This is a genomic window from Rhizobium sp. PK7-22, from assembly GCF_056530405.1.
The window spans coordinates 2,147,145-2,203,996 of sequence record NZ_CP096514.1 but is presented as its reverse complement, the minus strand read 5'-3'; the positions used below and the strand labels follow the sequence as shown (position 1 = coordinate 2,203,996).

Below are 56,852 nucleotides of genomic sequence, written 5' to 3'. Positions count from 1 at the left end.
GGCGTCCTCGTCGCCGTTCAGGAAGGCGTCGAAGGGTGCCGGCGTGATCAACGTCGCCTCGAACGCCTCGATGGCCTTGGCGAAATTGTCAAACGTCACCGGATCCTCTTCGTCGGGAAACGCAGCCTTGAACCATGCAACATAGTCCGGCATGGACTTCAGCGTCAGGGTGACGGCAGCCGGCGTATTGGCCATTTCCACACCCGCCTGCACCGGCCCCTTGGCCTGCGCCTTCAGATCTTCGGCGCGCCCATCCCAGAACTGGGCAACATTGAAGACGGCATTGAAGACGGTCGGGGAATTGCGCGGTCCCTTCTGCCAGCCATGGCCGATCGAGGTTTCCAGGTTGTCATCCCCGCCCGTGCCGACGTTGTGGCATGAATTGCAGGAGAAGACCCCGGATGCCGAGATCCGGGGATCAAAGAAGAGCGCCTTGCCGAGGGCGATCTTTTCCGGAGTGATCTTGTTGTCTTTGACCGAGGGAATGGTGGACGGCAGTGGCTTGAACATTTCGATGGCGGTGTCGCGAAGATCGGCCGGGACCGGTTCGGCGGCGACGGCCGCGGTGGCCAGCAGGACGCTGACGGCTACCGACGACAACAGGTTTTTCATAAGAGCCTCCGTTCGTTTTTGGAACGGTTCCAGATCTAGAAGGCTCGCTCCCCGACGTGTTGAGGGAGGTCAATACATTAGCAATTCCAACTACGGAAAACCGAAAGGCGCCGAGATTTCTCCCGGCGCCTTTCATTCGTCAACTTATGGACCGGAAACCGGCCCCTCCTCGCCTTACTCGGCGGGTGTATTTTCGCCCGACAGTTCCTGAAGCATCGGCGTTGCTGCCGAGGCGCCGGAGCTCTTGCGACGCTCTTCGAGGATCATCTCGTCGCGCGATGTCGCGATGCGGCGGATCTGCGTCATGGTACCACCGGTACCGGCCGGGATCAGACGGCCGACGATGACGTTTTCCTTCAGGCCCTGCAGCGTGTCGGTCTTGCCGGCGATCGCAGCTTCCGTGAGCACCTTGGTGGTCTCCTGGAAGGATGCGGCCGAGATGAACGACGGCGTCTGCAGCGAAGCCTTGGTGATGCCGAGAAGGACAGGATCGCCCGCAGCCGGACGCTTGCCTTCTGCAACCAGAACCTCGTTCAGGTCATCCAGCTCGATACGGTCGACGTTGTCACCAACGATGTAATGGCTGTCGCCGGCATCAGTGACTTCGACCTTCTGCAGCATCTGACGAACGATCACCTCGATGTGCTTATCGTTGATGACCACGCCCTGCAGTCGGTAGACTTCCTGGATCTCGTTGACGAGGTAGGAGGCCAGAGCCTCCACGCCCTTGATCGCCAGGATGTCGTGCGGCGCAGGATTGCCGTCGAGGATGTAGTCGCCCTTTTCGATGTAGTCGCCTTCCTGAAGGTGGAAGGGCTTGCCCTTCGGGATCAGGTATTCGACCGGTTCCACACCATCTTCTGCCGGCTCGATCATCACGCGACGCTTGTTCTTGTAGTCGCGGCCGAGGCGGATCGTTCCATCGATCTCAGCGATGATGGCGTGATCCTTCGGACGGCGAGCCTCGAACAATTCGGCAACACGCGGCAGACCGCCGGTGATGTCCTTGGTCTTGGCGCTTTCGAGCGGAACACGCGCGAGCACATCACCCTGGCTGACCTTCTGACCGGGCTCGATCGACAGGATCGCATCCACTGACAGGAAGAAGCGGGCTTCGCCACCACGGGCCAGCTTCAGCACGTTGCCGGAAGCGTCCTTGATCACGATTGCCGGCTTCAGATCGGTGCCGCGTGGCGTCGAACGCCAGTCGATGACCTGGCGCTTGGTGATGCCGGTGGATTCGTCCGTCGATTCGGTGACCGAGATGGAATCGACCACGTCTTCGAACTGGGCGATGCCCTCGACTTCCGTCATCATCGGGCGGGTGTAGGGATCCCACTCGGCGAGACGCTGGCCGCGCTTGACCTTGTCGCCGTCGTCGACGAACAGCTTGGAACCGTAGGCGACACGCTGCGAGGATCGTTCGATGCCGCGCTCATCAAGAATGGCGACGGACATGTTACGGCCCATGGCGACAAGCACGCCATCGGAATTGCGCAGCATGTTGCGGTTCTTGACCTGAACGGTGCCCTCGTAAGAGGCTTCCAGGAACGACTGGTCGACCACGGTCGCCGTACCGCCCAAGTGGAAGGTACGCATGGTGAGCTGGGTGCCCGGCTCGCCAATCGACTGTGCGGCGATGACGCCGACGGCCTCACCCATGTTGACCGGCGTGCCGCGAGCCAGATCTCGTCCGTAGCAGACCGAGCAGACGCCCGTCTGAACTTCGCAGGTCAGAGCCGAACGGATGCGGACGGACTGGATACCGGCCTTCTCGATTTCCACGACGGCAGGCTCAAGGATCATCTGGCCTGCATCGACGATGCGTTCACCCGTGAGCGGATGATCGATGTCGTCGAGGGCTGTGCGACCAAGAACGCGGACGCCGATGGAGGCAACGACCTGACCGGCATCGATGATCGCCGTCATGGTGAGGCCCTTGTCGGTGCCGCAATCCACGAGGTTGACGATGCAATCCTGCGCAACATCGACGAGACGACGCGTCAGGTAGCCGGAGTTCGCGGTCTTCAAGGCGGTGTCTGCAAGACCCTTACGGGCACCGTGCGTCGAGTTGAAGTACTCGTTCACGGTCAGGCCTTCCTTGAAGTTCGAGATGATCGGCGTCTCGATGATTTCACCCGACGGCTTGGCCATGAGGCCGCGCATGCCGCCCAGCTGACGCATCTGGTTCGGAGAACCACGCGCACCGGAGTGGGACATCATGTAGATGGCGTTCATCTGCTTCTGGCGACCGGTCTCGGGATCGAACTCGACAGCCTTAATACGGGCCATCATGTCTTCCGCGACCTTCTCGGTGGCCTTGCCCCAGGCGTCGACGACCTTGTTGTACTTCTCGCCCTGGGTAATCAGGCCGTCGTTGTACTGCTGCTCGTATTCCTTGACCAGGGACTCGGTGTCACCGACGATCTTCACCTTGGTTTCCGGGATGATCATGTCGTCCTTGCCGAACGAAATGCCAGCCTTGCAGGCGTGGGTAAAGCCGAGCTGCATGATACGGTCGCAGAAGATCACCGTGTCCTTCTGGCCGCAGTGACGGTAGACCGCATCGATCATCTTGGAGATGTTCTTCTTGGTCATTTCCTGGTTGCAGATATCGAAGGGCACCTTGCCGTTCTTGGGCAGGAGCTCGCCGATGATCATGCGGCCTGGCGTCGTTTCGAAGATCTTCGAGTAGGGCTTGCCCTCTTCGTCGACGGACTTGAAGCGTCCGCGGATCTTGGAGTGCAGCGTGACGATCTTGTTCTCCAGAGCATGGTGCAATTCGCCCATGTCGGAGAAGACCATGCCTTCGCCCGGCTCGTTCTGGTTCAGGATCGACAGGTAGTAGAGGCCGAGAACCATGTCCTGCGACGGAACGATGATCGGTGCACCGTTGGCGGGGTGCAGGATGTTGTTCGTCGACATCATCAGAACGCGAGCTTCAAGCTGTGCTTCCAGCGACAGCGGCACGTGAACGGCCATCTGGTCGCCGTCGAAGTCGGCGTTGAAGGCCGTGCAGACGAGCGGGTGCAACTGGATCGCCTTGCCTTCGACCAGGATCGGTTCGAAGGCCTGGATGCCCAGGCGGTGCAGCGTCGGCGCACGGTTCAGGAGAACCGGATGCTCGCGGATGACCTCGTCGAGGATATCCCAGACTTCCGGACGTTCCTTTTCGACCAGCTTCTTGGCCTGCTTGACGGTCGAGGAGTAACCCTTGGCGTCAAGACGGGCGTAGATGAACGGCTTGAACAGCTCGAGCGCCATCTTCTTCGGCAGGCCGCACTGGTGCAGCTTCAGTTCCGGACCGGTCACGATGACCGAACGGCCGGAATAGTCGACGCGCTTGCCGAGAAGGTTCTGGCGGAAGCGGCCCTGCTTGCCCTTGAGCATGTCGGAGAGCGACTTCAGCGGACGCTTGTTGGCGCCGGTGATGACGCGGCCACGACGGCCGTTGTCGAACAGCGCATCCACAGATTCCTGCAGCATGCGCTTTTCGTTGCGGATGATGATGCCCGGCGCGCGCAGTTCGATCAGGCGCTTCAGACGGTTGTTACGGTTGATCACGCGACGGTAGAGATCGTTCAGGTCGGAGGTCGCGAAACGGCCACCGTCCAGCGGCACCAGCGGACGCAGGTCCGGCGGGATCACGGGAACGACCTTCATGATCATCCATTCCGGGCGGTTGCCGGACTCGATGAAGTTCTCGACGATCTTCAGCCGCTTCATCAGCTTCTTCTGCTTCAGATCCGACGTCGTATCGGCCAGTTCCGCGCGCAGGTCGCCGGCGATCTTCTCGAGGTTCATCGAAGCCAGCATCTCGAAGATGGCCTCGGCACCGATCATCGCGGTGAACTGATCTTCGCCGAATTCGTCGACGGCGATCATGTACTCTTCCTCGGAGAGAAGCTGGTTCTCCTTGAGGGATGTCAGGCCGGGCTCGGTGACGATGTAGTTTTCGAAGTAGAGAACGCGTTCGACATCCTTCAGCGTCATGTCAAGCAGCGTGGAGATGCGGCTCGGCAGGGACTTCAGGAACCAGATATGCGCAACGGGCGCAGCGAGCTCGATGTGGCCCATGCGCTCGCGGCGAACGCGCGACAGCGTGACTTCGACGCCGCACTTTTCGCAGATGATGCCCTTGTACTTCATGCGCTTGTACTTGCCGCACAGGCACTCGTAGTCCTTGATCGGTCCAAAGATGCGCGCGCAGAACAGGCCGTCGCGTTCCGGCTTGAACGTCCGGTAGTTGATGGTCTCCGGCTTCTTGATCTCGCCAAAGGACCAGGAGAGAATCTTCTCGGGGCTGGCAATCGAAATCCGGATGGAATCGAAATGCTGCGCCGGTACCGACGGGTTGAAAAGGTTCATGACCTCTTGGTTCATGCCTATCTCCTTATGGGGCGTAAGCCCTCAGCTTGCGATCGTGATCCTCCAATTCCCGGGAGAAGGATCCGACGCTCGAAAACGGTCTTAGCCGCAAAATGCGGCGAAAGTTCCCTGCCCTCCGATTTACGTCGGGACAGGGTTGGCGCGCGCTGTCAGGCAGCGCGCGCCATTTCGGAGATTATTCGGCTGCGTCCGGCAGTTGCGCGGCTTCGTCCAGCTTCGAGTTCTCGAGCTCGACGGAGAGACCCAGAGACCGCATTTCCTTGACGAGAACGTTGAAGCTCTCGGGAATGCCTGCCTCGAAGGTATCGTCACCACGGACGATCGCCTCGTAGACCTTCGTACGGCCTGCCACGTCATCCGACTTCACGGTCAGCATTTCCTGCAGCGTGTAGGCGGCACCATAGGCTTCAAGAGCCCAGACCTCCATTTCGCCGAAGCGCTGACCGCCGAACTGCGCCTTGCCACCGAGCGGCTGCTGGGTCACGAGCGAGTAAGGACCGATCGAACGGGCATGGATCTTGTCGTCCACAAGGTGGTTCAACTTGATCATGTACATGTAGCCGACGGTGACCTTGCGGTCGAAGGCTTCCCCGGTACGTCCATCGTAGAGAACCGACTGACCCGACGGATCGAGACCCGCCCGCGTCAGCATGGCAGCAACGTCTGGCTCGTGCGCACCGTCGAAGACCGGCGTGGCAATCGACACACCGCCCTTGGACTGTTCGGCAAGCCGGACAAGCGACTCATCGTCGAAGTTTGCAACTTCGTCGTTGGCCATGCTCTCGTAGGTTTCCTGCAGCTCGCGCTTCAGGTCGGTGATGTCGCTCGACTTCCTGTAGTCCTCGAGCATCTGGCCGATCTTCTTGCCCATGCCGGCGCAAGCCCAGGCCAGGTGGGTTTCGAGGATCTGTCCGACGTTCATGCGCGAAGGCACACCGAGCGGGTTCAGAACGATGTCGACATGCGTGCCGTCTTCGAGGAACGGCATGTCCTCGACCGGTACGATGCGCGACACGACGCCCTTGTTGCCGTGACGGCCAGCCATCTTGTCGCCTGGCTGGATCTTGCGCTTCACAGCGACGAAGACCTTGACCATCTTCATGACGCCCGGAGGCATTTCGTCGCCGCGCTGGACCTTTTCGACCTTGTCCATGAAGCGCTGTTCGAGGCGCGACTTGGATTCGTCGTACTGGGCCCGCAGAGCTTCGATCTCGGCCTGGACCTTCTCGTCCTCGACAGCAAACATCCACCACTGCGACCGCGGGTACTCCGAGATCACGGCATTGGTGAGTTCGCCGCCCTTCTTGAAGCCCTTTGGACCGGCGACCGAATTCTGACCGCGCAGCATGTCCGTAAGACGGCCATAGACGTTGCGGTCGAGAATCGCCTGTTCGTCGTCGCGGTCCTTGGCGAGGGTTTCGATTTCCTCGCGCTCGATCGCCATCGCACGTTCGTCCTTCTCGACGCCGTGACGGTTGAAGACGCGAACTTCGACGACTGTCCCGAACGTGCCCGGAGGCATGCGCATGGAGGTGTCGCGAACATCGGAAGCCTTCTCACCGAAGATGGCGCGCAGAAGCTTCTCTTCCGGGGTCATCGGGCTTTCGCCCTTCGGGGTGATCTTGCCGACGAGAATGTCGCCGGGGGTCACTTCCGCACCGATGTAGACGATACCGGCTTCGTCGAGGTTCTTCAGCGCTTCTTCCGAGACGTTCGGAATGTCGCGGGTGATTTCTTCAGGACCAAGCTTGGTGTCACGCGCCATCACTTCGAATTCCTCGATGTGGATGGAGGTGAAGACGTCGTCGGAGACGATCCGCTCGGAGAGCAGGATGGAGTCTTCGTAGTTGTAGCCGTTCCAGGGCATGAACGCGACGAGCGCGTTGCGGCCGAGAGCCAAGTCACCGAGGTCGGTGGACGGACCGTCGGCGATGATGTCGCCCTTGTTCAGAATGTCGCCGACGGCGACCAGCGGGCGCTGGTTGACGCAGGTGTTCTGGTTGGAGCGCTGGAACTTCTGCAGGCGGTAGATATCGACACCGGACTTGCCGGCATCGAGGTCTTCCGTCGCACGGATAACGATACGGGTCGCATCGACCTGGTCGACCACGCCGCCACGACGGGCAGCGATGGCAGCACCGGAGTCACGGGCAACGATCGGCTCCATGCCGGTACCAACGAACGGCGCTTCGGCACGTACCAGTGGCACGGCCTGACGCTGCATGTTGGAACCCATCAGAGCGCGGTTGGCGTCGTCGTTTTCCAGGAACGGGATCAGAGCGGCGGCGACCGACACGAGCTGCTTGGGCGAGACGTCCATCAGGTTGATGGTGTCGCGCGGCGACAGCATGACTTCGCCGGCATGACGGCAGACGACGAACTCTTCGACGAAGGAACCGTTCGCGTCGAGCTCGGCATTGGCCTGTGCCACGTAGTACTTCGCCTCTTCCATGGCGGAGAGGTAGAGCACTTCCTTGGTGACGACGCCGTCGATGATCTTGCGGTACGGGCTTTCGATGAAGCCGTACTTGTTGACCCGGGCGAAGGTGGCCAGCGAGTTGATCAGACCGATGTTGGGGCCTTCCGGCGTCTCGATCGGGCAGATGCGGCCGTAATGGGTCGGGTGAACGTCGCGGACTTCGAAGCCGGCGCGCTCACGGGTCAGACCACCCGGTCCAAGAGCCGAGAGGCGGCGCTTGTGGGTGATTTCCGAAAGCGGGTTCACCTGGTCCATGAACTGCGACAGCTGCGAGGAGCCGAAGAATTCGCGAACGGCGGCGGCGGCCGGCTTGGCGTTGATCAGGTCCTGCGGCATGACGGTGTCGATCTCTATCGACGACATGCGTTCCTTGATCGCACGTTCCATGCGCAGCAGACCCAGGCGGTACTGGTTCTCCATGAGCTCGCCGACCGACCGCACACGGCGGTTGCCGAGGTTGTCGATGTCGTCGATCTCGCCCTTGCCGTCACGCAACTCGACGAGCATCCGGACCACGGCCAGGATGTCTTCCTTGCGCAGGACGCGCATGGTGTCGGGTGCATCGAGGTCGAGGCGCATGTTCATCTTGACGCGGCCAACGGCGGACAGGTCGTAGCGCTCGCTGTCGAAGAACAGCGAGTTGAACATGGCTTCGGCCGATTCCATGGTCGGCGGCTCGCCCGGACGCATGACGCGGTAGATGTCGAACAAGGCTTCCTGACGGTTCTCGTTCTTGTCTGCCACCAGCGTGTTGCGGATGTAGGCGCCGACGTTGATGTGGTCGATGTCGAGGATCGGGATTTCGGTGAAACCCAATTTCATCAGCTCGACCAGGTTGCCCTTGCGTTCGCCGGACTTGGCGTCGAGCGCCATTTCCAGCTCTTCACCGGCTTCCAGGTAGACTTCACCCGTTTCCGGGTTGACGATGTCTTCGGCCACGAAATTGCCGACGAGATCTTCGTCGCTGGCACGAAGCGCCTTCAGGCCCTTGTCCGTCAGCTGACGGAGCAGGCGCGGAGTGAGCTTCTTGCCGGACTCGACAACCACTTCGCCGGTGTCGGCGTCGATCATGTCGGAAAGCGTCTTGGCACCCTTCAGCGTCTCGGGCTGGAAGGGAATGCGCCAGCCGTCGCCGTCACGAACGTAGTCGGACTTCGTGTAGAAGGTCGACAGGATCTCTTCGCCGTCCATGCCAAGCGCCATCAGCAGCGAGGTCGCCGGGATCTTGCGGCGGCGGTCGATGCGGGCGTAGACGATGTCCTTGGCGTCGAACTCGATGTCTAGCCAGGAACCGCGGTACGGGATGACGCGGGCAGCAAACAGAAGCTTGCCCGAGGAGTGGCTCTTGCCCTTGTCGTGGTCGAAGAAGACGCCTGGCGAACGGTGCATCTGCGAGACGATGACGCGCTCGGTGCCGTTGACGATGAAGGTGCCGTTGTTGGTCATCAGGGGCATGTCGCCCATGTAGACCGACTGTTCCTTGATGTCCTTGATGGACTTGGCGCCGGTATCCTCGTCGATATCGAACACAATCAGACGGAGCGTCACCTTGAGCGGCGCCGCATAGGTCAGATCGCGCTGACGGCATTCCTCGACGTCGAACTTCGGCGGCTCGAATTCATAGGACACGAATTCCAGCATGGAGGCGCCGGAGAAATCGGTGATCGGGAACACGGACCGGAAAACGGCGTTCAGACCTTCGTCCGGACGGCCCCCTTCGGGCTCTTCGACCATGAGAAACTGGTCGTAGGATGCCTTCTGAACCTCGATGAGGTTCGGCATTTCTGCGACTTCGGGGATTTTACCAAAAAACTTGCGTACGCGCCTGCGACCATTGAACGAAAGGGTCTGAGCCATCGTCGCTCCTTCAAAAACTGCATCCGGGCCTGCAACGGACGGAATTCGATGGCCAGTCGATCCCGTCGATCATGGGTGTTTCAAATCTCGTCCCACTTCCCGAACCGTCGGCCGGATTGCCGTTCGTTTCGGGCGGAGACCATCCTCTTGAAGAACCCATTACCCAAAAGCCGGTTCAAGGGCTTTTGGGTAAAACGTTCCGAGAAATGAGTATCGGGAGAGGACATGCGCCCTCTCCCGACATAGTCAATACTACTTAACTTCAACCTTGGCGCCGGCGTCTTCAAGCTTCTTCTTGAGGTCGGCAGCTTCAGCCTTGTTAACGCCTTCCTTGACAGCCTTCGGAGCGCCTTCGACGAGATCCTTGGCTTCCTTGAGGCCCAGGCCGGTGATGGCGCGGACTTCCTTGATGACGTTGATCTTGTTCGCGCCGGCTTCCATGAGCATGACGTCGAACTCGGTCTTTTCTTCTTCAACAACAGCAGCAGCGCCACCGCCGACAGCAGCAGCAGCCACTGGTGCAGCTGCGGAAACGCCCCACTTCTCTTCGAGCATCTTGGACAGCTCAGCAGCTTCCATGACGGTCAGCGAGGAGAGGTCTTCAACGATCTTTGCGAGATCAGCCATTTTCGTAGTTCCTTTTGTGTTCGGTTCGATCTGGTTTGATATCTACAGCGAAAAACCGCCTTAAGCGGCTTCGTCCTTCTTGGCGTAGGCTGCGAACACGCGAGCAAGCTGAGCTGCCGGTGCCTGAACAACGCCTGCGATGCGCGTGGCAGGCGTCTGGATCATGCCCAGCAGCTTTGCGCGCAGCTCGTCCAGCGAAGGCAGGGTCGCAAGCGACTTGACTGCATCTGCGCTGAGCGTGGTTGCTCCCATGGAGCCGCCCAGGACAACGATCTTGTCGTTGGTCTTGGCGAAATCCATGACGACCTTCGGAGCGGTGATGGGATCTTCGCTGTAAGCGATGAGCGTCTGACCCTTGAACAGGTCCGACATCCCTTCCGACTCCGTGCCCTGAAGAGCGATCTTGGCCAGGCGGTTCTTCGCGACTTTGACGGTGCCGCCAGCAGCACGCATTTTCGAACGAAAATCGTTCATTTGCGCAACTGTGACACCAGCATAGTGGGCCACGACAACCGAACCGGAAGCCTTAAAGACTTCGCTCAGCTCCGTGACGAATTCGCGTTTTTCCGCTCTTTCCACTGTCTGTCTCCAGTTGACGGGACCGCAATCGTGCAGGCCCCATCGGTTTGCCTTTTGCCCCTAGGGATCTTTTCTTCAAGATCCCAAGCGACGCTTGAGGATCCTGCCCCCTCGCACTGTCACCTCAACGGCTCCAGGCACAAGGCACACAAGGCTCGAACCGATCACCGGAAGCCTGAGCTTCCTAAAATCGGGTCTTACCCGTCTCATGCAGGCATATATTAAGGCCGGAAGGCCGCCCACAATCTCGGACAGGAGTTCCAGGTTTCCCTGGAAATTCCCGGCCCCTGAGGACCGGGAATTCATTCACCCGGGCAAAACCCGGGAATCACGTGGTCAGACCGTAACGGTCGACGGATCGATCTTGACGCCTGGGCCCATGGTCGAGGAGATGGCCACGCGCTTGACGTAGTTGCCCTTCGCACCGGCCGGCTTTGCCTTGACGACGGCGTCAGCGAAAGCCTTGATATTTTCTTCCAGCGCCTTGGCGTCGAAAGAGGCCTTGCCGATACCGGCGTGGATGATGCCGGCCTTCTCGACGCGGAACTCGACGGCACCGCCCTTGGAAGCCTTGACCGCACCGGCCACGTCCATGGTGACCGTTCCAACCTTCGGGTTCGGCATCATGCCACGCGGGCCGAGAACCTTACCGAGGCGACCGACGAGCGGCATCATGTCCGGAGTGGCGATGCAGCGATCGAAATCGATCTTGCCGCCCTGGACGATCTCGACCAGATCTTCCGCACCGACGATGTCAGCACCGGCAGCCTTGGCTTCATCGGCCTTGGCGCCACGTGCGAAAACGGCAACGCGAACGTCACGGCCCGTACCGTTCGGCAGATTGACGACGCCACGGACCATCTGGTCGGCGTGACGCGGGTCAACGCCGAGGTTCATGGAGATCTCTACGGTTTCGTCGAACTTGGCTGTCGCCCGTTCCTTGACCAGCGAGATGGCATCCGTCAGTGCGACCAGCTTGGTCGGATCGATGCCTTCACGAATCTTCTGAAGACGCTTTGCAACCTTGACCATGATCAGCCCACCACTTCCAGGCCCATGGAGCGGGCAGAGCCCTCAACCATCAGCATTGCGCCTTCGATGTCAGCAGCGTTCAGATCCTTCATCTTGCCTTCGGCAATCGCGCGGACCTGCGCCTTGGTGATCGTCCCGGCGTTGCCGCCCTTGCCCGGCGTCTTCGAGCCGGAGGTGATCTTGGCTTCCTTCTTCAGCCAGTAGGTAACCGGCGGCTGCTTCATTGCGAAGGTGAAGGACTTGTCCTGGAAGTAGGTGATGACGACCGGGATCGGCATGCCCTTTTCCATCTCCTGCGTGGCGGCATTGAACGCCTTGCAGAATTCCATGATGTTAATGCCACGCTGACCAAGCGCCGGGCCGATTGGCGGGGACGGGTTTGCCGATCCTGCCTTGACCTGAAGCTTGAGCTGGCCTGCAACTTTCTTAGCCATTACTCTCTGCCTTTCTACTTAGACCGGTTTCCCGGCCACCTGTGCCGGCACGGGGCCGGCGGCTGCGGTTGCGTGGTGCGTCTGAACAAGCCCGGCTAAGGCCGCCATTCTCCCACGCGATTCGGGAAGTTTCCTTCCCTGCTGCTCAGACCTTCTCGACCTGAGCGTATTCAAGCTCGACTGGCGTGGCGCGACCAAAGATCGAAACTTCGACCTTGAGGCGTGAACGCTCTTCATCGACATCCTGTACAGTGCCGTTGAACGACGCGAACGGACCGTCTGAAACCCGAACCTGTTCGCCGATTTCAAAGCTGATAGACGACTTCGGCCGCTCCACACCTTCCTGGACCTGGCCCAGAATGCGGTCCGCCTCGTAATCGGGGATCGGAACAGGCTTGCTGTCGGACCCCAGAAACCCGGTGACCTTCGGCGTGTTCTTGATCAGGTGGTAAGCCTCGTCCGTCAGGTTCGCCCGCACCAACACGTAGCCGGGGAAGAACTTGCGCTCCGCGTCGACCTTGCGACCGCGGCGGACTTCGACAACCTTTTCGGTCGGGACAAGGATCTTTTCGAAGAGATGAGAAAGGCCCTTCTGACGCGCCTTGTTCTCGATATCCTCGGCAACCTTCTTTTCAAAATTCGAATATGCGTGGACGATGTACCAACGCGCCGCCATCTTCATCTCCACAATCAATTGCCGACGTTCAGCACGAGGCCCATCAGCCAGCCGATAAGCTGGTCAGCAGCAAAGAAAAACAGAGCAGCGAAAATAACCATCAAGAGGACCATCGCCGTCGAGATCATCGTCTCACGACGCGACGGCCAGGTAATTTTCGACGCCTCTGCGCGAACCTGCTGCAGAAACTGAATTGGATTGGTTTTGGAAGCCATCTATGTCCACGCCATTACGGCACGTAAAGCTGATAATGCTCAGCCCCACGCGCCGCGTGTCTGTTTCGCCACTACATAAACATCCCTCCCCTCTTTCACAAGAGGGAATCGATGCTCGATGAAATTCGTCGACCAGACGGCCGACAACCCGGCCCCTCAACATCGCAGCGACCCGTTCGCGCGACAGAAAGACTGGCAGGGGCAGCCGGGCTTGAACCGACGACCTGCGGTTTTGGAGACCGCCGCTCTACCAACTGAGCTATACCCCTTTAGAGATTCCCGCCGCGCAAAGCGCCACCGGAACAGGCGGCTTCATATTCATTTTGCGGAGCGATGACAAGCGTTATTCCAGCAAAAACCACTTGGCAGGGGAGTTTCTTGCGGCTCAGGATGTCACCGGCCGGTGGCGTACCCTGCCCGCCTGAAGTATCCAGAAAACAACAAAGCCCCGCCGTTTCCAGCGGGGCCTTGTCTGCTCCCTTTCGGGAGATCAGCTTACGTGACGATCGACGCGACGATGCCGGCGCCGACGGTGCGGCCGCCTTCGCGGATCGCGAAGCGCAGCTTTTCTTCCATCGCGATCGGGTTGATCAGCGTCACCTTGACGGTGACGTTGTCGCCCGGCATGACCATTTCCGTGCCTTCCGGCAGTTCGACGATGCCCGTCACGTCCGTCGTGCGGAAGTAGAACTGCGGACGGTAGTTGGTGAAGAACGGCGTGTGACGGCCGCCTTCTTCCTTCGTCAGGATGTAGGCTTCTGCCATGAACACCGTGTGCGGCTTGACCGAACCCGGCTTGCACAGGATCTGGCCACGCTCGACGCCGTCACGCTGGACGCCGCGGATCAGCGCGCCGATGTTGTCGCCGGCCTGGCCCTGGTCGAGCAGCTTGCGGAACATTTCAACGCCGGTCACCGTCGTCTTCGTCGTGTCGCGGATGCCGACGATCTCGACTTCCTCGCCGACCTTGACGATGCCACGCTCGACGCGGCCAGTCACAACCGTGCCGCGGCCCGAGATCGAGAACACGTCTTCGATCGGCAGCAGGAACGGCAGGTTGATCGGACGCTCAGGCGTCGGGATGTAGTCGTCGACCGCTGCCATCAGCTCGCGGATCGCGTCTTCGCCGATCTTCTTGTCGGAATCTTCCAGAGCGGCCAGAGCCGAACCCTTGATGATCGGAATATCGTCGCCCGGGAAGTCGTAGGACGACAGAAGCTCGCGCACTTCCAGCTCGACGAGCTCGAGAAGCTCGGCGTCGTCGACCTGGTCGACCTTGTTGAGGAAGACAACGATTGCCGGAACGCCAACCTGACGGGCGAGCAGGATGTGCTCGCGCGTCTGCGGCATCGGGCCGTCGGCGGCCGAGCAGACCAGGATCGCGCCGTCCATCTGGGCAGCACCGGTGATCATGTTCTTGACGTAGTCGGCGTGGCCGGGGCAGTCGACGTGCGCGTAGTGACGAGCAGGCGTCTCATACTCGACGTGGGCCGTCGAGATGGTGATGCCGCGTGCCTTTTCTTCCGGTGCGGCGTCGATCTGGTCGTAGGCCTTGTATTCACCGAAGTACTTCGTGATCGCGGCCGTCAGCGACGTCTTGCCGTGGTCAACGTGACCAATCGTGCCGATGTTGACGTGCGGCTTGTTGCGCTCAAACTTGCTCTTTGCCATTGAATGCTTCCTGTGGACATGGATGTGGGACCCGCGCGCGGGTTTGGTGTGGCCGTTTAAGGCTTTCCCTGAGAATGCGCAAGACATAAATGCCGGATGAACCGGGCCGGCGGCCCGCACCGGCTGCCCCGCTTCCGGAGGCCGCCGTCCAGTGAGCCGTCTCTGCGTCGGACCTCATTGGGAACGTCGCGATCCGGATCGCCTAGCGGTCGCCTCCCAGCACCTCGAACCCCTCCGCCTCGAAGAAGGGTCTTGCTTCCGCGGACTTCAGGAACGTGAGGTAATCGGCAGCGGCAGGATTGCCGGCGTCCCGCAGCAGGGCGACGGGATAGACGATCGGTGGATGGGATGTTTCAGGGAAGATCCCTACAATTGCGACATTTGGATCGGCCGCGGCATCCGTCCGGTAGACGATTCCGTAGGGCGCCTCCCCTCGGGCGACATACTGCAAGGCTGCGCGCACATTTTCGGCGCCTGCGACCTTTGCTGAAACCGAGGACCAGACGCCAAGGGTCTCAAGTGCCGCCTTGCCGTATCTGCCGGCGGGCACCGAATCAGGCGTCGCCATGGCCAGTTTGCCATCGCCGACCAAGGCTGCCAGGTCGAACCCCGGCCTGATATCAACCGTGGGCGCTCCCCTTGCTCCGATCAGGACGATCCGGTTGCCGACGAGATCTGTGCGGCTCGCCGCATCGATCAGGCCCTGGGCGGCGAGGTAGTCCATCCAGTCGAGGTCGGCGGAGATAAAGAGATCGGCCGGAGCGCCGGCTTCAATCTGCCTGGCGAGCGCGGAGCTGCCCGCATAGGATATGGATGTCGCGACACCACTGTTCTCCGTCCATGCGGCGCTGGCTGCATCCAGAGCATTCTTCATGCTGGCAGCGGCAAAGACCGTCACCGGCTGTTGCGCGACGGCGGCGACCGGCAGAAAGACGAGAAGAGCGAGGCTCGCCGCCAGCCTCGCTACGCCTCGACGAGAACGGCTTATCCAGTTCATGGGTGGCTCCTTCGGCCGTGTGTCCAGAGCCGATACCGCTCGACAGAGTGAAGGTCCAGCATGCCATCAAGGACACAGGTCCGCGAGCAGGCATGATCCACGCGTTGTAAAGACAGAGAGACAATCTTCAAGAAGAAGCGAAGCGTGAGGCTTGGAGCGGGTAGAGGGAATCGAACCCTCGTATTCAGCTTGGAAGGCTGCTGCTCTACCATTGAGCTATACCCGCCGGTGGTCGATCCTCTGACGGAATGGTGGAGGGAGTTGGATTTGAACCAACGTAGGCTGAGCCAACGGATTTACAGTCCGTCCCCTTTAACCACTCGGGCATCCCTCCAGGTATCCGTCAGGATCGAGACCAAGCTCTTGAGATCGTGGCCACCGGCTCCGATCTGCGCCGCGTATATGACCGCCCCATGACCGTCTGTCAACACGGCTACCGAGCCAAAATTGTGAAAAATATCATGACAAAGACCACCCGGCACATGCTCGGTCACTAGGCCATCGCCGCCGCCAAGGCTATAAGACGGCATGAGCAAGAACGATAACAACGACAAGTCCGGCCGCGATGGCCATTACGCAACCCTGCGCCGCAACGTGCGCGATGCCAAGCGGGAACGAGGCGAAATTCCGACTCCTGCGCCGCGTCGGCGCGACAAGGCTGCCGGATGGCAACCACCGCAGCTGCAGCCGGATCAGGTTCATCTTTATGGCCTGCACACCGTGCGGGCGGCGCTCGACAACCCGGAGCGCGAGATCATCAAGCTCTCGGTAACTCAGAACGCTTTCGCACGGCTGGAGCTGGCGGAGCCGGACACCCTCCCCTATCCCGTCGAGATCGTCTCGCCGCAGGACATCGACAAGATCCTTGGACCGGACGCGATCCACCAGGGCGTGATGGTCGAGACCCGGCCGCTGCCCGTCCGGCGGCTGGAGGCCCTGAAGGAGAGCCCGCTGCTTCTGGTTCTGGATCAGGTGACCGATCCCCACAACGTCGGTGCGGTCATGCGCTCGGCAGTGGCCTTCGGCGCCGGGGCGCTTATCACCACGCAGAGACATAGCCCGACGGAGTCGGGCGTGCTCGCCAAATCCGCGTCCGGCGCTCTCGAACTCATCCCTTATATCCAGGTCACCAATCTGGCCAATGCGCTGGAAGAACTTCATGCGCTGGGCTTCCAGACCATCGGCCTCGATTCAGAAGGCCCCGCGCCCCTGGAAGGGGCTCTCTCCAGCGACAAGATCGCTTTGGTGCTGGGCTCCGAGGGCAAGGGCCTGCGCCAGAAGACGCGAGAGACGGTTAAAACCCTTGCCCGACTGGACATGCCGGGGGCGATCAAGTCGCTTAACGTCTCGAACGCCGCGGCCATAGCCCTTTACGCAAGCCGGCAGCACCTCACCCGCTGAGGCCGCCGGGGTCCGCGAGTTGGCGGGCCCTGATCCGAACCAGTGCCCTCTGCCTGGTTTGCTGATTTCTTATTTCGCACCTGCAATATAATTTCGTTGCTTTCATTGTAGAACACGATTTAATTCTTCCCAATGTCGTGTCTCTGGTTGGAGAGTGTTGCCTTGGATTTAACCCATCTTCAGCGTCTGGAATCAGAGGCTATTCATATCTTTCGCGAGGTGGCAGCAAACTTCGTTCGGCCGGTGATGCTGTATTCGGTCGGCAAGGATTCGTCGGTGATGCTGCACCTTGCCCGAAAGGCCTTCTATCCGGCCAAGCCGCCATTTCCCTTCCTCCACGTGGACACCACCTGGAAATTCCGGGAGATGATCGAATTTCGGGACCAAGCGGCAAAAGAGCTCGGCTTCGACCTGATCGTGCACATCAATCCGGACGGCCTGGCACAAAACATAAGCCCCTTCCAGCACGGCTCCGACACCCATACCCATATCATGAAGACGCTGGGACTGCGGCAGGCGCTGGACGCCTACAAGTTCGACGCTGCCTTCGGCGGCGCGCGGCGGGATGAAGAAAAGTCCCGCGCCAAGGAGCGGATCTTCTCGTTCCGCAACAGTCAGCACGCCTGGGATCCAAAGACTCAGCGGCCCGAGATGTGGAAGACCTACAACACCCGCATCAATCCCGGCGAATCGATCCGCGTCTTCCCGCTCTCGAACTGGACCGAGCTCGACATTTGGCAATACATCCTGAAGGAGGACATCCCGATCGTTCCTCTTTATTTTGCCAAGCCGAGACCCGTGGTCGAGCGAGACGGCATGCTGATCATGGTCGACGATGATCGCATGCCGATCGGGCCGGATGATCGCATCGAGGAGAAGCTGGTCCGCTTCCGGACGCTCGGATGCTATCCGCTGACAGGTGCCATCGAGTCCGACGCCGTCACCATCGAGGATATCGTTGCCGAAATGCTCGTGGCGCGAACCTCCGAGCGCCAGGGCCGGATGATCGACAAGGACGAATCAGGCTCCATGGAGAAGAAAAAGAAGGAGGGGTATTTCTGATGGATGCCACGTTACAAGAGCCCCTCTCCTCGGTCGCCGAATATCTGGGACAGCAAGAAACCAAGTCGCTTCTGCGATTCCTGACCTGCGGTTCGGTGGACGACGGCAAGTCGACCCTGATCGGGCGTCTTCTCTATGACACCAAGCGCATCTTCGAGGACCAGCTGGCGGCGCTGGAGCGCGACAGCGTCAAGCACGGCACCACTGGCGACGACATCGACTTCGCACTGCTCGTGGACGGCCTGGAGGCGGAGCGCGAACAGGGCATCACCATCGATGTCGCCTACCGTTTCTTTGCCACCGAGAAGCGCAAGTTCATCGTGGCCGACACGCCCGGTCACGAGGAATATACACGCAACATGGCAACCGGCGCCTCGACGGCGGATCTCGCGATCCTGCTGATCGACGCGCGGCAGGGGATCCTGCCGCAGACAAGACGCCATTCGCTGATCGCCTCCATGCTGGGCATCAGGCACGTGGTGCTGGCGGTCAACAAAATCGATCTCGTGGATTATGACGAAGCCGTCTTCCAGCAGATCGTCTCAGATTACGCCGAGTTTTCAGCCAGCCTGGAATTTGCGAGCGTGGTGCCGATCCCGATGTCGGCCCGCTTCGGCGACAATGTGATACACCGCTCGGCGCACATGCCCTGGTACCAGGGGCCGACGCTGCTGCAGCATCTGGAGACCGTGGCGGTCGACAACGATTATCTCGACAAGCCCTTCCGCTTCCCCGTTCAGTATGTTTCCCGCCCGAACCTCGATTTCCGCGGCTTCGCCGGGCAGATCGCCTCGGGCAAGATCGCCGTCGGCGATCCGGTTGTGGTGGCAAAATCTGGCAAGCTGTCGCGGGTCAAGGATATCGTGACGATGGACGGGTCGCTCACCGAGGCCCGCGAGGGCCAGGCAGTGACGATCGTGCTGGCGGACCAGGTCGAAGTCTCACGCGGCAACATGCTGGCAACACCGGAAGAGCGGCCGGAGGTTGCCGACCAGTTTCAGGCGCGCGTCATCTGGTTTGATGCCAACCCGCTCATTCCAGGCCGCAGCTATGTCCTGCGGACCGAATGCGAGAGTGTGACGGCCAATATCACCAGCCTGAAGCACAGCATCGACGTTCACACGTTCGCACACACGGCCGCAAAGTCGCTGGCGATGAACGAATTCGGCGTCTGCAATCTGTCGCTGCAGTCCCCAATCGCCTTCGACGCCTACAAGGACAACCGGATCACCGGCAACTTCATCCTGATCGACCGCTTCACGAATGCGACGGTCGGCGCCGGGATGATCGATTTCCCGCTGCGCCGCGCCCAGAACATCCACTGGCAGGCGCTGGAGGTGAGCAAGCGGTCGCGGTCCGAGCTGATGCACCAGAAGCCAGCCGTGCTGTGGTTTACCGGCCTCTCCGGATCGGGCAAGTCGACGATTGCCAACAATCTCGAAAAGCTGCTGCACGCCAGCGGTCGCCACACCGTCATGCTGGACGGCGACAACGTTCGCCACGGCCTCAACCGCGACCTCGGCTTTACCGATGCGGACCGGGTGGAAAACATCCGTCGCGTCGCGGAGGTCGCAAGATTGATGACCGAGGCAGGTCTCATCGTGATCGTCTCCTTCATCTCGCCGTTCCGTTCCGAACGACAGCTGGCGCGCGACCTGATGGAAGCCGGCGAGTTCATCGAGGTGTTCGTCGATACGCCGCTGGAGGAATGCGTGCGCCGTGACCCCAAGGGGCTCTACAAGCGAGCGCTTTCCGGCGACATCCGCAACTTCACCGGGATCGATTCGCCCTATGAGCCGCCGGAAAGCCCGGAAATCCACCTCAGGACGGTTGGCGCGGATCCGGAACTGCTGGCAGTGCAGCTCCAGACATACCTGGAACAGCAGCGGCAGACACTTGATGACGACCATGCTTGAGATCTTCGAACAGGCAGCGCTGGCGGCGGGAGCCGCCATCATGGAGGTCTACCGCGCCGGCGCGACGGTCAGCACCAAGGCCGATCACTCGCCGGTGACGGAGGCCGACGAGCGCGCCGAAGAGATCATTTTAACGCATCTGCGCCGGCATCTTCCGGACATCGCCGTGGTGGCCGAGGAATCGGTCGCAGCCGGTCGCGTTCCGGAGGCCAGTAACCGGTTCATCCTCGTCGACCCGCTCGACGGCACGAAGGAATTCATCGCCCGGCGCGACGAGTTTACCGTCAACATCGCTCTCGTCGAGGGCGGCGTACCGGTCGCCGGCATCGTCTATGCGCCAGCGCTCGGCGTCGCCTATGTCGGCGATCAGACCGGCGCGTGCCGCATGACGATCGGTGCCGATTTTACCGTCGAGGAGCGACACGCCATCGCCGCGCAGCCGGTTGCCGAGCATCCGGTTGCCGTCGCAAGCCGCTCGCACAACACGCCCGAAACCAGCGATTTCCTTGCCTCGGCAAAGGTCTCCGACGTCTGCTCGATCGGCTCTTCCCTGAAATTCTGCCTGCTGGCCGAAGGCAAGGCCGATGTCTATCCCCGCTTCGGACGCACGATGGAATGGGATACCGCTGCCGGAGATGCGGTGCTGCGCGGCGCCGGAGGATCGACGGTGACGCTCGACGGCAAGCCGCTCGCCTACGGCAAGCGACAACAACTCCACGACAGCGACTTCGCGAACCCCCATTTCATTGCATGGGGGCAGCGGGATGGGGATGTTTATCGTCAGGCTTGACTGGCGGACAATGTACTACGCGAGTCTTCAGACGACCCTGCCTGCGTGACCAGGCATCATCGTCTGCGCTTACCTCAATCCTACTGCTGGAACGATGATGTCTGCTGCAACGCTCAAGCAGACTGAGCTCCGCTACCGATCTTTCCACTCCTGAAAGTGAAGCTCTTCTTTTCAGCGGAGCGGGCGTCGATATTATTGACAATAGGCTCAGAGCATTCGAGATCAAGATGGCGAAGGATCGCGCCAATGGCGGTCTTGCGCGCCGCATGAGATCCGCCTCCCCTCGAGCCGACGATATCCTCGAAATTAAGAACAAGGGATCCGCCGGCTCCGTGGTTTTCGGCCCACCCCATGAACCGCTCGCGAAGTTCATTGGTTCCTACAAGGGCGGCATCGCCGGGGAAACGGGGAGGAATGCCCTGGCGCACTGCCGCAAGCCGCTCTTCATCCGTCTGGTAATCCTCCATGAGGCGTCGATGCATGAAATGCCGGCGCAGCCCCTTGATGTAGTAAAGCGTGGACCGCTCGACATCTTCCGGTTTTCTCGTGACGAAGATCGTCTTGAACCCCATCTCCTTCGCGACCTCATAGAGTCTAGGGTGCCAGGGAAGATGAGCGGTCGCAATTTGTCCGGGCCGGACAGTCGCCAGCATGCGCCGGAACTGTTCGATATCGGGCTGGAAAACCTCGATCGGCGCCACGGCCTCCGGACCCTTGTGGATATCCCACATCTCTACGTGCAGCCGTGACTGCATCAGTCCCGGCACCTCTTCGATGATCGCGGTGGCAAGATGTGTCCCGGCTTTCGGGATCGAATTGATGAACACCTTCGGCCCCTGGCGCCAGACCATGGAGCGGGCATAGGCCCGGTAGGTCTTCAGCAGAAGAAGCCGCAAGGTCGCATTCTGGAAAAAGTGCTTGGACACGGGTCAGTCCTTCATGTTGGAAGTGCGGTAGAGCTTCAGGATCTGCCAGCCCTGGCCCGAAAAAATGAGGGCTGCGCCGGCAAGAGAGGCCAAGGCGGCGCCTTCCGCACCCATCCTGTCGATCAGGACGAGGTTCAGGCCGGCGTTGAGCGCGAGCCCGAGAAGGCTGAAAAGACCATAGGAACGGCCTTTGCCGTTGGCAATCAGAAGGCTGGCGCAGGGTATCGAAAGCGCCGTCAGGGTCTGGACGAGGGCCAGAACCTGTAATGTCGGCCCCGCAGGGGCGTATTGCGCCCCGTAGGCGAGCGTCATGATCTCGTTGGAAAACATGAAAAGCACAACGCTTGCCGGTACTGACGTCGCCAGTGCGAAGACGCTCGACAGCCGGAATGCCCGCCACATGTCTTTTAGCCGGCCGGAGGCATGCATCTCGCTCAACATGGGTGTCATGACCGTCATCAGCATGACCTGGGGAAACGTCACCAGATACGTCAGGCGGTAGGCGGATCCGTAGTAGCCGGTCTCCTCGAACCCGGCTAGGGGGCCGAGCATCAGGATGTCCATCCGGTCCATGATCAGCTTCGAAAGGAGACCGAGGAGAAGTGGAAAGGCCATCGCCATCCAGACCGCAGGCTGGCCCTGCGCCGGGGCATCCCAGACGTCCCTCGGCGTGGCACGCCAGAGCGCCACAGTGGCAGCCGCCGCCGCCAAGGCTGTCGAGATGGCCAGGAGGATGACGGCGTGCCAAGCATCTGCGACCGCGCCGATGGCCAGTGCTGCAATCAGAATGAGCGGCGGAATCCCCTCATCGAGCAGGATCCCGAGTGCAGGGCGACGGGCGCCGGCGAGCTGACTGCGACGGGCAAGGTTGATTGCACTGGGGATGATCAGCACCACGGCCATCCCAAGTCCGATGGCGACCTCCGAACGGGCGCCGGGAAAAAGCGCCAGCGAGGCGACGATGGCGGTGGCGAAGACAGCAGCCGAGATCACTACGATATCGCCCCAACGCAACAGCGACCGCAGCGCCGACCAGTCTTTTTGCGTACGAAACGACGGAATGAGCCGCGACATCAGCATTGGCCAGCCTAGGCCGGCGGTCTGCGCAATCAACATCGCGCATCCAGTCGCGAAGGTAAACTGCCCGTAGCCTTCCGGCGACAGGTGCCTCGCCACCAGGATCGTCATCACGAAGATGAGCAGACGGGTGGTTATTCCTGCGGCGAAGGTACTGAAAATGGCATGGGAGGAACGAGCCTTGGCAAGGATCGGGCCCATCACGTTAGATAAATCCATAGGCACCATCGTCCCCGCACCACCGACTTCGGCCCATGTGAGTTTCTTCCTTCGCACTGCACACGCACTATACCCGAACCAGCTTCGAAAGCATCATCGGCGCGTGCTGCATGGTAAATTTTCGATTTGACGACAACAAAGTTTCACACGCCCGTATTTCGCGTCTAAAGCGCAGAAAAACCATATGCTTAAATATCACGCCCTACCTCATAGTCGGTAGCGCATGTATAGAACGACAGCGGATAATAGAAGTGCGAATTTGAAAAGCCACGCATTATTGATGCGAAATACACGACGGTGGGGTTCGACACAGTTGCGTTGCATTCAGGACGGCGCTTGCCACAGCAAGGCAGTCATCCGTTGCTTCAAAGATTTGGCGGATACAGATCCGGAGTTACGATCGACGCCGTCACGGATTCGGTGAATTCTTCTGCAACTTCCGGCCGGCACCACGATCGGCCTGCAACCTTTGTTTCAGACGATCAGTCAGAGCTTCCTCTAATTCATCTGCCAGGCAGGCCTCGGTTCGGTCAACATCGAACAACCTCGCCCATGACGTCCACCCGCCCGTCATTTCCTCCTCAAGAATATCATGAGAGTGGCACCAAATTGGCGCGGCACCACACCTGAAAGGGCGTTGGCCATTTTCCAGAGCATGAGCGTTGAGCCGAAATACGCGGGCTCTGCATCGTGGGTGTAGACATAATGTTCCCACTGCCTGGGATCAAAATGGCGTTTCAGATCGCTCGGCGTATTGAGAAGATAGGTGGTCGGGAAAACATCCTCCGATTTTCTGGTCGGCTGCGCACGTTTCAGCACCGCCTGATGAAACCGCTCAGGTATCAGGCGCGCAGCAACGCTGATGTAACCGTATTTATTGGGGGTCCTGGCACAGAGCCAACCTCCCGGCTTCACCACGCGCAGAGCCTCGGAGGCGAAGGCCGCCGGATCAGCGACATGCTCAAACGTGTAATCCGAAAATGCGACATCGGCGCTGGCATCGGGCAAGGGAAACACCCCATCAACGATCACATGCGCCTCGTCGAGCGATTCATTCGTCAGCACCACCGGATCGACATCGAGCCCAATGACCTTGGCGACCTTGCCGCGAAAATTACTTAGCGAAGCCCGGTATGAGTTTAGATCGTCCACATGGGTTCGGCCCCTGCCCGCCCCTATGTCCAGGACCACGGAGTCCCGGTTCACCAGTGCGTTGATCCGCTGATAAAAGTGAACGGTTCCATCCACCCTTGAGAACCCACCAGCGACAACTTCCGGGTACATCTTTCGCTTGGTCTGCTCGACCTTGCTTTCGCCCACCAACAGCTCATTCATACCTGCACCAAACCCCGGTTTTGCGCCAAACTTCGTGGCGACAGCGATCGTCTAGTTAGACTAGTTGCACCCAAGCCTGACAAACATGCGTGCGCTGCTTAGAGTGTTACCACACAGTATTCTTACATACTCTTATATCCCTTGGCCCGGCCTACAGATTAGTGAGCTTTCATCGCGACGCAACAGAATATTTTCTCTCGAAACGCAATTAAAACTGTCGTTTGCGGCCTGCTCTATTGTCTTATACGGAATGCACCTGAAGCCGAGCTTTCCGCTGCACACAGATGCGCCCGCAGCGATAAGGAGCTGCAGCAGAGCGAAAAAGTTTGGATGGGCTATAGCCGCCAGGAAATATATTGGTGCCCCCGCCAAGGTTCGAACTCGGGACCCCCTGATTACAAATCAGGTGCTCTACCAACTGAGCTACAAGGGCATTGCCAATGCCGTCGAGTTACCAGATTCTGCTTTCCTGTAAAGGGGGAAAATTGTCTTCTGACCAGATCCTTTGCCCCCCGAGGCCGCCAGCGCAGTACCGGATCATGCGCAAAGCGCTTGTCTTGAAAGGATTTTTCCGGGTAGGTATGGCCGCGAAACCGAGGCGATCCATGTCGAACCCAGCCAAGTCCCTCTCTTTTTGTGCGTCCTCCGCCCCGGAGGCGCTTGCTGCGCGCAGAGAGCTGATCGGCATTTATGGAAATGTCTCAGCCCATGACGCCGACGTTGTCGTTGCGCTGGGGGGTGACGGCTTCATGCTGCACACGCTGCATAGCACGATGAGCTCCGGCAAGCCGGTCTATGGCATGAACTGCGGCTCCGTAGGCTTTCTGATGAACGACTACCGTACCGAGAACCTGCGGGAGAGGGTCGAGGTGGCGGTGGAAAACACGCTGCACCCGCTGCAGATGACGACGACAAACGAGGATGGCACGAGTTCCATCGCGCTGGCCATCAACGAAGTCTACCTGTTTCGGCAGTCCTACCAGGCCGCCAAGCTGCGCGTCGAGATCGACGGTAAGGTGCGGCTCGACGAGCTGATCTGCGACGGCCTGATGATCGCGACACCGGCGGGTTCGACGGCCTACAATCTGTCGGCCCATGGACCGATCCTGCCGCTGGAGGCGCCGCTGCTTGCGATGACGCCTGTCAGCGCCTTCCGGCCACGCCGCTGGCGGGGGGCCCTCCTGCCCAATCAGGTGCGCGTCGACATCCACATTCTGGAGCCCGACAAGCGCCCGGTGAATGCCGTCGCAGACAACATGGAGGTGAAGTCGGTGCTGCATGTGCAGATCGCCCAGTCCCAGGAGATGACGGCGCGTATTCTCTCCGATCCCGACCACTCCTGGTCGGACCGCATCGTGGCCGAGCAGTTCAACAACTGAGACAGCAAACTCTGCGCCTAGTGCAGGTCCAAATGGCGGCGAGTGTCGGTTCAGCGCAGTTGACCCGTAGAATGCAAAAGAGCGGCCGCGGCCGCTCTTTTCGTATCGTCGTCCGGTTCAATGCTATCAGTCGACGTCGTCGATCCCCGCGTCGGCCTTGCCGCTGATCCGGTGCGCAAGCGCCGCTTCCATGAAGGGGTTGAGGTCGCCGTTCAGGACGTCGTCCGGCGCCGAGCTCTCCACCCCGGTGCGCAGGTCCTTGACCATCTGGTAGGGCTGCAGCACGTAGGAGCGGATCTGGTGACCCCAGCCGATCTCGGTCTTGGAGGCCGCTTCGGCATTGGCCGCCTCTTCCCGCTTCTTCAACTCCGCCTCGTACATGCGGGCGCGCAGCATTTCCCAGGCCTTCGCCTTGTTCTTGTGCTGCGAGCGCTCCTGCTGGCAGGAAACGACGATGCCAGTCGGGATGTGTGTGATGCGCACGGCCGAGTCGGTGGTGTTGATGTGCTGGCCGCCGGCACCCGAGGCGCGGAAGGTGTCGATACGGCAGTCGCTCTCGTTGATGTCGATGTTGATCGAGTCGTCGACGACCGGATAGACCCAGACCGAGGAGAAGGACGTATGCCGGCGTGCGTTGGAATCGTAAGGCGAGATCCGGACGAGGCGATGCACGCCCGACTCCGTCTTCATCCATCCATAGGCGTTGCGGCCCTTGATCATGATCGTCGCGGACTTGATGCCGGCTTCTTCGCCGTCATGCATTTCCAGGATCTCGACCTTGTAGCCGGCGCGTTCGGCCCAACGCGTGTACATGCGCAGCAGCATGTTGGCCCAGTCCTGGGACTCGGTGCCGCCGGCGCCGGAATGCACTTCCACATAGGTGTCGTTGCCATCGGCTTCGCCCGAGAGCATTGCTTCGACCTGCTGGCGATCCGACTCGGCCTTCAAGGTCTTCAGGGCGTCCTCGGCATCCTTGATGATGCTGTCGTCGCCCTCTTCCTCGCCCATCTGGATCAGCTCGATGTTGTCGTTCATCTGCTGCTCGAGGCGCTTGACGCCGGCGATGCTGTCGTCAAGCTGCTGGCGCTCGCGCATCATCTTCTGCGCCTCTGCGGCATCGTTCCAGAGGTTGGGATCTTCTGCCTTGTTGTTCAGCCAGTCCAGCCGTCGTACCGCCTGATCCCAGTCAAAGATGCCTCCTCAGCAGGCTTATGGCCTGCTTGATTTCGTCGACGACGCCAATGATTTCAGCCCGCATGGGTATTTCTTACTCTCGCTTGATTGGAAGACGGGGTGGACATAGTTGCGCCGGTCGCGGATGTAAAGGCCGCGCCGGCGCAAGGGTGTCCCTGGATTTCGGCTAGAAGAGGCCGGCCGCGCCGGATGTGACGGCCTGCTGCGCCTGCGGAGAGGTTTGAAGAATCTCTTCCGGTGGCAGGTATTCGCCCTCGCCGATCACGGCAAAGACGTCGGCTGGGCCGGTTCCGGGCTTGAAGGCTTCCACGATCGTATCCGGTTCGCCTTCGAAGGCCATCATGCCCGTCGTCCGGTTGACCGGAATGAACTGCATTCCTTCGGGAACAATGAACTTCTCTGCCGGCAGATGCTTGACCGCCTTCTCCATGAAGTCGGCGAAAATCGGGGCGGCAAGCCCGCTGCCGGTGCTGCCGCGGCCAAGTGGTGCGGGCGTGTCGAAGCCGATATAGACGCCGGCCACAAGGTTCGGCGTGAAGCCGACGAACCAGGCGTCCTTCTCGTCGTTCGTGGTGCCGGTCTTGCCGGCGACGGGACGATCCGAGATGTTGATCTTGCCGGCAGCAGTTCCGCGCTTGACCACGCCTTCCATCATCGAGGTGATCTGATAGGCGGTCATCGGGTCAAGGACCTGCTCACGGTTGTCGACCAGGACCGGCTCCTCCTGCCCTGACCATACTGTCGCGTTGCAACCGTCGCAGGTGCGCTCCTCGTGGCGGAAGATCGTATTGCCATAGCGATCCTGAATCCGGTCGATGACGGTCGGCTTGATCTGCTTGCCGCCGTTGGCGATCACGGCATAGGCGGACACCATGCGCAGCACGGTCGTCTCACCCGAGCCGAGCGACATCGCGAGCACCGGCAGCATCTTGTCGTAGATGCCGAAGCGCTCCGCATATTCCGCGACGAGCTCCATTCCCATGTCCTGCGCCAGTCGCACCGTCATCTGGTTTCGCGACTTCTCGATGCCAAGGCGCAGCGTCTGCGGGCCAGCCGATCCGCCGCCATAATTTTCCGGCCGCCAGACCTCACCGCCCGATACCATTTCGATCGGCGCGTCGAGGATGACCGAAGCCGGCGTGTAGCCGTTGTCAAGTGCCGCTGCATAGACGAAGGGCTTGAACGAGGAACCCGGCTGACGCATTGCCTGTGTCGCGCGGTTGAACTCCGACTGGGCATAGGAGAAGCCGCCGGCCATGGCCAGCACGCGGCCGGTGTTCGGGTCCATGGCGACGAAACCGCCCTGCACCTTCGGCGGCTGGCGCAGGCGATAGCTGCCTTCCTCGTCGGCGATCGGCTCGACATAGACGACGTCGCCCGGCTCGAGAACGCCTTCCGGAGACTTGGCCGTCTTGCGCTCGCCTGCGGCGTCGCGGTAGGCCCACTTCATGTCTGCAGCCTTGATCACGCCCGTCTTGCGCGTTTCATCCACCTTGCCGCCAGCATCCGTTAACGGCTGCAGCCCGATATCGACTTCCTCGCTCGAGACCGCGATCACCACCGCAACCTGCCATTCCGGCACATCACGGAGGCCCGAAACCTTGGCGAGCTCCGGACCCCAGTCGCCGCTGACGGCGAGCTTGGAGACGGGGCCACGGAAGCCACGCCGCTCGTCGTACTGGACAAGACCATTATGGAGAGCCGCACGGGCCAGAACCTGGAGTTCCGGATCCAGCGAGGTGCGAACCGAAAGGCCGCCTTCATAGAGCGTGTCGTCGCTGTATTTCTCGATGATCTCGCGGCGGACCGCTTCGGCAAAATACTCGGAAGCCGCAAGGTGCGAACCACCGGTTCTGGGCTTCACGCCAAGCGGCTGCTTCTTGGCCTCGTCCGCATCGGCGACCGTGATATATCCATTTTCGGCCATCCTATCGACGACCCAGTTGCGGCGCTCAACGGCTGCCGCCTCGCGACGATAGGGATGGTAGTTGTTGGGACCCTTCGGCAGCGCTGCCAGATAAGCCGACTCGGCGATGGTCAGCTCGGTCACCGACTTGTCGAAGTAGGTCAAGGCTGCCCCGGCGATCCCGTAGGAATTCAAGCCAAAGAAAATCTCGTTGAGATACAGTTCAAGGATCTTGTCCTTCGAATAGGTTTGTTCGATCCGAAAGGAGAGGATTGCCTCCTTCACCTTGCGGTCGATCGTCTGGTCGTTGCTGAGCAGGAAGTTTTTCGCCACCTGCTGAGTGATCGTCGATGCGCCTTCCGGCCGGCGGCCGGACCCGATGTTCTGCAGGTTGTTGATGATGGCGCGTGCCAGGCCTGCCGGATCAACGCCCGGATGGTTGTAGAAGTTCTTGTCTTCCGCAGAGAGAAATGCGGCCTTGACGCGGTCGGGTATCGCCTGGATTGGCAGGAAGAGACGCCGTTCGCGCGCATATTCGGCCATCAACGCACCGTTGCCCGCGTGGACGCGGGTTGCAACAGGCGGCTCGTACGAATTTAGAACCTCGTAATTGGGCAGATCCCGGGAAACGCCGGCGAGATAGATCGCGACGACGACGGCAACGCCCAGAAACAGAACGCATGCCAATCCAAAGAAATACCCAATAAGTCTGATCATATCGAAGCTACCGTTCGGCTTGTCATTCGGTACCAGCACACCATCGCACAATTGGTGCGGTTTTGCACGGCGGATGTCCCTGCGCAAGCAGGCGTAGGCTCAGCAACCGAGTCGCCGTAGCACTTGGCTGCGACTAACGGTTTGAATGTGAGGAAAATAGGGCTCGCGCGCCCTCCTCCCAGCTCCCGCCTCTGTGGGATGTACGTTTCTGCCGCCGGTGTTGCCAACACGCCACCCGCATCACCTAGCCGCCGTTGGCGACAGCCATGTTCTTGTAACGGCCCACGGCGTCGACCAGCAGTCTGCTTACCTTCCTGCGCCAGGCTTCGTCGAGAAGGAGCTTTTCATCATCCACGTTGGACAGGAAACCGAGTTCCAGCAGCACCGACGGAATATCCGGCGCACGCAATACCTGGAAACCAGCATGACGGTGGGCGTTGTTGATCAGGCCGACCTGCCCTTCGAACGAGCTAAGAACGTTCTGCGCCAGGGTCACGGAAAAAGCCTGGGTCTCGCGCCGGGTCAGATCGAGAAGGATGTCTGCGACCTCCGGCGGCTCGTCCTTGAGGCGGATGCCCGCAATCTGGTCGGAAAGGTTCTCACGCGCCGCAAGGTTCTCGGCCATGCGGTCGGAGGCGCGGTCGGAGAGCGTATAGACGGTCGCGCCACGGATGTCCTTCTGGCTGAGAGTATCTGCGTGTAGGGAGATGAACAGGTCCGCCTTTGCCTGGCGCGCAAGCGTCACCCGCTCGGAGAGGGACAGAAACACATCGTCGTCGCGCGTCAGCACGGCGTCGATGCCCTCCTCGCCACCCAGTTCCTCGGCAAGCAGTTTGGCGAATGACAGCGTGATCGACTTCTCCGGGGTTTGCGTCGTCGTGCCGATCGCTCCGGTGTCGATGCCGCCATGGCCGGCATCAATTGCCACGACGAAGGCATCATCATCGTCGACGGCGGCAAGAGGTTCATCGCCGGTAGCCGCGTTGCCTTCCCACTCCTGCCCCTGAACACGCTTGTTGAAGGCCTCGGCCGTCGCCATCTCCGCATCCAGCACCAGACGGAATTCGCCGTTCTCGCCCTCCTGGACCTCGGCAAGGCTCAACTGCACCGGGCGCTTGGCAGTCAGCACGATCCGGGCGCTGGTTTCGTCCATGGCACCGAAGCGGATGTCGTTGAAGAGGCCCCGCGGGGCGAGGTCTTCGTCGGGAAAACCGAATGCCGTCGCCGGAAGATCGACCACCACCCGTTCCGGTGCAGCCACATAATGAATCGAAAACTCAGGCTTTTCGTCGAAATCAATGACGATGCGGGTGCGGGCATCATCACCGGCGATGCGGGCTCCGAAGGCCAGCAGCGGCTTGTCGGCAGCGTGCAGTCCGCTGACGCCCGACAAGGCGACGGCAAAAATCCCTAAAACGGTGCCGCGACCGATTCGCGCGATCAACCGCCTCGGCGCAGAGAAGCGCCCCTTGGTAACCATCATTGCGACGTCGTCCCGCTTGCCGACTTCAATGTCCCCGTCTTTCGTGGGCGCCCGAGCACACATGATTTCGCTGAACGGCGCTTACGAATCAACGGCTTCCACTAGCCTCTTAATTCAATCGAGAATAAGGCGGCACCGGCTTTTCCCTTGCTATTATGTCACAGAAACCATACAAGGCGGTTAAGGACTAACGTGTTGACGGGATAGTCTGCCCGCAGGCTGGCCAGCCCAAAAGGAACCTGGCGCCGAATGTGAGCAGTTCATCCGCCGTCTGTACATTTTAATCCTGATACTCGATCTCATCCGGCGTTGGCCGGACCCATACCGGGTGGCGCGCCACCCAAGCTCACAAAGAGCACCTCCACCGGCCCCTAGAGGCCTAAGATATCGTCGTTCTCGTTTGGACTTTCATGTCTCGGCAAGCGTTTCAGAACCTGGATACCCTGATGGAGCCGAAGGCTCCGTCAGCCGTCCGGCTGTCGCCGCAACACCGTTCAAAGAGAACCATTTTTTCCGGCGCAATCCCCATCATGCATAATCGGCCTGTCCCTGCGGCAGGCCTTTTTGCACCTGCTCGGCTGCGCCGAGGAGCAGAAATTACATGGCAGACAAAATGCTCATCGACGCGTCTCACGAAGAGGAGACGCGGGTAGTCGTCGTTCGCGGCAACCGTATTGAAGAATTCGATTTCGAGTCCCAGCACAAGAAACAAATTCGCGGCAATATCTATCTGGCAAAGGTGACGAGGGTTGAGCCCTCGCTACAGGCAGCCTTTGTCGATTACGGCGGCAACCGTCACGGCTTCCTGGCTTTCGCGGAAATTCATCCGGACTACTACCAGATCCCGCATGCTGACCGGCAGGCCCTGAAGCAGGCCGAAGCCGAAGACCAGCGGCGAATTGCAGATGACGACGCGGCGGATCCTATCGACCCTGCATCGGCAGAACAGCCCTATGTCAACGAGCCGGCCGCACTTTCGGCCGAAGCAGCCGCCAGCGAGGCTGGTGCCGAAGCCGCCGAGGTCAGCCCCGGCGAAGCTGCAGCCGTTGAAGCAGAAAAGCCGAAGGCAAAGCCGCGCCGCAGCCGCGCCCGGAAGAAGCCGGTGGAAGCGGAAGCCGTCGAGACGTCAGCCGACGAACCGACAACCGACGCTTCCGATAGCGACGAAGACAAGGGTACGCCGGGCGAAATGGCCGCCATGGTTGAAACCGATTCGATCTCCGAAGACATCAGAGACCGTCGCGGCAATGACGACGATGATGACGACGACGACAACGGCGAGAAGGAAGAAATCGAATCCGTCGGCGCAGAAGACGCCATGGAAGAAGTTCCCGATCGCGTCGTGCGCCGGCCGCGTAAGCAGTACCGCATTCAGGAAGTGATCAAGCGACGCCAGATCCTGCTGGTGCAGGTGGCAAAGGAAGAACGCGGCAACAAGGGCGCCGCCCTGACGACCTATCTCTCGCTTGCTGGCCGCTATTCCGTGCTGATGCCGAATACGGCGCGTGGTGGTGGAATTTCCCGCAAGATCACTAGCCCGCAGGATCGCAAGCGCCTGAAGGAAATTGCACGCGAACTCGAAGTGCCGCAGGGCATGGGCGTGATCCTGCGCACGGCTGGCGCCAACCGCACGCGCGTCGAGGTCAAGCGCGACTTCGAATATCTGATGCGTCTGTGGGAGAACGTCCGCACCCTGACGCTCAGCTCAATGGCTCCCTGCCTCGTTTACGAGGAAGGTTCGCTGATCAAGCGGTCCATCCGCGACCTCTACACCAAGGACATCTCGGAGATCATCGTTGCCGGTGAAGAAGGCTATCGCGAAGCGAAAGACTTCATGAAGATGCTGATGCCGAGCCACGCCAAGGTGGTGCAGCCCTATCGCGACATCCACCCGATCTTCTCGCGCTCCGGCATCGAGGCACAGCTCGACCGCATGCTGCAGCCGCAGGTGACGCTGAAGTCCGGCGGCTACCTGATCATGAACCAGACGGAAGCGCTCGTCGCCATCGACGTCAACTCCGGTCGTTCGACCCGCGAGCATTCGATCGAGGACACCGCGCTGCAGACCAACCTGGAGGCAGCCGAAGAAGTTGCCCGCCAGCTCCGCCTGCGCGACCTTGCCGGTCTGATCGTCATTGATTTCATCGACATGGAAGAAAAGCGCAACAACCGCGCTGTCGAGAAGAGGCTCAAGGATTGCCTGAAGAACGACCGTGCGCGCATCCAGGTCGGACGCATCTCGCATTTCGGCCTGCTGGAAATGTCGCGCCAGCGCATCCGCGCATCAGTACTGGAATCCACGACCCAGGTCTGCTCGCATTGCGGCGGCACCGGCCACGTGCGGTCGCAGTCCTCCATTGCACTGCACGTTCTGCGCGGCGTTGAGGAATATCTGCTCAAGAACACCACGCACGACATCAGCGTGCGCACCACGCCCGAGATCGCGCTCTACCTTCTCAACCACAAGCGAAACTCGATTGTGGATTACGAACACCGCTTCGGCGTCTCGATCTTCATCGAATCGGATGACACCATCGGCTCCAACCATTTCGCGATCGACCGCGGCGAAGCGGTGGAAAACCCGATCAAGATCGAAAGCCTGATGCAGTTTGCCGCCCTCCCCGTCGAAGACGAAGACGATGACATCGTCATCGAGGAGGACGAAGAGGATGACGAAGAGCTTGGCGAGGTTCAGGCTGTTGCCGCTGCCGCGCCGGCAACCGCGACGCAGGGCGACGACCAGAATGGTCGCAAGCGCAAGCGTCGTCGTCGTCGCCGCAACAAGAACGGCGATCGCGCCGACGGCGTGAGCCTGGACAACGGCGATAGCGACAATGGCTCCGCCGACGACGATACGGACGAAGGCGACGAGGACGAGACCGAAGCCCGCGAAGCGACGGATACGGGCGCCGACACGGATGAGAATGGCCGGCGCAAGCGTCGCCGCCGCGGCAAGCGTGGCGGACGCCGCAATCGTCCGGGCGAGGACGGCAGCGAGACGGAAGGCTCCGAGGAGGATGCATCCTCCCAGGCCACGACCTCTGAGGGCGACGCTACCGCGGCGCAGCCGACGGAAGTCGCTTCAACCGCTCCTGCCGAACCGGAAGCCGATGCGCCTGTCGCCGCCAAGCCGCGCAGAAGCCGCCGCAAGGCAGTTGCCGCGCCGGTGGAAGAGGTCGCCGTAGAGGCGGCACCCGCAGCAGAGGAAGCGCCGGCGCCGACCGTCACGCCGGAGGTTGCCAAGGCTGCCGAAGTAGCCAGCGAACCCGTGCTTGCGGAGCAGGTCGCCGCAGCGCTTGGTGAAGAGGCACCTGCCGCCATCGCCGACGCACCTGCCGAAGTCGCCGAGACACCGGCTCCGCCAGCGGAAGATGAGGCCAGGCCCGTCCGGACCAACCGGGCGTCCAACATCAGCTCTTCGGATCCGGTGGTCAGAAGCTCCGAGCCTAACGCCGAGGAAACCGACGACAACGATCCGTCGAAGCCGAAGAAGGCCGGCTGGTGGCAGCGCCGCAGCTTCTTCTGAGCTGAGACGGCATCGAGAGATATGTTAAAGGGCCGCGTTCTTCTGCGCGGCCCTTGCTCGTTGGCCAGCCGGGGGCGACCTAACCCAACGCAGTTGTGACAACACAAGCTCCGCCCCGAGCAGATTTGCAGTTTCGAACCTTCCGCCGTCGGCGTAGGTTTGCCGCAAATCACCTTTACGCGGACCCGTTCCAGCGCCTGACATCGATCAAAGGATTCCCCATGCCCGTTCCGTCCAAGATCCTCGCCCTCAGTTCGCTGCTGATCGCCTCGCTGTGGCTTTCGCCGGCGGTCGCGCTCGACGAGCAGCAGAAGAAGGAGATGGGGGAGTTCATCCGAGAGTATCTGGTTCAGAACCCGGAAGTGATGCTGGAGGTTCAGGCGGCACTGGAAGCCAAGCAGCAGGCGGCACGGGTATCGATGGCCGGCCAGGCGGTGGCTGCCAATCATGATGCCATCTTCTTGTCGAAGAACGACGTCGTGCTGGGCAATCCGGAGGGCGACGTTACCATCGTCGAGTTCTTCGACTACAACTGCGGATACTGCAGGCAGGCCCTCGGCGACATGGAAGAGATCCTCGCCAGCGACCCGAACATCCGCTTCGTCTTGAAGGAGCTTCCGATCCTGGGACCGGAGTCGATTGCCGCACACCGTGTTGCCAATGCAGTCAGGCTGGTGGCTCCCGAGAAGTATCCGGAATTCCATCGCATGATGCTCGGCGCGACCGGCACGGCGACGGAAAACAGTGCGCTCGAGATCGCCACCTCGCTGGGCGTCAGCGACGCGGAAATCCGCAAGTCGATGAAAGAGCAGCCGAACGACGCCCTTGTGCGCGAGGCCTATCAGCTTGCAACGAACATCGGCGTGACGGGCACTCCCACCTACGTCGTCGGCGACGAGGCGCTTTTCGGCGCCGTCGGCCGCGCTGCCATCGAAGAGAAAGTCGCAAACGTGCGGGCCTGCGGCCAGAGCAGCTGCTGACCCTAGGCTCCCCTCGTCCACGTCGGCGGAAAGCCCGGTGTTTCAAAGAACGGGGGCTTTTCCTTGTGTTGCGGGCGGTCTATAGGTGGCCCCTGACTTTTGACAGGAACACTGGAATACGATGAGCAAGACGGTCTTCGTCCTGAACGGCCCCAACCTGAACATGCTGGGCAAGCGCGAGCCCGGCATTTACGGCGGCAAGACCTTGAAGGATATCGAGAACGACTGTGTTGCAGCGGGCTCGGGTTACGGGCTCGCCGTCGATTTCCGGCAAAGCAACCATGAAGGCATGCTGGTCGACTGGCTGCATGAGGCGGATGAGAAGGCGGTGGGGGTGGCGATCAATGCCGGCGCCTATACGCATACATCCGTCGCCCTTCATGATGCGATCCGCGCCATCTCCATTCCCGTCATCGAAGTCCATATCTCCAATGTTCATGCGCGTGAGGCATTCCGTCATCACTCGATGATTGCCCCTGCCTGCAAGGGTGTCATCTGCGGCTTTGGCCCGACGAGCTACATCCTGGCTCTGCACGCCTTGAAAAGCATCACCGACTGACAAGATAAACAGAACAATAGGGTTTGCCATGTCTGAGAATAAGCACGGTATCGACAAGGGGTTGATCCGCGACCTCGCGAACATCCTGAACGAGACCGACCTGACCGAGATCGAAGTGGAGCAGGAGGACGTTCGGATCCGCGTGTCGCGCGTTTCCGCCACGCAATATGTCCAGGCCCCGGTGGCAGCCGCCCCGGCTGCTGCCGCTGCCGCGCCTGCACCAGTCGCTGCCGCAGCTCCTGCCGCACGCGACAACGCCAATGCGGTCAATGCACCCATGGTCGGCACCGTCTACCTGTCGCCGGCACCCGGTTCGCGCTCCTTCGTGGAAGTCGGCGCCATGGTGAAGGAAGGCCAGACGCTCCTCATCATCGAGGCGATGAAGACGATGAACCAGATCCCTTCGCCCCGCTCCGGCAAGGTCGTCGAGATCCTCGTCACGGATGCGCAACCCGTTGAATACGGCGAACCACTCGTCGTCATCGAATAGGACGACGGCACATGATCTCGAAAATCCTCATAGCCAATCGCGGTGAAATCGCGCTGCGCGTATTGCGCGCCTGCAAGGAGCTCGGCATTGCAACCGTTGCAGTGCATTCGACCGCTGATGCCGATGCCATGCATGTTCGGCTGGCGGACGAGAGCGTCTGCATCGGCCCGCCGCCCTCGCGCGACAGCTATCTGAACATCCACCAGATCGTCGCTGCCTGCGAAATCACCGGCGCGGACGCGGTTCACCCCGGCTACGGCTTCCTGTCGGAGAACGCCAAGTTCGCCGACATCCTGGATGCACATGGCATCACTTTCATCGGGCCAACGGCCGAGCACATCCGGCTGATGGGCGACAAGATCACTGCCAAGAAGACGGCCGTCGAGCTCGGTATCCCGGTCGTTCCGGGCTCTCCTGGCGAAGTGCTGCCGGAGACCGCGCTGGCGATCGCGCGGGAGATCGGTTTCCCGGTGCTGATCAAGGCAACCGCCGGTGGCGGTGGCCGCGGCATGAAGGTGGCAAAGACCGAGGAGGAGCTCGAGGAGGCCGTGACCACGGCGCGCTCCGAGGCACTCGCCGCCTTCGGCAACGATGCCGTCTACATGGAAAAATATCTCGGCAAGCCGCGGCACATCGAAGTGCAGGTGGTCGGTGATGGCGAAGGCAATGCCATTCATCTGGGTGAACGGGACTGCTCGCTGCAGCGACGTCACCAGAAGGTCTGGGAAGAGGCGAACTCCCCTGCCCTCAACGTCGAGCAGCGCATGAAGATCGGCCAGATCTGCGCCGATGCGATGAAGAAGATGAAGTACCGGGGCGCCGGCACAGTCGAGTTCCTCTACGAAAACGGCGAGTTCTATTTCATCGAGATGAACACCCGCCTGCAGGTGGAGCACCCGATCACCGAGGCGATCACCGGCATCGACCTGGTGCACGAACAGATCCGCGTCGCCTCAGGCGGCGGCCTTTCGGTCACCCAGGAAGAGATCGTCTTTTCCGGCCATGCCATCGAGTGCCGTATCAATGCCGAGGATCCGCGCACCTTCGTGCCCTCGCCTGGCATGATCACGCATTTCCATGCACCGGGCGGTCTCGGCGTTCGCGTCGATTCGGGTGTTTACGCCGGGTACAAGATCCCGCCATACTACGACAGCCTGATCGGCAAGCTGATCGTGCATGGCCGCACCCGCGTCGAATGCATGATGCGCCTGCGCCGCGTGCTCGACGAGTTCGTCGTGGACGGGATCAAGACAACGCTGCCGCTGTTCCAGGATCTCGTATCCAACCAGGACATCGCCAACGGCGACTACGACATTCACTGGCTGGAAAACTATCTGGCCGGCGACAAGTAGCAGCAGGAGACACATGGTAGGGCGCCGCGGCAAATATTATCCGACACTCACATCGGACATTTTGCTGCGCGCCTATTCCATTGGGCTTTTCCCCATGGCGGAGTCCGCGGACGACCCTGAGATCTTCTGGGTTGAGCCGGAGATCCGTGGGATCCTCCCCCTCGATGGCTTCCATCTCTCCAAAAGCCTCGCCAAGGTCGTTCGTAAAGGCTCCTTCGATATCCGCTTCAACACGGCCTTCGATCAGGTCATTGACCGCTGCGCCGAACCGGCAGAAGACCGGCCGAACACCTGGATCAATGCGACCATCCGGTTGCTCTACTCCGAGCTGCACCGCATGGGTCATGCCCACAGCGTGGAGGCCTGGGACGGCGAGGAACTGGTGGGAGGTCTCTACGGCGTCTCGCTAGGCTCAGCCTTCTTCGGGGAAAGCATGTTTTCGCGGCGCACCAATGCGTCGAAGATCTGTCTCGTCTTCCTGGTGGAGCGACTGAAGGCGCAGGGCTTCACGCTTCTGGACACCCAGTTCACCACCGAGCACCTGAAGACATTCGGCGCCATCGACGTGCCGAAAGAAGAGTATCTGGCAAAATTGAAAGAGGCGATGGATTCGCCGCATCTGACCTTCTAAGCGGTCAGTTCGTGGCCTCAGGTGCCGGAACGTCGGACTGCTGCTTGCAGCCTGTCAGCCATACGTCATAGATCGCGTGCTCGACGGCATTCAGACCCGGACTGTCGGCAAACATCCAGCCGGTGAAAATCCGCCGGATCTTGCGGTCGAGCGTGATCTCGTCAACCTCGACGAAACCGTCCACCCGTTGGGCCTCGGTCTCGTCACGCGAATAGCAGACCTTCGGCGTGACCTGCAGGGCGCCATATTGGACCGTCTCGTCGATATAGACGTCAAAGGTGGTGATGCGACCGGTGATCTTGTCGATACCTGCGAAAACGGCGACCGGATTGGAAATGCGCGCAGCCGAGACGGCTTTGGACGATGCAGCCGACATGGCCGCTGCCACAGCGATTGCAACGGTCAGCTTGCGGGTGAATTTCCTCATCGATGATCCCATTCTCGGTCCGGTCGGGGCACAGAAGATGCGCCCCGGTGCACCTATCCGGTAGAAGCCGAATGTGGCCAAAACAGGTGTTCAGCCGCCGGGCGTCCAGGCGTCGTAGTCGCCGGTCACACGGGCACGCTCACCGGGGGATGCCAGCGATCCCTGCGGACGATAGGCGTCGGGCGTTCCGGTCATGTTGGGCTTGTGGCCCTTTTCCCATTCGCGCGGCACGTAGTTGTCCTCTGAGGGCGCGATGTCGGTGCGGTGATGCATCCAGCCGTGCCAGCCCGGCGTGATCGCCGAGGCTTCGGCATACCCGTTGAAGATCACCCAGCGGCGCGGCACGCCAAACGACGTCTTCGGGCCCTCGTAGTAGACATTGCCCAGTTCGTCGACGCCGACCTTCTTGCCGTGGCGCCAGGTGAAGAAGCGGGTACCGAGGGTCTGTCCGTTCCACCAGGTGAAAATCTGAAGCAGGAAATTTTTCATGTGCGTTTCGTCAACTCTGGCAAACGCTGCAGGCAGCGCGATCTGTGACTGTTTGAGCGGTTATGCAACCTGACGGCGCCGATGTCCAGTGATTCCAGACCGGCTGGCGCTCACCTAAGCTTCATCTTGAAGCCGTAGTGGCTCTTGGCGAAACCCAGGCGCTCGTAGAAACGGTGGGCATCGGTGCGGGCCATGTTCGACGTCAGCTGGACCATGCGGCAATCGCGCCGCCGTGCCTCCTGCAGGGCATGTTCGATCATGGCGGCTCCAATCCCTTGGCCACGCATGTCGTGGCGGGTCTGCACCGCCTCGATCACCATGGCAAGACCGCCGCGGCCGGTCAGGGTGCGGTTGAACATGAGCTGGAAGGTCCCGACCACCTCGCCCGCCCGATCGGCCACGAACAGCTGCTCATTGTTCGACGCATCGATGACATGGAAGGCGCGCAGGTAATCGTCGAAGGCTTCCGGGTCGGTGGTATCGCCATGGCCGCCGATCTCGTCTTCGGCGAACAGCGAAATCAACGCCGGAAGGTCCTCTTCGTGTGCCCGCCGGATCAGGAGGTCGTCATGCATCGGCTCGTCTCCCATCAGCGCGGCAAGGGCTTCTCGAGGACGACGGCGGGGAGGCCCGAGGCCGGTCCGCCGAATTCCTCCATGCGGTCCACCTCGAAGAAGCCGAGCCGCTCATAAAACGAGATCGCGCGCGTATTTTGCAGCGCCACCTCCAGCCGCATGACCTCGGCATCCGGGAAGCAAGTCTCGAGTTCGGCGAAGATATCGCGACCGACGCCCTCCCCCTGGCAGGACGGCTTGACGTAGAGGTGGTGGAGCATGGCCGTCTTCGCCATCGTCGTGGACATGGCGGCATATCCCATGCCGCCGATATCGCGACCGCTGTCGGCGACGAGGAATTCGCTGAAGCGCTTCCCGATCCGGGCCTTCAGAGCCTTTTCCGAATGCCAGTGGTCGAGCATCTGCTGCACCTTCACCGTGCCGAAGAACGGGTCATAGGTGGCGTGAAAGGTTTCGACCAGCAGCGTGCGGACCTTGTCCAGGTCGCGCTCGCCGGCGGTGCGGACGAAGTAGACCATTGGCCTATTCCTCGATGCCGAGCTTTGCCTTCACCAGTGCCTGGACAGCCTGCGGGTTGGCCTTGCCGCCGGTCGACTTCATGACCTGTCCAACAAACCAGCCGGCCAGCGCCGGCTTCGCCTGCGCCTTGGCGACCTGATCGGGGTTGGCGGCGATGATCTCGTCGACGGCCGCCTCGATGGCGCCGGTGTCGGTCACCTGCTTCATGCCGCGGGCATCGACGATTTCGGCTGGATCGCCACCTTCGTTCCAGACGATCTCAAAGAGATCCTTGGCGATCTTGCCCGAGATCGCCTCGGACTTGATGAGGTCGATGATGCCGCCAAGCTGGACGGGAGAAACCGGAGTCTCTTCAATGCCTTTGCCGGCTTTGTTCAAGGCGCCCAGCAGGTCGTTGATAACCCAGTTGGCAGCAGTCTTGCCGTCACGGCCGGCGGCCACGGCCTCGAAATAATCGGCGATCGCCTTCTCCGAGACGAGCACTGAGGCATCGTAGACCGACAGGCCGAGCTCGCGCACGAAGCGCTCCTTCTTGTCGTCCGGCAATTCCGGAAGATCCTTCTTCATCTCCTCGATGAAGGCGTCGTCGAATTCGAGCGGCAGCAGGTCGGGGTCGGGGAAGTAGCGGTAGTCGTGCGCCTCCTCCTTCGACCGCATGGAGCGGGTCTCGCCCTTGTTCGGGTCGAAGAGGCGGGTTTCCTGATCGATCTTGCCGCCATCTTCCAGGATGCCGATCTGGCGGCGGGCTTCGTATTCGATTGCCTGGCCGATGAAGCGGATGGAGTTGACGTTCTTGATCTCGCAGCGCGTGCCGAATTCACCGCCGGGCTTGCGCACCGAGACGTTGACGTCGGCGCGCATAGAGCCTTCGTCCATGTTGCCGTCGCAGGTGCCGAGGTAGCGGACGATCGAGCGCAGCTTCGTCATATAGGCCTTGGCTTCGTCGGACGAGCGCATGTCGGGCTTGGAGACGATCTCCATCAGTGCGACGCCGGAGCGGTTGAGGTCGACGAAGGACATGGTCGGATGCTGGTCGTGCATCGATTTGCCGGCGTCCTGCTCCAGGTGCAGGCGCTCGATGCCGATCTCGACGTCCTCGAACTGCCCCTGGCGATCGGGACCGAGCGAGATGACGATCTTGCCCTCGCCGACGATCGGATCCTTGAACTGCGAGATCTGGTAGCCCTGCGGAAGATCCGGATAGAAGTAGTTCTTGCGGTCGAAGAGCGAGCGCTTGTTGATCTGCGCCTTCAGCCCGAGGCCGGTGCGCACCGCCTGCTTGATGCATTCCTCGTTGATCACCGGAAGCATGCCGGGCATGGCCGCATCGACGAGCGAGACGTTCGCGTTCGGATCCTTGCCGAACTCCGTGGAGGCGCCGGAGAAGAGCTTCGACTTGGACAGAACCTGCGCATGCACCTCCATGCCAATGACGATCTCCCAGTCGCCGGTGGCGCCGGGGATGAAACGCTTGGGGTCGGGCGTGCGGACATCGACTAGGGTCATGGAATGCTCTTGAAACCGTCTCGTTGGGGTGTCTGTGAGGTAGAGCAAATGGGGCGACGGTGCAAGCGCGCGCCCTTGCCCGCGTGCAAAACACCGCTGCGGAGCTTGGGACAAACTTAACTCCAGAATGGCAGACTGGGGAAATGCAACTTGATGAACCCGCCACCCTGCTCCTGATCTTCCTGCTTCTGAACGTCGTGGTGTTCTGCGTCTACTGGTGGGACAAGCAGGCGGCGATCGAGAGGGTCTGGCGCGTCAGCGAGAGGACCCTGCTGACGCTCGCCTTTCTGGGTGGCAGCCTCGGCGCTGTGGCGGCACAGCAGATGCTGCGCCACAAGACGCGGAAGGAACCCTTCCGCACCCAGCTGATGCTCATCGTCGCCTTCCACGTCATCCTGGCGACGACCTGGCTGTTTGCGCCAGACCTGCTTCTGGATGGCTTGAGCGCTCTGGTGCCGGCCGCGGCTTAGATGCCCGGCCCGTAGGTTACCTCGGCGTCCTCGACCAGGAGCTTGGAAAGACCGACCGACTGAACCTCGCGGTCGAGCTTGGGGGAATAGGTCGCCGTCAGCCAGTTGATGCGATAGCCGTGCTTTTCGAAGAAGCTGACGGCCTCGTCGTTGCGCGCGTGCGTCTCCACCCTTGCCGTATCAAAACCCTGGCGGACGATGTCCGCCTCGATTTCCGTGAGAAGCGCGCTGCCGAGGCCCTGGTGCTGGTGGGGCGGATCGATCCAGAAATCGCTGATCAGTTCGTCGAGCGCTTCGCGTGCCGCCCAGCCGACCACCGCACCGCCCTTTTCCACGACGGTGATGGTCAGCCAGGTCTTGCGGGTGAAATTGTCGAAGGCCGCTTGAGCATTATCGCGAATGCCGGACATCTCGCCGACGTTGAGCATGGCTTTTTCCCAAGCTCTGAGGCCGATATCCCTCAACGTCTCGGTCTCGTCTTCCCGCGCGTTGCGAATGGTCGCCATGACAGCCCCTGTTTTGGCTGCAGTAGACCACTGAGTCTGGCATTTTGCCAAGTGGGACGGAGAAGCGTGGTTAGCGAGACGACGGCAAGCTGCCATTGAGGGCGGCAGGATTGGAATGTACGGGCGCATGCGCTATCTTGAGGGCATGAGCGAACGAGAGCACAAAATCCGCCTGGATGATCCGACGGGGCCGCAGATGCCCGAGGCGGATGATCGTGACTATGCGTCCTGGAAAGAGAGCAAGATCAGGAAGGCTCTGAAGCAATCTGAGGACCGCTCTGTTATGACCCCTGCGAGAAACGTTTGGGAGCGTTTCGGGTTTCAACGTTAGTTTCACCCCTCAGGCCGTCGACGACCTCGTTGAGATCCATTCCCACATTGCGACCATCGATCGACTGTCTGCGGACCGCGTTCTGTCGCGCATCCGCCAAGTCATCGAAATGTTCGAGATTTTTCCGCTCCTCGGGCGGGAGGGCTTGGTCGAAGGGACGCGGGAATTTGCCATCTCCGGCCTCCCCTATACCATTGTCTACCGGATTGCTTCCGCGACCGAACTCGACGTGCTGACCATCATCCACCAGCGCAAGCTCTATCCGCCACAGGGGAGCTAGCCCTTTCCACGAGCACGACATCCTAACGTGCGGATGCCGTTCCCGCAGACTGGCCTACTGGCTCACCACCATTTCGCCGGCGTGAACCGGCCAGCGGCCTGTTCGATGACGTGGGCAGTCTTGAACAGGGTTTCTTCCTCGAACGGCTTGCCGATCAACTGCAAGCCGAGCGGCAGGCCCTTGCGGTCGAGGCCGGCGGGGACAGCGATGCCAGGCAGTCCGGCCATGTTGACCGTCACGGTGAAGATGTCGTTCAGGTACATGGCGACCGGATCGGCGGCGAGGTTCTCGTCGGCGATGCCGAAGGCGGAGGACGGCGTGGCCGGCGTCAGGATGGCATCGACGCCCGCATGGAAGACGGTCTCGAAGTCGCGCTTGATCAGCGTGCGGACCTTCTGCGCCTGCAGGTAATAGGCATCGTAGTAACCGGCCGACAGCACGTAGGTACCGATCATGATGCGGCGCTTGACCTCCTTGCCGAAGCCGGCGGCACGCGTCTTCTCGTACATGTCGGTGATGTCCTTGCCGTCGACGCGCAGGCCGTAGCGGACGCCGTCGTAGCGGGCAAGGTTGGACGAGGCTTCCGCCGGCGCGACGATGTAATAGGCCGGCAGCGCGTATTTCGTGTGCGGCAGCGTGATGTCGACGATCTCGGCGCCGGCGTCCTTTAGCCAGGCGATGCCCTGTTGCCAGAGCTTTTCGATTTCCTCCGGCATGCCATCGACGCGGTATTCCTTCGGGATGCCGATCTTCATGCCCTTCAGCGACTGGCCGAGCGATGCTTCGTAGTCCGGCACCGGCGGGTCGACGGAGGTGGTGTCCTTGGCATCGACGCTCGCCATCGACTTCAGGAGGATCGCGGCGTCGCGCACATCACGGGCGATCGGCCCGGCTTGGTCCAGCGACGATGCGAAGGCGACGGTGCCCCAGCGCGAGCAGCGGCCATAGGTGGGCTTGATGCCGACGGTGCCGGTGAAGGCGGCGGGCTGGCGGATGGAACCGCCGGTATCAGTTGCCGTGGCGCCGGCGCAGAGATGGGCTGCCACCGCCGCCGCCGAGCCACCGGACGAGCCACCCGGCACGAGCTGCTGGTTGGAGCCTTCGGCGCGCCAGGGGTTGACGACGGGACCGTAGTAGGAGGTCTCGTTCGACGAGCCCATGGCGAACTCGTCCATGTTGAGCTTGCCGAGCATCACCGCACCATCGTCCCAGAGGTTCTGGGTGACCGTCGATTCATACTTCGGCTGGAAGCCGTCAAGGATGTGCGAGCAGGCCTGGGTGTGGACGTCCTGCGTCGCGAAGAGATCCTTGATCCCCAGCGGGATGCCCTCGAGCGCACCGCCCTTGCCTGCCGCGAGCCGTTCGTCGGAGGCTTTGGCCATCGCCAGGGCCTTCTCCGGCGTCACGGTGATATAGGCGTTCAGCGCGCCGTTAGCGGCGGCGATGGCATCGAGATAGGCCTGCGTCAGGTCGACGGCCTTGATCTCCTTCGAGGCGAGCCTGTCGCGGGCTTCTGCAATGGTGAGGCTGGTCAGCTCGGTCATGATATTTTGTCGCTCAGCAGGTGTGTCTGGAATGGTCGGAAGGCAGCAGTCACGAATGCTATTCGACGACCTTCGGCACGAGGAAGAAATTGCGGTCGGTGACTGGCGCGTTGGCGACGATGTCGTCGGCCTTGTCGCCGTCGGTCACCACGTCGGTGCGCTTGCGCATGACCATCGGCGTGACGGAGGTCATCGGCTCGACGCCGTTGACATCGACTTCCGACAATTGCTCGACGAAGCCGAGAATGCCGTTCAGCTCGCCGACCATCCGCTCTGCCTCTTCCTCGCTGACAGCGATGCGGGCAAGGCTAGCGACGCGCTTGACGGTGGCGAGATCGACGGACATGGCATGACTCCGGGCAAGAATTTCCTACCGCTATAATGGCCACGTCCGCCGTTCGCAACTCCCCGCTCTGCTGGGGGGAGCGGTAAATCAGAAGCTGAGGGTCGTGCCGGGTGTCGGCGTCTCGACCCGGGTGCGCGTCCCCTCCATGCCCTTCACGAATTTGTCGGCGGTCTGGTCGACGATCGGGAAGGAGCCGTAATGGCACGGGATGGCGTGCTTGAAGTCGAAGAAGCGCTGGCAGGCAAGTGCTGCGACCGCACCGCCCATGGTGAACCGGTCACCGATCGGCACCAGGCCGATGTCAGGCTGGTGCAGTTCGTTGATCAGCCCCATGTCGGTGAAAATGTCGGTGTCGCCCATGTGCAGCACCGACTGCTCATCATCGAAATGCAGCATCAGGCCGTTGGCGTTGCCCAAGGCATGGGACACGCCGTCCTCAGTGATCTGGGCAGACGAATGCTGGGCCTGAGTGAAGGTTGCCGTGAAGCCGTCGAAGGAGACGGTGCCGCCGGTATTGCCCATGTCGATCTTCGCCACGCCTTTCTTGCCGAGCCATGTTGCCAGATCGGCGTTGGCCAGCACGATCGCGCCGGTTTCTTCCGCAAGCGCCACGGTATCGCCGACATGGTCGCCGTGACCGTGGGTGAGAAGAATGTGGGTAATACCCTCTGCGGCTTCGCGGCGATCCAGACCTGCAAAGCCCGGGTTGCCGGTGAAGAAGGGGTCGATCAGCAGCTTCGCCTTGGCAGTCTCGATGCGAAAGGCGGAATGGCCGAGCCAGGTGATCTTCATGACAGTCTTCCTCGATAGATAATGCGAAAATTGGTGAGAATGTTAAAGAGATATCCGGGCCGCCGCTAAAGTGAAGCGGCGGCGACTTCATTTATACGCCAAAGGATGCCGAACGGATGACCGTGCTGACGATCGAGGACCTCGCCGGAGCCCTGCAGAGCGGACAGGCCGTCGCCGGGCTGGATCTCGGGACGAAGACCATCGGCCTTGCGATGTCCGACCTCGGTCGCCGCTTCGCCTCGCCTCGCCCCGTCCTGAAGCGGACGAAGTTCACAAAGGACGCCGAACTCCTGCTGGCGTTCGCGGCGAAGGAAAAAGTGGCGGCCTTCATCATCGGGCTGCCGACCAACATGGACGGTTCGTCCGGGCCACGGGTCCAGGCGACGCGCGCCTTCGTTCGCGGGATGAGCGAGAAGACGGAGATCCCCTTCGTCTTCTGGGACGAGCGCCTGTCCACCGTCGCGGCGGAACGGGCATTGATCGAGATGGATGTCTCGCGTGCCAAGCGGGCCGATCGGATCGATTCGGCGGCTGCGAGCTTCATCCTTCAGGGTGCGCTCGACAGGCTCTCGTCTCTGGAGAGGACCGAATCGCTGCGCATCTCCTGACGACGGCGCCACCAGGCGGCGATGGCCTTGCGGCGGCGGAAGCCGATGATCATGAAGACGACGGTGCTGTCGACCATGATCGCCCGCATAACGAGCGGCGGAATGCTCTCGGCAGGAATGCCGAGCACACCGCTGTAGACGTTGAAGACAAGGTCGTGCGCCTGCCGGGTCAGCATGAACACGCCAAAACTCATGTCGTTGTAGGAAAGCCCGTACCAGCTGCCGAGCAGCAGGATCGGTCCCGCCCATAGAATCAGGAACCACTTCATGCGGTCCTCCTTCCCGGCTGAACAAGATGAAACTCCATCGTTGCCAACCATCTCATCAGAGCCATCAGGCTCAGGACGACCGCGGGCATGGCTATATCCAGGGCCAACACCGCAAAGAACATCGTCATGATGCTCAGCAACGCGTGGTCTGGAATGACAGTTCCCTGCGGCAACGGTTCGATCCGTCCATGGTTAACATCCGATTAACGTTAACTTAGGCATGTCGCCTCCCAGCGCAACGCGAACCGTTTGGCATGGTTAATGACGGGGCGGCCGCTGTGGATAACGCGCAGCCTCGCCGTCCCCGTTGCGCAGATATCCGCAGGAAGCAGATTGACTGAACAACTAATTTGTACAAGTGTACAAATTATGAGATCGAACGCCAAGGAATCCCTGCTGTCCAACGCCGCCACGCTGTTTTCCCGCAGCGGCTACAATGCCGTTTCGCTGCGCGATGTCGCCAAGGCGGCAGGAGTGAATGTCGGCAGCCTCACCTACCATTTCGGCACCAAGCTCAATCTCCTGCGCGAGATCTACCAGCGGCACACGCTGCCGATGAATGCGCGGCGCCTCGAACTGCTCGGCGAGGCACGGCGAATCAAGGATCCCGACGAGCGCCTGATGGCGATTCTACGGGCCTATGTGGTGCCCGCCTTCGTCTCGTCGTCCGGTGGCGATGGCGGCGGAGCGGAGTTCACGCGCATGCGCGCCGTGCTTTCCGCCGAAGGCAATCCGGACGCCCAGGCGATCATCGCCGACGCCTTCGACGAGACGAGCCGCACCTTCATCGAGGCGCTGGGGGACTGCGTGCCGGGCGCGCCGCTGGAGAGCCTGGTCTGGCGCAGCCAATTCCTGCTCGGCGGGCTCTACTACGCCCTCATCAACCCGGAGCGGGTGACCCGCCTCTCCCATGGCGCTGTGGACGGCGACGACCGCGAAGCAGCGGTCCGCCACCTCGTCGAGGCGACCTATGCGAGCTTCAAATGCCTGTCTGCCGCCAGCCCGAGAGTTCCAAGCCCATGACGGTTGCGGCGGCCGCTACCGAGGAGAACGAGATTTGAGCCCCGACCATTCGACATCCACCACCCGCCGCCCCCCTTCCCTGGTGTTGCCCGCCGGCAGTTGCGATGCGCATTGCCATGTCTTTGGACCTGCGGCGGTATTTCCCTACGCAGACGACCGCAGCTATACGCCCGCCGACGCGCCGAAAGAGGCGCTGGCGGCCCTGCATCAGCGGCTTGGCGTGGATCGGGCCGTTATCGTCCAGGCCAGCTGCCACGGCACCGACAACCGCGCCATGCTGGACGCGATTGCCTGGCGTCCCGATGCCTACCGCGGCGTCGCCATCGTCGACGATAGCTTCGACCACCAGGCGCTGCAGCAGCTGCACGACGGTGGCGTGCGCGGCGTCCGCTTCAACTTCGTCCGGCACCTGGGAGGAGCGCCGGACATGGCAGTCTTCGACCGGGTTATCGCGCGGATCAAGGCGCTGGGCTGGCATGTGGTCCTGCATCTCGACGCCGTCGACATCGAGCCGCTCTCCGACATGATCCGCGCTTTGCCCCTGCCTTTCGTCATCGATCACATAGGCCGCGTGGACACCGGTCTCGGCACCGACCAGCCGGCGTTTCGATCGCTTCTGGAAATGGCCAAACGGGACAACTGCTGGGTCAAGGTCTGCGGCTCGGAGCGGATCTCCCGCTACCCCTTCGATGCGGCCATCCCCTTTGCGCGGGCGCTGGTCGAGACGAGCCCGGATCGCACGCTGTGGGGCACCGATTTCCCACATCCCAATCTCAAGGACCCTGTCGATGAGGCAGACCTCGTGGACCTGGTCCTAAGGTTTGCGCCCGCTGAGGAGGAGCGTCAGCGGCTGCTCGTCGACAACCCCGCGCGGCTATACGAATTCGCCACCTGAACGGCGTCTATTGGAGGAGGAGGAAGACATGACACACCCACGAACACACAAGACCGGGCTATTGCGGCGAACCCTGCTGACGGCCGCCGTTTCGGCTCTGGTACTGACCACCGCCGCACCAGCGATCGTCCATGCGCAGGAAGACTATCCTGCCCGCGAGATCACCCTCGTGCTGCCGTTCGGCCCCGGCGGGATCGCCGACATCACGGCTCGCGTCGTTGCCGAAGCTCTTGGGAGGAAGCTCGGCAAGCAGATCGTGATCATGAACCAGCCGGGCGCCGCAGGCTCGGTCGCCGCCCGTGCCGCGCTCAATGCACCCGCCGACGGCTACACGCTCGCGCTTCTCTCCAACGGCACCGCCATCAGCGTGCCGCTGTTTGAAAACCTGCAGTTCGATCCGCTCAAGGACTTCGTGCCGGTCTCCAGCCTTGCCTATTTCGACTTCGTCTTCGTCACCAAGGAGGGCGGCACGTTCAAGACGCTCGCGGACGTCCTTGCCGCTGCCAAGGCCGAGCCCGGTGCTTTGAACGTCGGGACCATCAACGTCGGCAGCAGCCAGAACCTGGCTGCGGAACTGTTCAAGTCGACGGCGGGAGTGGATTTCACCATCATTCCCTACAAGGCGACACCGGATCTGCTGGTTGCCCTGCTGGGCGGCGAACTGGATGTCATCATCGACAGCCAGACGGCGCTGAAGGCGGCGCTGGAACAGGGACAGGCCACCGCACTTGCCTCCTCCGGCCCGACCCGCTCCAAGCTCCTGCCGGACCTTGCGACGGCGCAGGAACAGGGTGTGGAAGGCTTCGACGTGACATCCTGGAACGCGATCTTCGCGCCCACCGGGACACCCCAGCCGATCATCGACACGCTCAATGCTGCCCTTACCGAAGTGCTGGCGGAGCCGGCTATTCAGGAACGGTTTGCGGATCTCGGCGTCGAAGCCCGCTCCAGCACGCCGCGGGAGATCGGCGACCGGCTGGCCGCCGACATCGAGAAGTGGGGCGCCGTGATCGAGAAGGCCGGCATTCCGAAGCAGTAGGACCCGCGAGGGCCTGGCAGCAAGAACTACCCGCTGCACTCCGCCCGGAAGGACAAGAGCTTGGCGCCCTTCCGGGCATTCGATGTCCCTCAGCCGTAGATGCCGCGCACCAGCCGGCGCACCGACGTCTCGATCTTCTGCCAGTCCTTCTCGCTGCGCAGCGGAAGACCGGCAAATTCGCCGGTGGCGACGGCGGAGATGACGAGGTGCTGGATCGCGGCAAACAGGATGCCGTTGACCGTCGGTGCGTCGACGCCCTTCGGGGCCGTCAGGCTGCCGCGCATGCGGTCGAGCCATTTGGCGAGCGACCGGGAGCGCGCCTCGGCCAGCCTGCGCACCTGCGGGGTGTCCTTGGAGACCTCCCAGGCGATGATCTTGCAGACCAGCGGATCATGCCGCAGCGCGTCCATATAGAGGAGCGACAGCCGCTCCATCAGGTCGCCGTAGGTCAGGAGGAACATGCCGCCGGAGTCTTCCGGAATGCGCTCCTTCACCCATCCGCCGAGATCCGCCCCGATGGCGTCGAGCAGGCCGTCCAGTCCGCCGTAGTAGCGGTAGATCAGCTGCTTGTCGCAACCGGCCCGGCGGGCGACCGCATTGATACCGAACCCCTGGAAGCCCTCTTCCGCGAGCAGGCTTCGCGCTGCCAGGAAAATGGCGGCTTCGGTCTGGACGCGATTCTTGACCCGCCTTTCCGGAACGGGTTCGACCAGGGCTTCCTGCACTGCAAGCATAGACGGCACTCCAACGTCTTTTGCCGATAAGCCGCGGTGATCGTTGAAACAACCGTACGCGAGCGGCCATACACAGAAACCCGCAGGGATTGCGCCGGACGGGTGCAGCGGGTAACCCTCGCCCGTCATTTCCTGCCGCTTCTCTCTCCCTGGCCCTTCCCCATGCTGATCATCTTCGAAAGCATCCTGCCGATCTTCCTGCTGGTCCTCCTCGGGGTCGCCTTGAAGCGCAGCCCGCTGATCAACGGCACCTTCTGGGAAGGGCTGGAGCAATGCGGATACTACGTGCTGTTTCCGGCGCTGCTCTTCCACACGCTTGCCACCGCCGATTTCTCGACGATGGAAATCGGCGCGATCGGCACCGCCGCCGTCGTCGCCGTCCTCGTGATGTGCGGGCTGGTGCTGGCGCTCTGGACCGTCCTGAAGCGGGTCGGGGTTCCGGCTTCGGCCTTCAGCTCCGTCTTCCAGACCGCCACCCGCTGGAATGCCTTCATCGCGCTCGCCATCGCCCAGAAGATCCAGGGTGACACCGGGCTGACCGTGGTGGCGCTGGTGATGGCCGTGATCATCCTGCCGATCAACTTCATCAATGTCGGCGTGCTGTTGAGGTTTTCGGGCGCCCAGATGAGCTACGGCACCTTCGCGCTGCGGATCATCACCAATCCGCTGATCATCAGCAGCATCCTCGGCGTCATCGTCAACCAGTCGGGCCTTGCGATCTATGCTCCGCTGATGACGACGGTCGACCTCGTCGCCCGTGCCGCCCTCAGCCTCGGTCTGATTGCGGTCGGGGCCGGGCTGCGCGTCTCAGATGCGCTGAAGCCGCGGCCGCTCGTACTGTTTTCCACAGCGCTGAAGCTCGCCGTCTTCCCGCTGCTGATGATTGCCGTGGCACTTCTGGCGGGGGTGACGGGCCCGGCGCTGGTGATGCTGGCGCTGAGCGCCAGCGTGCCGACCGCCATGAACGGCTATATCCTCGCCAAGAAGATGGGCGGCGATGCCGAGCTCTATGCCGCCACCGCCACGGTGCAGACGGTCTTCTCCTTCGTCACCATCCCGCTGGTGCTGATGATCGCCGGTCAGCTCGCGGCGGGATAGAGAAGATCGACAATGTAGGAGGCGTCGAAGCGGGCATCGAGCATGCCGTAGGTGGAGCGCCACCCTCCGGCAAGCCGCGTCTCGAGGAAGGCATCGGCGATCTTGCCGGCACCCAGCCGCGCCAGTTCGGCGGCACTGGCGGCAAGCGCCAGCTGCTCGACGAGCAGGCGGGCCGCTCCTTCATCCGTCTCGCAGAGCGCCATGGCGGCACGCAGCACTTCGATCGTCTTGCGACCGGAGGCGCCGAGATCCCGCTCGAAGCCGGCAAGCACGAGCTCGAAGAGGTCCTTTCCGCGCGACAGCACCCGCAGCACATCGAGCGCCATGACGTTGCCGGAGCCCTCCCAGATCGCGTTGACCGGCGCCTCGCGATAGTGGCGGGCGAGCGGGCGTTCCTCGACGTAGCCGTTGCCGCCCATGCATTCCATCGCCTCGTAGATCAGCGACGGGGCGATCTTGCAGTTCCAGTATTTGATGACCGGCGTCATGACGCGCGCGAAGGCCGCCTCGGCGGGATTGTCGGCGGCGCGATCGAAGGCATCGGCTAGACGAAAGGCGAGTGCCGTGGCGGCAGCGACATCGAGCGCCATGTCGGCCAGCACGCGGGTCATCAGCGGCTGGTCGATGAGGTTCTTGCCGAAGACGCTGCGGCCGCGGCAGTGGTGGACGGCTTCCGCGAGCGACGCGCGCATGATGCCGGCGGAGGCCAGCGCGCAATCCAGGCGGGTCAGCGTCACCATGTCGAGGATGGTGCGGACACCGGCACCGGGATCACCGAGCAGATAGCCGAAGGCGCCGGCGAATTCGACTTCCGAGGACGCGTTCGACCGGTTGCCGAGCTTGTCCTTCAGCCGCTGGAACTCCAGTCCGTTGGCGGAGCCGTCCTCCAGCAGGCGGGGCACCAGGAAGCAGCCGATGCCCTCGTTGGTGTTGGCGAGCATGACGAAAGCGTCGCTCATCGGCGCCGACATGAACCATTTGTGGCCGGACAGACGGTAGATCCCCTCGCCGACTCGTTCGGCCGTCGAGCGGTTGGCGCGCACATCCGTACCGCCCTGCTTTTCCGTCATCCCCATGCCGATGGTGACGGCGGTCTTCTGCAGCGCCGGGCGGTTCGACGAATCGTATTTGCGCGACAGGATCTTCGGCGCCCACTCCCGCTGCACCCGCGGCGATGCCATCAGCGCGGCGACCGAGGCGCTCGTCATGGTCAGCGGGCAGAGATGGCCGCACTCGAGCTGCGAGGTCAGGTAGAAGCGCGTCGCGCGCGCCTTGTGCTCATGACCCTTGGCCTCGGGGATGCTTTCCCAGACGGAGGAATGCAGGCCGATCGACATCGAGCGGCGCATCAGCGCATGCCAGGCGGGATGGAATTCCACCACGTCGAGGCGCTCGCCGCGCGGCCCGTGGGTGCGCAGCTTCGGCGGGCTTTCGTTGGCCATCCGCGCCAGCTCCTGAGCCTCCGGCGAGGTGGCGTAATGGCCGATCGAATCGAATTCGTCGCGCAGGCCACGATGCAGGCCGGCGGTGAGGTCGACGATCAGCGGATCTGATCGATAGGCATTGATACCGGACCAGGGTTTCGGCTGGTTCAGTTCGGCAAGTTTCTGTTCGGTCCGGCTATTCTGTGTCATAGGGCGCTTCTAGCCCGTTTCTCCGAAAAATGCATGAGGATGAACCGACTTTTCCCGGCCATTCGCTTGCCCGCCCCGCAGCCAGTCATTATAGACGCCCGAACGCAAGCGGAGACGCCTCATGGTCTTCTTTCCCCACCGCCATCTCCTCGGCATCAAGGGTCTCACCGAACACGATCTCACCTATCTCCTGGACAAGGCCGACGAGGCCGTCCAGATCAGCCGCCAGCGGGAAAAGAAGACCTCGACGCTGCGGGGGCTGACGCAGATCAACCTGTTCTTTGAAGCCTCCACCCGCACCCAGGCCTCCTTCGAGCTCGCCGGCAAACGGCTGGGCGCCGACGTGATGAACATGTCGGTCGGCAATTCGTCGGTGAAGAAGGGTGAGACCCTGATCGACACGGCAATGACGCTGAACGCCATGCACCCGGACGTGCTGGTGCTGCGCCATTCATCGGCCGGCGCTGCGGCGCTTCTCGCCCAGAAGGTTGCCTGCTCCGTCGTCAATGCCGGCGACGGGCAGCACGAGCACCCGACGCAGGCGCTTCTCGATGCGCTGACGATCCGCCGCGCCAAGGGCAAGCTGTCGCGCATCATCGTCGCCATCTGCGGCGACGTTCTCCACTCCCGGGTGGCACGCTCCAACATCCTGCTCCTGAACGCCATGGGCGCGCGGGTGCGTGTCGTCGCACCGTCGACGCTCCTGCCCTCCGGCATCGCGCAGATGGGTGCCGAGGTCTTCCACTCCATGGAAGAGGGGTTGAAGGATGCCGACGTGGTGATGATGCTGCGCCTGCAGCGCGAGCGCATGTCGGGCTCCTTCGTCCCCTCGGTGCGGGAATACTTTCACTTCTACGGCCTCGACGCGGAGAAGCTGAAGGCGGCCAAGGATGACGCGCTCGTGATGCATCCCGGCCCGATGAACCGCGGCGTCGAGATCGCTTCGGAGGTTGCCGACGGTCCGCAGAGCGTGATCGAGCAGCAGGTGGAAATGGGCGTCGCCGTGCGCATGGCCGTGATGGAAACGCTGCTCCTGTCGCAGAACCAGGGGCCGAGAAGCGAGGGATTGCGCGCATGACCCAAGCCCTCGTCCTCACCAATGCCCGTATCATCGACCCGTCCCGCAACTTGGACGAGGTCGGTACCATCATCGTCGGCGACGATGGCCGTATCCTGGCCGCCGGTGCCGACGCCCGCAATCAGGGCGCGCCGGAAGGCGCCGTCACCCGCGACTGCAAGGGGCTTCTTGCCGTTCCCGGCCTCGTCGATGCGCGGGTCTTCGTCGGCGAACCCGGCGCGGAGCACCGGGAGACGATTGAATCCGCCAGCCGTGCGGCGGCCGCCGGCGGCGTCACCTCGTTCATCATGATGCCCGACACGGATCCCGTGCTGGACGACATCGCGCTTGTGGAATTCGTGCAGAAGGCGGCGCGTGACAAGGCGGTGGTCAACGTCTATCCGGCAGCGGCCCTGACGAAGGGGCTCGCCGGCCATGAGATGACAGAGATCGGCATGCTCCAGAAGGCCGGTGCCGTCGCCTTCACCAATGGCCGCCAGCCGCTGCACGACACGCTGGTTCTGCGCCGCGCCATGACCTACGCCCGCGAGTTCGATGCGGTGATTGCGCTGGAGGCGCGCGACCAGTACATCGGTGCAGGCGTCATGAACGAGGGCCTCTACGCCAGCTGGCTTGGCCTTGGCGGAGTGCCGAAGGAGGCCGAGATCATTCCGCTGGAACGGGACCTGCGGATCGCCGGGCTCACCGGCGCCCGCTATCACGCCGCCAAGATTTCGGTTCCGGAATCGGCCGAGGCGATGCGGGTCGCCCGCCGCCGCGGCGCAGATGTGACGTGCGGCATCTCGATCAACCACCTGTCGCTCAACGAGAACGACATCGGCGAGTATCGCACCTTCTTCAAGCTCTCGCCGCCGCTGCGCACCGAAGATGATCGCATGGCCATGGTCGAGGCGCTGGCGGACGGGACGGTCGACATGATCGTATCCTCCCATGATCCGCAGGACGTCGACACCAAGCGTCTGCCGTTCGCCGACGCGGCGGATGGCGCGATCGGACTGGAGACGCTGCTGGCCGCTGCCTTGCGGCTGCATCATTCCGGCCATGTGCCGCTGATGCGCCTGATCCATGCCATGTCGACCCGACCCGCGGAGATCTTCGGGCTCGACGCCGGTACCCTGAAGCCGGGCGCGCGGGCGGACATCACGCTGATCGATCTCGACGAGCCCTGGCTGGTGTCGAAGGATGCGATCCTGTCGCGCTCGAAAAACACGCCGTTCGAAGATGCCCGCTTCTCCGGCCGGGCGGTCGCCACCTATGTTGGCGGCAAATGCGTTCATGCACTCTGAGGAGGCGAGCCTGTGACTGACATCATGACCTGGCAGATCGGCGGCGGCGTCGCCCTTGCCGCCATCGTACTTGGGTATCTTCTCGGCTCGATCCCCTTCGGGCTGCTCTTGACCCGCATGGCGGGACTTGGCGACATTCGCAGCATCGGCTCTGGCAACATCGGCGCGACCAATGTGCTGCGCACCGGCAACAAGAAGCTCGCCGCCGCGACCCTGCTGCTCGATGCGCTGAAGGCAACCGTTGCCGCTCTCGCCGGCTTCTACATCGCCGGACCGGAAGCCGGTCTGCTGGCAGGCTTCGGCGCCTTCATCGGACACCTGTTCCCGGTCTGGATCGGGTTCAAGGGCGGCAAGGGTGTTGCGACCTATATCGGTACGCTGCTCGGCGTCGCGCCGCTCTGGGTGCTGGCCTTTGCTGCGGTTTGGCTGACGGTCGCCTTTATCAGCCGGTATTCCTCCCTCTCGGCCCTGGTTGCAACGCTTGTGATTCCGGTTGCATTGTGGATAGTGGGCGAGGAAAAGATCGCAGCTGTCATGGCCATCATGACGGCAGTGTCCTTCTGGCGGCACGAAGCCAATATCAGGCGGCTGCTGGCAGGCACGGAAGGCAAGATCGGCCAGAAGGGATAGCGATGCCTGAGGGCGGCGCAAGACGGATCGGGATTGCGCTGACCGACAGGCAAAGGATCGCCTGGCTTCGATTGATCCGCAGCGACAATGTCGGCCCCGCCACGTTTCGCGATCTCATCAACCACTTCGGTTCCGCCGAGGCAGCGCTTGCCATGCTGCCAGAACTCTCCAGCCGCGGCGGCGCCTCGCGCACCGTCCGGATCGCCACCGTCGACGAGGCCGAGAGGGAACTCGAGCGTGCCCACCGTTTGGGGGCACGGTT

The 56,852-nt window shown here is 61.7% G+C and carries 51 protein-coding genes and 4 tRNA genes (2 of these 55 cut by a window edge); 22 read left to right on the top strand and 33 right to left on the bottom strand.

Annotated features, from left to right (window positions below; translation table 11 throughout):
* The 14 genes from M1E10_RS15455 to M1E10_RS15390 all read right to left on the bottom strand — a co-directional run.
* On the bottom strand, positions 1–612 hold the 5' portion of the coding sequence (locus M1E10_RS15455; RefSeq protein ID WP_499173731.1) for a cytochrome-c peroxidase. The gene continues 450 nt to the left of window position 1, outside the view; the window shows 612 of its 1,062 coding nt (coding positions 1–612); it begins with the start codon at positions 610–612; its stop codon lies beyond the left edge, outside the window.
* Positions 613–786: 174 nt separating this feature from the next.
* Positions 787–4,995 (bottom strand): DNA-directed RNA polymerase subunit beta', encoded by a 4,209-nt coding sequence (gene rpoC, locus M1E10_RS15450; protein ID WP_499173730.1) that lies wholly within the window; start codon positions 4,993–4,995, stop codon positions 787–789.
* Positions 4,996–5,176: 181 nt separating this feature from the next.
* A complete protein-coding gene (gene rpoB, locus M1E10_RS15445; protein ID WP_499173729.1) occupies positions 5,177–9,337 on the bottom strand; it encodes a DNA-directed RNA polymerase subunit beta in 4,161 nt (1,386 codons plus the stop codon).
* Positions 9,338–9,589: 252 nt separating this feature from the next.
* Positions 9,590–9,964 (bottom strand): ribosomal protein bL12, encoded by a 375-nt coding sequence (gene rplL, locus M1E10_RS15440; RefSeq protein WP_499173728.1) that lies wholly within the window; start codon positions 9,962–9,964, stop codon positions 9,590–9,592.
* Between the two features lie 60 nt (positions 9,965–10,024).
* Positions 10,025–10,543: a 50S ribosomal protein L10 gene (gene rplJ, locus M1E10_RS15435; protein WP_029621202.1), complete on the bottom strand. Its 519-nt coding sequence runs from the start codon at positions 10,541–10,543 to the stop codon at positions 10,025–10,027.
* A gap of 336 nt (positions 10,544–10,879) precedes the next feature.
* Complete coding sequence (gene rplA / locus M1E10_RS15430; RefSeq protein WP_499173727.1) at positions 10,880–11,575, bottom strand: 50S ribosomal protein L1; 696 nt, start codon at positions 11,573–11,575, stop codon at positions 10,880–10,882.
* A 2-nt stretch (positions 11,576–11,577) separates the two neighbouring features.
* A complete protein-coding gene (gene rplK / locus M1E10_RS15425) occupies positions 11,578–12,009 on the bottom strand; it encodes a 50S ribosomal protein L11 (protein ID WP_499173726.1) in 432 nt (143 codons plus the stop codon).
* Between the two features lie 145 nt (positions 12,010–12,154).
* On the bottom strand, positions 12,155–12,685 hold the full coding sequence (gene nusG / locus M1E10_RS15420; RefSeq protein WP_499173725.1) for a transcription termination/antitermination protein NusG: 531 nt from the start codon (positions 12,683–12,685) through the stop codon (positions 12,155–12,157).
* A 14-nt stretch (positions 12,686–12,699) separates the two neighbouring features.
* The gene (gene secE / locus M1E10_RS15415; RefSeq protein ID WP_029621206.1) at positions 12,700–12,900 is read right to left on the bottom strand and encodes a preprotein translocase subunit SecE; all 201 of its coding nucleotides are present in this window, start codon (positions 12,898–12,900) and stop codon (positions 12,700–12,702) included.
* A 193-nt stretch (positions 12,901–13,093) separates the two neighbouring features.
* Positions 13,094–13,169, bottom strand: a tRNA-Trp gene (locus tag M1E10_RS15410).
* Between the two features lie 226 nt (positions 13,170–13,395).
* Positions 13,396–14,571: an elongation factor Tu gene (gene tuf, locus M1E10_RS15405; protein ID WP_499173724.1), complete on the bottom strand. Its 1,176-nt coding sequence runs from the start codon at positions 14,569–14,571 to the stop codon at positions 13,396–13,398.
* Positions 14,572–14,773: 202 nt separating this feature from the next.
* Complete coding sequence (gene modA, locus M1E10_RS15400; RefSeq protein ID WP_499173723.1) at positions 14,774–15,568, bottom strand: molybdenum ABC transporter substrate-binding protein; 795 nt, start codon at positions 15,566–15,568, stop codon at positions 14,774–14,776.
* 152 nt (positions 15,569–15,720) lie between these two features.
* Positions 15,721–15,794: transfer RNA gene (locus M1E10_RS15395), tRNA-Gly, on the bottom strand.
* A 23-nt stretch (positions 15,795–15,817) separates the two neighbouring features.
* Positions 15,818–15,902: transfer RNA gene (locus tag M1E10_RS15390), tRNA-Tyr, on the bottom strand.
* A gap of 194 nt (positions 15,903–16,096) precedes the next feature.
* On the opposite strand from M1E10_RS15390, the gene rlmB reads away from it, so the two are divergent.
* The 4 genes from rlmB (at position 16,097) to cysQ (ending at position 20,737) form a co-directional block, all read left to right on the top strand.
* Positions 16,097–16,969: a TrmH family RNA methyltransferase gene (gene rlmB, locus M1E10_RS15385; protein WP_499173722.1), complete on the top strand. Its 873-nt coding sequence runs from the start codon at positions 16,097–16,099 to the stop codon at positions 16,967–16,969.
* A gap of 132 nt (positions 16,970–17,101) precedes the next feature.
* Positions 17,102–18,031, top strand: a complete 930-nt coding sequence (cysD, locus tag M1E10_RS15380) for a sulfate adenylyltransferase subunit CysD (RefSeq protein ID WP_499173721.1) — start codon at positions 17,102–17,104, stop codon at positions 18,029–18,031.
* Positions 18,031–19,947, top strand: a complete 1,917-nt coding sequence (cysN, locus tag M1E10_RS15375; RefSeq protein ID WP_499173720.1) for a bifunctional sulfate adenylyltransferase subunit 1/adenylyl-sulfate kinase — start codon at positions 18,031–18,033, stop codon at positions 19,945–19,947. Before cysD ends, cysN begins: the two co-directional genes overlap by 1 nt.
* Complete coding sequence (gene cysQ / locus M1E10_RS15370) at positions 19,940–20,737, top strand: 3'(2'),5'-bisphosphate nucleotidase CysQ family protein (RefSeq protein WP_499177195.1); 798 nt, start codon at positions 19,940–19,942, stop codon at positions 20,735–20,737. Before cysN ends, cysQ begins: the two co-directional genes overlap by 8 nt.
* 113 nt (positions 20,738–20,850) lie before the next feature.
* Here the strand turns inward: cysQ and M1E10_RS15365 are convergent, their stop codons facing one another.
* The 4 genes from M1E10_RS15365 to M1E10_RS15350 all read right to left on the bottom strand — a co-directional run bounded on the left by M1E10_RS15365 (position 20,851) and on the right by M1E10_RS15350 (position 24,727).
* The gene (locus tag M1E10_RS15365) at positions 20,851–21,663 is read right to left on the bottom strand and encodes a hypothetical protein (protein ID WP_499173718.1); all 813 of its coding nucleotides are present in this window, start codon (positions 21,661–21,663) and stop codon (positions 20,851–20,853) included.
* A 3-nt stretch (positions 21,664–21,666) separates the two neighbouring features.
* Positions 21,667–22,959: an MATE family efflux transporter gene (locus M1E10_RS15360; RefSeq protein WP_499173716.1), complete on the bottom strand. Its 1,293-nt coding sequence runs from the start codon at positions 22,957–22,959 to the stop codon at positions 21,667–21,669.
* Between the two features lie 570 nt (positions 22,960–23,529).
* Positions 23,530–24,294, bottom strand: coding sequence for a class I SAM-dependent methyltransferase (locus M1E10_RS15355; protein ID WP_499173714.1), 765 nt, complete (start codon positions 24,292–24,294; stop codon positions 23,530–23,532).
* A gap of 357 nt (positions 24,295–24,651) precedes the next feature.
* Positions 24,652–24,727: transfer RNA gene (locus M1E10_RS15350), tRNA-Thr, on the bottom strand.
* A gap of 172 nt (positions 24,728–24,899) precedes the next feature.
* Here M1E10_RS15350 and M1E10_RS15345 point away from each other — a divergent pair.
* Positions 24,900–25,673 (top strand): NAD kinase, encoded by a 774-nt coding sequence (locus tag M1E10_RS15345; protein WP_499173712.1) that lies wholly within the window; start codon positions 24,900–24,902, stop codon positions 25,671–25,673.
* 126 nt (positions 25,674–25,799) lie between these two features.
* Here M1E10_RS15345 and prfB read toward each other — a convergent pair.
* The 3 genes from prfB to M1E10_RS15330 all read right to left on the bottom strand — a co-directional run bounded on the left by prfB (position 25,800) and on the right by M1E10_RS15330 (position 30,973).
* Positions 25,800–26,931, bottom strand: a protein-coding gene (gene prfB / locus M1E10_RS15340) for a peptide chain release factor 2 (protein ID WP_499173710.1) whose coding sequence is annotated in 2 segments (ribosomal slippage) — positions 25,800–26,861 and positions 26,863–26,931 — 1,131 coding nt in all. Because the reading frame shifts where the segments join, the coding sequence is not laid out codon by codon here.
* Between the two features lie 102 nt (positions 26,932–27,033).
* Positions 27,034–29,490: a penicillin-binding protein 1A gene (locus M1E10_RS15335; protein ID WP_499173708.1), complete on the bottom strand. Its 2,457-nt coding sequence runs from the start codon at positions 29,488–29,490 to the stop codon at positions 27,034–27,036.
* A gap of 244 nt (positions 29,491–29,734) precedes the next feature.
* The gene (locus M1E10_RS15330) at positions 29,735–30,973 is read right to left on the bottom strand and encodes an N-acetylmuramoyl-L-alanine amidase (protein WP_499173706.1); all 1,239 of its coding nucleotides are present in this window, start codon (positions 30,971–30,973) and stop codon (positions 29,735–29,737) included.
* 601 nt (positions 30,974–31,574) lie between these two features.
* On the opposite strand from M1E10_RS15330, the gene M1E10_RS15325 reads away from it, so the two are divergent.
* The 6 genes from M1E10_RS15325 (at position 31,575) to aat (ending at position 38,511) form a co-directional block, all read left to right on the top strand.
* Entirely contained in the window at positions 31,575–34,499 is a 2,925-nt protein-coding gene (locus M1E10_RS15325; protein ID WP_499173703.1) for an Rne/Rng family ribonuclease, read from the top strand.
* 221 nt (positions 34,500–34,720) lie between these two features.
* On the top strand, positions 34,721–35,479 hold the full coding sequence (locus M1E10_RS15320; RefSeq protein WP_499173701.1) for a DsbA family protein: 759 nt from the start codon (positions 34,721–34,723) through the stop codon (positions 35,477–35,479).
* Positions 35,480–35,600: 121 nt separating this feature from the next.
* Positions 35,601–36,038: a type II 3-dehydroquinate dehydratase gene (aroQ, locus tag M1E10_RS15315; protein WP_499173699.1), complete on the top strand. Its 438-nt coding sequence runs from the start codon at positions 35,601–35,603 to the stop codon at positions 36,036–36,038.
* 28 nt (positions 36,039–36,066) lie between these two features.
* Complete coding sequence (accB, locus tag M1E10_RS15310) at positions 36,067–36,528, top strand: acetyl-CoA carboxylase biotin carboxyl carrier protein (RefSeq protein WP_499173697.1); 462 nt, start codon at positions 36,067–36,069, stop codon at positions 36,526–36,528.
* Between the two features lie 11 nt (positions 36,529–36,539).
* Positions 36,540–37,880, top strand: a complete 1,341-nt coding sequence (gene accC / locus M1E10_RS15305; RefSeq protein WP_499173695.1) for an acetyl-CoA carboxylase biotin carboxylase subunit — start codon at positions 36,540–36,542, stop codon at positions 37,878–37,880.
* A 13-nt stretch (positions 37,881–37,893) separates the two neighbouring features.
* A complete protein-coding gene (gene aat / locus M1E10_RS15300) occupies positions 37,894–38,511 on the top strand; it encodes a leucyl/phenylalanyl-tRNA--protein transferase (RefSeq protein ID WP_499173693.1) in 618 nt (205 codons plus the stop codon).
* Between the two features lie 4 nt (positions 38,512–38,515).
* Here the strand turns inward: aat and M1E10_RS15295 are convergent, their stop codons facing one another.
* The 5 genes from M1E10_RS15295 to gatB form a co-directional block, all read right to left on the bottom strand.
* The gene (locus M1E10_RS15295; protein ID WP_499173691.1) at positions 38,516–38,938 is read right to left on the bottom strand and encodes a DUF2155 domain-containing protein; all 423 of its coding nucleotides are present in this window, start codon (positions 38,936–38,938) and stop codon (positions 38,516–38,518) included.
* Positions 38,939–39,028: 90 nt separating this feature from the next.
* The gene (locus tag M1E10_RS15290; protein ID WP_499173689.1) at positions 39,029–39,427 is read right to left on the bottom strand and encodes an NADH:ubiquinone oxidoreductase subunit NDUFA12; all 399 of its coding nucleotides are present in this window, start codon (positions 39,425–39,427) and stop codon (positions 39,029–39,031) included.
* Positions 39,428–39,537: 110 nt separating this feature from the next.
* A complete protein-coding gene (locus tag M1E10_RS15285; RefSeq protein ID WP_499173687.1) occupies positions 39,538–40,002 on the bottom strand; it encodes a GNAT family N-acetyltransferase in 465 nt (154 codons plus the stop codon).
* A 14-nt stretch (positions 40,003–40,016) separates the two neighbouring features.
* A complete protein-coding gene (locus tag M1E10_RS15280; RefSeq protein WP_499173685.1) occupies positions 40,017–40,520 on the bottom strand; it encodes a GNAT family N-acetyltransferase in 504 nt (167 codons plus the stop codon).
* Positions 40,521–40,524: 4 nt separating this feature from the next.
* Positions 40,525–42,027, bottom strand: coding sequence for an Asp-tRNA(Asn)/Glu-tRNA(Gln) amidotransferase subunit GatB (gene gatB, locus M1E10_RS15275; protein WP_499173683.1), 1,503 nt, complete (start codon positions 42,025–42,027; stop codon positions 40,525–40,527).
* Between the two features lie 143 nt (positions 42,028–42,170).
* On the opposite strand from gatB, the gene M1E10_RS15270 reads away from it, so the two are divergent.
* Positions 42,171–42,497 carry a DUF1294 domain-containing protein gene (locus M1E10_RS15270; protein ID WP_499173681.1) on the top strand — a complete coding sequence of 109 codons (327 nt, stop codon included), beginning with the start codon at positions 42,171–42,173 and terminating at the stop codon, positions 42,495–42,497.
* On the opposite strand, the gene M1E10_RS15265 is transcribed toward M1E10_RS15270, so the two are convergent.
* Positions 42,494–43,003 carry a GNAT family N-acetyltransferase gene (locus tag M1E10_RS15265; RefSeq protein WP_499173679.1) on the bottom strand — a complete coding sequence of 170 codons (510 nt, stop codon included), beginning with the start codon at positions 43,001–43,003 and terminating at the stop codon, positions 42,494–42,496. The genes M1E10_RS15270 and M1E10_RS15265 overlap by 4 nt on opposite strands.
* Positions 43,004–43,293: 290 nt before the next feature.
* Here M1E10_RS15265 and M1E10_RS15260 point away from each other — a divergent pair, with 290 nt between their 5' ends.
* Positions 43,294–43,614, top strand: coding sequence for a type II toxin-antitoxin system RelE/ParE family toxin (locus M1E10_RS15260; RefSeq protein ID WP_499177194.1), 321 nt, complete (start codon positions 43,294–43,296; stop codon positions 43,612–43,614).
* A 62-nt stretch (positions 43,615–43,676) separates the two neighbouring features.
* Here M1E10_RS15260 and gatA read toward each other — a convergent pair whose 3' ends face one another.
* The 3 genes from gatA to M1E10_RS15245 form a co-directional block, all read right to left on the bottom strand.
* Complete coding sequence (gene gatA / locus M1E10_RS15255) at positions 43,677–45,158, bottom strand: amidase (RefSeq protein WP_499173677.1); 1,482 nt, start codon at positions 45,156–45,158, stop codon at positions 43,677–43,679.
* A gap of 58 nt (positions 45,159–45,216) precedes the next feature.
* Positions 45,217–45,504, bottom strand: a complete 288-nt coding sequence (gene gatC / locus M1E10_RS15250) for an Asp-tRNA(Asn)/Glu-tRNA(Gln) amidotransferase subunit GatC (RefSeq protein ID WP_037165244.1) — start codon at positions 45,502–45,504, stop codon at positions 45,217–45,219.
* Positions 45,505–45,591: 87 nt separating this feature from the next.
* Positions 45,592–46,296 carry a metal-dependent hydrolase gene (locus tag M1E10_RS15245; RefSeq protein ID WP_499173675.1) on the bottom strand — a complete coding sequence of 235 codons (705 nt, stop codon included), beginning with the start codon at positions 46,294–46,296 and terminating at the stop codon, positions 45,592–45,594.
* Between the two features lie 116 nt (positions 46,297–46,412).
* On the opposite strand from M1E10_RS15245, the gene ruvX reads away from it, so the two are divergent.
* On the top strand, positions 46,413–46,904 hold the full coding sequence (ruvX, locus tag M1E10_RS15240) for a RuvX/YqgF family protein (RefSeq protein ID WP_499173673.1): 492 nt from the start codon (positions 46,413–46,415) through the stop codon (positions 46,902–46,904).
* Here the strand turns inward: ruvX and M1E10_RS15235 are convergent.
* Complete coding sequence (locus tag M1E10_RS15235; protein WP_499173671.1) at positions 46,844–47,173, bottom strand: DUF6105 family protein; 330 nt, start codon at positions 47,171–47,173, stop codon at positions 46,844–46,846. The two genes, ruvX and M1E10_RS15235, sit on opposite strands and share 61 nt — an antisense overlap.
* A 369-nt stretch (positions 47,174–47,542) precedes the next feature.
* On the opposite strand from M1E10_RS15235, the gene M1E10_RS15230 reads away from it, so the two are divergent.
* From M1E10_RS15230 to M1E10_RS15220, 3 genes are read left to right on the top strand one after another with little or no spacing between them, the layout of a single operon-like run.
* The gene (locus M1E10_RS15230; protein ID WP_499173669.1) at positions 47,543–48,196 is read left to right on the top strand and encodes a TetR/AcrR family transcriptional regulator; all 654 of its coding nucleotides are present in this window, start codon (positions 47,543–47,545) and stop codon (positions 48,194–48,196) included.
* Positions 48,197–48,230: 34 nt separating this feature from the next.
* Complete coding sequence (locus M1E10_RS15225) at positions 48,231–49,091, top strand: amidohydrolase family protein (RefSeq protein ID WP_499173667.1); 861 nt, start codon at positions 48,231–48,233, stop codon at positions 49,089–49,091.
* 28 nt (positions 49,092–49,119) lie between these two features.
* Complete coding sequence (locus M1E10_RS15220) at positions 49,120–50,130, top strand: Bug family tripartite tricarboxylate transporter substrate binding protein (protein WP_499173665.1); 1,011 nt, start codon at positions 49,120–49,122, stop codon at positions 50,128–50,130.
* A gap of 89 nt (positions 50,131–50,219) precedes the next feature.
* Here the strand turns inward: M1E10_RS15220 and M1E10_RS15215 are convergent, their stop codons facing one another.
* Positions 50,220–50,864: a TetR/AcrR family transcriptional regulator gene (locus tag M1E10_RS15215; protein WP_499173663.1), complete on the bottom strand. Its 645-nt coding sequence runs from the start codon at positions 50,862–50,864 to the stop codon at positions 50,220–50,222.
* Between the two features lie 162 nt (positions 50,865–51,026).
* On the opposite strand from M1E10_RS15215, the gene M1E10_RS15210 reads away from it, so the two are divergent.
* Entirely contained in the window at positions 51,027–51,962 is a 936-nt protein-coding gene (locus M1E10_RS15210) for an AEC family transporter (RefSeq protein WP_499177193.1), read from the top strand.
* On the opposite strand, the gene M1E10_RS15205 is transcribed toward M1E10_RS15210, so the two are convergent.
* Complete coding sequence (locus M1E10_RS15205) at positions 51,944–53,596, bottom strand: acyl-CoA dehydrogenase family protein (protein WP_499173661.1); 1,653 nt, start codon at positions 53,594–53,596, stop codon at positions 51,944–51,946. The genes M1E10_RS15210 and M1E10_RS15205 overlap by 19 nt on opposite strands.
* Positions 53,597–53,717: 121 nt before the next feature.
* On the opposite strand from M1E10_RS15205, the gene M1E10_RS15200 reads away from it, so the two are divergent.
* The 4 genes in view from M1E10_RS15200 to dprA are tightly spaced (at most 24 nt apart) and all read left to right on the top strand, a layout consistent with a single transcriptional unit that may run on beyond the window.
* Positions 53,718–54,674 (top strand): aspartate carbamoyltransferase catalytic subunit, encoded by a 957-nt coding sequence (locus M1E10_RS15200; RefSeq protein ID WP_499173659.1) that lies wholly within the window; start codon positions 53,718–53,720, stop codon positions 54,672–54,674.
* Complete coding sequence (locus tag M1E10_RS15195) at positions 54,671–55,960, top strand: dihydroorotase (RefSeq protein WP_499173657.1); 1,290 nt, start codon at positions 54,671–54,673, stop codon at positions 55,958–55,960. The genes M1E10_RS15200 and M1E10_RS15195 overlap by 4 nt, the downstream gene beginning before the upstream one ends.
* Before the next feature lie 24 nt (positions 55,961–55,984).
* A complete protein-coding gene (plsY, locus tag M1E10_RS15190) occupies positions 55,985–56,590 on the top strand; it encodes a glycerol-3-phosphate acyltransferase (protein WP_499177192.1) in 606 nt (201 codons plus the stop codon).
* Between the two features lie 2 nt (positions 56,591–56,592).
* On the top strand, positions 56,593–56,852 hold the 5' end (the start) of the coding sequence (gene dprA / locus M1E10_RS15185; RefSeq protein WP_499173655.1) for a DNA-processing protein DprA. 892 nt of this gene lie beyond the right edge of the window; 260 of the gene's 1,152 nt are visible here — the first part of the coding sequence; it begins with the start codon at positions 56,593–56,595; its stop codon lies off the right edge, out of view.

Bases quoted from the DNA above. Each gene is read 5' to 3' on its own strand.
- aroQ (WP_499173699.1), top strand. From the start codon at position 35,601: ATGAGCAAGACGGTCTTCGTCCTGAACGGCCCCAACCTGAACATGCTG.
- cysQ (WP_499177195.1), top strand. From the start codon at position 19,940: ATGCTTGAGATCTTCGAACAGGCAGCGCTGGCGGCGGGAGCCGCCATC.
- M1E10_RS15265 (WP_499173679.1), bottom strand. From the start codon at position 43,003: ATGGCGACCATTCGCAACGCGCGGGAAGACGAGACCGAGACGTTGAGG.
- M1E10_RS15205 (WP_499173661.1), bottom strand. From the start codon at position 53,596: ATGACACAGAATAGCCGGACCGAACAGAAACTTGCCGAACTGAACCAG.
- rpoB (WP_499173729.1), bottom strand. From the start codon at position 9,337: ATGGCTCAGACCCTTTCGTTCAATGGTCGCAGGCGCGTACGCAAGTTT.
- M1E10_RS15245 (WP_499173675.1), bottom strand. From the start codon at position 46,296: ATGAAGATCACCTGGCTCGGCCATTCCGCCTTTCGCATCGAGACTGCC.
- accC (WP_499173695.1), top strand. From the start codon at position 36,540: ATGATCTCGAAAATCCTCATAGCCAATCGCGGTGAAATCGCGCTGCGC.
- M1E10_RS15290 (WP_499173689.1), bottom strand. From the start codon at position 39,427: ATGAAAAATTTCCTGCTTCAGATTTTCACCTGGTGGAACGGACAGACC.
- gatC (WP_037165244.1), bottom strand. From the start codon at position 45,504: ATGTCCGTCGATCTCGCCACCGTCAAGCGCGTCGCTAGCCTTGCCCGC.
- accB (WP_499173697.1), top strand. From the start codon at position 36,067: ATGTCTGAGAATAAGCACGGTATCGACAAGGGGTTGATCCGCGACCTC.
- M1E10_RS15330 (WP_499173706.1), bottom strand. From the start codon at position 30,973: ATGATGGTTACCAAGGGGCGCTTCTCTGCGCCGAGGCGGTTGATCGCG.
- rlmB (WP_499173722.1), top strand. From the start codon at position 16,097: ATGAGCAAGAACGATAACAACGACAAGTCCGGCCGCGATGGCCATTAC.
- rplA (WP_499173727.1), bottom strand. From the start codon at position 11,575: ATGGTCAAGGTTGCAAAGCGTCTTCAGAAGATTCGTGAAGGCATCGAT.
- M1E10_RS15285 (WP_499173687.1), bottom strand. From the start codon at position 40,002: ATGCATGACGACCTCCTGATCCGGCGGGCACACGAAGAGGACCTTCCG.
- M1E10_RS15215 (WP_499173663.1), bottom strand. From the start codon at position 50,864: ATGCTTGCAGTGCAGGAAGCCCTGGTCGAACCCGTTCCGGAAAGGCGG.
- rpoC (WP_499173730.1), bottom strand. From the start codon at position 4,995: ATGAACCAAGAGGTCATGAACCTTTTCAACCCGTCGGTACCGGCGCAG.
- M1E10_RS15360 (WP_499173716.1), bottom strand. From the start codon at position 22,959: ATGGATTTATCTAACGTGATGGGCCCGATCCTTGCCAAGGCTCGTTCC.
- M1E10_RS15345 (WP_499173712.1), top strand. From the start codon at position 24,900: ATGTCGAACCCAGCCAAGTCCCTCTCTTTTTGTGCGTCCTCCGCCCCG.
- rplL (WP_499173728.1), bottom strand. From the start codon at position 9,964: ATGGCTGATCTCGCAAAGATCGTTGAAGACCTCTCCTCGCTGACCGTC.
- M1E10_RS15320 (WP_499173701.1), top strand. From the start codon at position 34,721: ATGCCCGTTCCGTCCAAGATCCTCGCCCTCAGTTCGCTGCTGATCGCC.
- secE (WP_029621206.1), bottom strand. From the start codon at position 12,900: ATGGCTTCCAAAACCAATCCAATTCAGTTTCTGCAGCAGGTTCGCGCA.
- cysD (WP_499173721.1), top strand. From the start codon at position 17,102: ATGTCGTGTCTCTGGTTGGAGAGTGTTGCCTTGGATTTAACCCATCTT.
- M1E10_RS15235 (WP_499173671.1), bottom strand. From the start codon at position 47,173: ATGAAGTGGTTCCTGATTCTATGGGCGGGACCGATCCTGCTGCTCGGC.
- rplK (WP_499173726.1), bottom strand. From the start codon at position 12,009: ATGGCTAAGAAAGTTGCAGGCCAGCTCAAGCTTCAGGTCAAGGCAGGA.
- M1E10_RS15195 (WP_499173657.1), top strand. From the start codon at position 54,671: ATGACCCAAGCCCTCGTCCTCACCAATGCCCGTATCATCGACCCGTCC.
- aat (WP_499173693.1), top strand. From the start codon at position 37,894: ATGGTAGGGCGCCGCGGCAAATATTATCCGACACTCACATCGGACATT.
- M1E10_RS15280 (WP_499173685.1), bottom strand. From the start codon at position 40,520: ATGGTCTACTTCGTCCGCACCGCCGGCGAGCGCGACCTGGACAAGGTC.
- M1E10_RS15295 (WP_499173691.1), bottom strand. From the start codon at position 38,938: ATGAGGAAATTCACCCGCAAGCTGACCGTTGCAATCGCTGTGGCAGCG.
- M1E10_RS15355 (WP_499173714.1), bottom strand. From the start codon at position 24,294: ATGAATGAGCTGTTGGTGGGCGAAAGCAAGGTCGAGCAGACCAAGCGA.
- modA (WP_499173723.1), bottom strand. From the start codon at position 15,568: ATGAACTGGATAAGCCGTTCTCGTCGAGGCGTAGCGAGGCTGGCGGCG.
- tuf (WP_499173724.1), bottom strand. From the start codon at position 14,571: ATGGCAAAGAGCAAGTTTGAGCGCAACAAGCCGCACGTCAACATCGGC.
- gatA (WP_499173677.1), bottom strand. From the start codon at position 45,158: ATGACCGAGCTGACCAGCCTCACCATTGCAGAAGCCCGCGACAGGCTC.
- M1E10_RS15230 (WP_499173669.1), top strand. From the start codon at position 47,543: ATGAGATCGAACGCCAAGGAATCCCTGCTGTCCAACGCCGCCACGCTG.
- M1E10_RS15270 (WP_499173681.1), top strand. From the start codon at position 42,171: ATGCAACTTGATGAACCCGCCACCCTGCTCCTGATCTTCCTGCTTCTG.
- M1E10_RS15200 (WP_499173659.1), top strand. From the start codon at position 53,718: ATGGTCTTCTTTCCCCACCGCCATCTCCTCGGCATCAAGGGTCTCACC.
- M1E10_RS15220 (WP_499173665.1), top strand. From the start codon at position 49,120: ATGACACACCCACGAACACACAAGACCGGGCTATTGCGGCGAACCCTG.
- ruvX (WP_499173673.1), top strand. From the start codon at position 46,413: ATGACCGTGCTGACGATCGAGGACCTCGCCGGAGCCCTGCAGAGCGGA.
- nusG (WP_499173725.1), bottom strand. From the start codon at position 12,685: ATGGCGGCGCGTTGGTACATCGTCCACGCATATTCGAATTTTGAAAAG.
- plsY (WP_499177192.1), top strand. From the start codon at position 55,985: ATGACCTGGCAGATCGGCGGCGGCGTCGCCCTTGCCGCCATCGTACTT.
- cysN (WP_499173720.1), top strand. From the start codon at position 18,031: ATGGATGCCACGTTACAAGAGCCCCTCTCCTCGGTCGCCGAATATCTG.
- M1E10_RS15335 (WP_499173708.1), bottom strand. From the start codon at position 29,490: ATGATCAGACTTATTGGGTATTTCTTTGGATTGGCATGCGTTCTGTTT.
- M1E10_RS15210 (WP_499177193.1), top strand. From the start codon at position 51,027: ATGCTGATCATCTTCGAAAGCATCCTGCCGATCTTCCTGCTGGTCCTC.
- gatB (WP_499173683.1), bottom strand. From the start codon at position 42,027: ATGACCCTAGTCGATGTCCGCACGCCCGACCCCAAGCGTTTCATCCCC.
- M1E10_RS15325 (WP_499173703.1), top strand. From the start codon at position 31,575: ATGGCAGACAAAATGCTCATCGACGCGTCTCACGAAGAGGAGACGCGG.